Here is a 57,671-nt window from a genome sequence, read left to right on the forward strand (position 1 = left end):
GAGCGCGCTGCCCAGAAGTTTTGTATTCATTTTCTCTAAAACCGTAAATATTATTTAAATTTTGAATTTATGCGCTTCGCGCGCAGACGTACTGAGACAAGGGAGTATCAATACGAAAAATAAAATCGAGAAAATGAATAAGGCTGCAAGAGGGTATTGCAATAGCGGAAGAGTGCCAAAGAAGGAAAAAGAGAGGTTACGTTGTCAGAAGCCTTATGAGGCGACCCTTCAGTTGGCTCCAGAATCGGGGTAGTAATTTTGAAAATCATTAAGATGTCCTAAGTAAAAGACAATCCTTTGGAAAAGGCATAGCAAATCCTGCGCTATGTCATCTCAAACTGAGATAACTGCATCTTATAGGCTGAGGCTATGATTGCAATGGGTTAGTTTTTAACTGGTCAAATAACAACCTAACTTATTAGGTTAACACCTACTAAAAACACTACTCTTCCGCTGGCGTAACTCTTCCCTTTATCTCATTACCCGCATCTCTAATCAGATCAGTTGGCGACATAATCACGCCTTTTACTGCTCCTTGCGTAGCTTGTTTTAGATACAAAAAAAGCCAGCGTAACGCTGGCTTAAATTCAGTGAGTGATGGAGATTGCCGACAAATCTTCATGCTTATGGTACATAGCATGTTTACTTATCAACCTTTCACTTAGTTCACTCATGCCAACCACATCAACTTTTGAACCCTTCTTTCTGAATTTAAAGACAACTTTGTCCAATGCTTCAACCGCAGTGTTATCGAGAAAATGTGCTCCACTTGTATCAATGGTGACATATGGGGTTGCAGCTTCAAAATCAAACATCTCCATAAACGCATCTGAGGATGCAAAAAATACATGGCCACAAACTTTATGAACTGAGTGCACGCCTTCAACAGCAACTTCGTCTGAAATAAACACCATTGCTTTACTCACATGAGCGTAAAACAACGCTGACAAAGTCACACCAACAAGAACTCCGATCGCTAGGTTATGAGTCCACACTACAGTCGCAACAGTCACAATCATTGTGATGTTGGTAGGTAATGTATGATCTTTTAGTTCTGTAATTGATCGCCAAGAGAATGTACCAATCGATACCATGATCATCACCGAAACCAGTGCAGCCATTGGGATCAGAGTTAACCAATCAGATAAGAACACCACCATCAAAAGCAGCCCTACCCCAGCGACTAACGTCGACATTCGAGATAGTCCACCTGACTTAATGTTAATCACCGATTGGCCTATCATTGCGCAACCTGCCATTCCACCAAACAGCGACGACACAATATTCGCTACTCCCTGCCCCTTACATTCGTTGTTTTTATTGCTTTCTGTATCCGTTAAGTCATCAACAATCGTCGCGGTCATTAAGGACTCTAAGACACCCACGACAGATAAGGCAATTGAATAGGGCAGAATGACTTTAAGTGTCTCTAAGCTGAGTGGAACATCAGGCGCCAAAAATATCGGCAGAGCATCTGGCAGCTTGCCCATATCACCAATCGTTCGAATATCTAATCCAAACATCAAGCTAATCGCTGTCACCACCACGATAGCAACCAAAGGTGAAGGAATAGATCCTCCAAGCTTTGGAAGATAAGGGAACAGATAGATGACAGCTAAACCGATTGCGACCAAGATGTAGACACTGTTCGAAACATCGGTTAATTCCGGCAATTGAGCGAGAAAAATCAGAATCGCTAACGCGTTTACAAAACCGGTAACAACCGCCTTAGATACATAGTTCATCAGATTGCCTAGTTTTAGGTAGCCAATAACAATCTGAATGACACCAGTTAAAAGTGATGCAGCGAATAGGTATTCAAGACCATGCTCTTTAACCAATGTCACCATCAACAGAGCCATAGCGCCCGTTGCACCCGATATCATTCCTGGTCGACTACCTACCAAGGCAGTCACAACGCAAATACAAAATGATGCATAAAGCCCGACTTTAGGGTCTACACCCGCAATTATTGAAAATGCGATAGCCTCTGGTATGAGCGCTAATGCGACTACGATTCCCGATAAGCTGTCTCCTTTTATGTTTGACAACCAGTGTGTTTGTAGATTTGTAAGCATGTAATTCTCTTTGTTTATATGTGGCTAACCCTGCCGTGTTACAGACATAAGTTAAGTCAGCAGATTAAGATGAGCTTGAGCTCGGTTGCGTGTACTCAGAGAAATACGTGGTCTAAGGCGGCGTAATTAACACGGTTGGTTAAACTCCTCTATATAATGATGTTTGACAGCTTGATACCATCGCCTAAAAGGGTTGATTAAAGCGCTTGTTGAAAAAATCAAGTTTTGTCGAAAGATCTTGATACCGATTGAGCATAGCTTTCGAATAACCTTCTTTCTCAAGCAGTTCAGACAACTGGTTCGCTTCGTCAATCAACTCATCAATTGTTAATGATCGCTGTTCAGTTCTTGATATTGGGTTAAGGCTAGATTCGCCTTGAAGATAAAGATAAATGTCGCACCATCGTGTACTTTGCTGCAGGGTCAACTCTTCACCAAACTGCTCTAAATACTCCAGTTCAGATTCGAGCTGCTCCCTATCATCGGGGAGTATGTGGGAAAGGCGCTCAGCAACCAAAGCAACACGATCGTTGTCTACGCCTGATTTGACAAGAGCGTGCTTCTTCCAAAATCGGTCGTCTTCGCTATATTTTGCCAATGCGCTGGCTGCGGCCATTACGAAAAGAATAAAAGCAGATATGAATTTCATTACTTTATTCCTAACGTTGGTTGTAGCAGACCCTCTTCTTTTTTAAGGTGTTCTAATTGAACGATAGTTATACATTTATTCATATAATTCTCTTTTTACGCATACAGTAAACCCTGCCAATACAGACATAGTTAAGTTCACTCGTTGATTCGATGAGCGGGCGCTCGGTTTAAGTGTAGGTCGGGAGAGAATTGATAATTTAAGGCGGCGTAATTAACACGTTGACGTTAAACTCCTCTCAACTGTAGAAACATAATCAGCCGGAATTGGCTGTAGCGCCAATATAATCTGTTGTAGCGAGTTAATACATTTTAAAAATCAAAATCAATGATTTCACTTTTCCATACTCAAAAGTTTGATTTAACATATTTACTATTTGATGATGACATCAACATCCGTTTACAATACAAAAAGCCAAACTCATCACCTCCTAATTTCTCCTCTTCCATTGCGTTCCACAAAAAATATCAACTCCTTATTAACCTACATCTGTCAACGACTTAAATGCTTGAGATCTCAGACGTATATTGGTGGTGGTGCTTGCCAACTGTCTAGACATAAAGATGCTTCCTTAAACGCCTAAGCACGTCGATTTTACGTCACTACGTCAAAGTATTGATTACACACACCTTACATCACATTTACAAAAACCTTACGGAGAGTGCGGTCACAATATAAAATTAGCCATCTTTCCTCCTAATTGCATATAGGAGAATATGTTGATGTCTATTCCAATATTATAAATTTTTATCCAATAATGCGCCTTACTATTACTACAAAATTGCTCATCACGTTGTTAACGGTATTTGGATTAGTCCTCGTAGCGTCAACAACATACCAGTATCTGCAGCAACGCGAGTTAATAAACTCTGTTTTGAGTGAACAGCTTCATGACAAAGCGAGTAACTATTTTGATAGCCTGAACATGATGATGCTAACTGGAACCATGGCTCAAAAAGAAACTTTAAGACAAAAGGCCCTCGCTCAAGATGGGATTGAACAGGTAAAGGTTCTGCGGGCAGAGGCTGTTAGCAAACTCTATGGTCCTGGACAAGAGAATCAAAAACCTGTTGATGATATTGATAAGCGAGCACTTGCTGGTGAGTTAATCATAGAGCCTATCACCGCGGAATGGGGCAACGGCATAGTTGTCGCTTTACCTATGAAATCAAGCGAAAACTACCGCGGCACCAATTGTGTTGCTTGTCATATGGCACCCGAAGGCGAAGTACTAGGTGCTATTCGCCTTGAGTACAATTTATCTCATGTTAACCAGCTCATCAGTCAAAGGGCGTTTATTGCACTAGCGATTATGTCAGCGTTTGGCTTCGTTGGTTTTTTAATCACCATGTGGTTGATTAGAAAGATCATCGTGCGTCCGATTCAAAAAACCTCAGGCTTTATGCAAACTGTCAGCAAGACAAAAGATCTTTCTCAACGACTTTATACAACACAAAAGGATGAGATTGGTCAGCTTTCAGGTGCGATCAATTCCTTTATGGATACCGTTAACCAAAGTCTTGAGCAAGTTCAAGCAACATCTCACAAAGTCGCGGGTAGCGCCACACAACTGACCCAAGTCGCACAGATAACAGATGCGGCAGCAAGTAACCAACAAGCGGAAACCTCCGAAGTTCAAGACAATATTGAACAAATGCAATCTCAGCAAGTACAAGTAGAAACCGCGACCGACGAAGCTTCGACCCTGATTAAGCACACAACTCATATTGCCGAACAGAGCGCCCGTCAGGCTCACGGGGCAAGTCACGAGATCAAAGGGCTAGTAACCGACATAGAGCAAGTTAAAGATAGTATTGTTGACCTAAACAACCAAACCGCAGAAGTTTCTAGTATTTTAGAGGTGATAAAGGGTGTGGCTGAGCAAACTAACTTACTCGCCCTTAATGCGGCAATTGAAGCTGCACGTGCAGGTGAACAAGGTCGTGGATTTGCTGTCGTCGCTGATGAAGTTCGCAATCTAGCCAGTCGAACTGCACAAGCCACAGGCAGCATTGAAAGTATTATCGCCCAATTCCAAAAAGATAGTGAAGCGTCTCTCTCTTGTGTCGATACGGTTTGCGGCACTGCCCACCAGCGTTCGAGCGAAATCGAATTGCTTTCGCAGGCGATGAATGGTGTCGTTGAAGAGATGAAACAAGCACTCGCTCATGCAAACCGCATTCAACAGCAGTCCAGCAGCACAGCCCACTTAAGTCATCAAGTTCAAGGTAAGGTTCAAGTGATTAACCAACATGCAAATCAAACCACTGAGTCTGCCGCTCACACGAGAGACATTAGTATGAATCTTGAACAACTTTCCGAGCATCTAGAACAGCTATTGGCGCAATTTACCCTTTCTACACCGAAATAGCCGGATATTAGGGATTTTTGTTCGACTAAATGACAATAAAGGTTGAAGCATAATATTTGAAAGGTAATATGTTCCATTGAATCTATAGAATTCTATCCAACCCAATGTTTGCTCATTATTTATTCGGTGAGTATCTCAACATTGGGTTGAATTTTTACCTCAATGGAGAATATTTAAAACATGACTTACGCGCCTGTATCAGACGTTTTGAAAGGTCAGCTAGCAGTAGACAGTGAAGTAACTGTTCGTGGCTGGATCCGTTCACGTCGTGATTCCAAAGCTGGAATCTCTTTCCTTGCCATTTACGACGGCTCTTGTTTCGACCCGATTCAGGCCGTGGTCCCTAATAATCTTAATAATTACGAAGACGAAGTATTAAAGCTAACGACTGGCTGCTCTGTTGAAGTAACGGGTAAGATTGTTGAGTCTCCTGCGAAAGGTCAAGACTTCGAGCTTGCTGCAACTAACGTTAAAGTAGTTGGTTGGGTTGAAGACGCAGAAACATACCCAATGGCTAAAACTCGCCACTCGATCGAATACTTACGTGAAGTCGCACACCTGCGCCCACGTACAAACGTAATCGGTGCAGTAGCGCGTGTTCGCAACTGCCTATCTCAAGCGATTCACCGCTTCTACCATGAACAAGGTTACTTCTGGGTATCTGCGCCGCTGATCACAGCTTCTGATGCTGAAGGTGCTGGTGAAATGTTCCGCGTTTCTACGTTAGACATGGAAAACCTGCCTCGCACAGAAAAAGGCGATGTTGATTACAACGAAGATTTCTTCGGTAAAGAGACGTTCCTAACGGTATCTGGTCAGCTAAACGGTGAAGCTTACGCTTGTGCACTAAGTAAAGTTTACACGTTCGGTCCTACGTTCCGTGCTGAAAACTCAAACACAAGCCGCCACCTAGCTGAGTTCTGGATGGTTGAGCCTGAAGTTGCTTTCGCGGATCTAGAAGATATCGCTAAGCTTTCAGAAGACATGCTTAAGTTTGTTTTCAAAGCAGTACTAGAAGAGTGTCGTGACGACCTTGAGTTCTTCGCTCAACGTATCGATAAAGAAGCAATTACTCGCCTAGAGCAGTTCGTTTCTTCTGACTTTGCACAAGTAGACTACACTGACGCAATCCAAATTCTTCTGGATTCTGGTCGTGAGTTCGAATTCCCAGTTGAATGGGGTATCGATATGTCTTCTGAACACGAGCGTTTCCTAGCGGAAGAACACTTCAAAGCGCCTGTAATCGTTAAAAACTACCCTAAAGACATCAAAGCATTCTACATGCGTGCGAACGATGACGGTAAGACTGTAGCGGCGATGGACGTACTAGCACCAGGTATCGGCGAAATAATCGGAGGTTCTCAGCGTGAAGAGCGTTTAGACATCCTAGACGAGCGTATGCGCGAAGTAGGTATCGACCCTGAGCACATGAACTGGTACCGCGACCTACGTAAATACGGCACTGTGCCTCATGCAGGCTTCGGTCTTGGCTTCGAGCGCCTAGTATCTTACGTAACTGGTATGGGCAACGTTCGTGACGTTATCCCATTCCCACGTACACCACGTTCTGCAAACTTCTAATTCGAAGTCTAGCATAATAAAGGCCTCCGATATTCGGAGGCTTTTTTGTATGTTTAGTGTAAAGAAAGCTCTCCATAAGTGAATGCTACCTAATCACAACATCGCTTCATTAAGATTAGAAAAACTCATTACTTCGAGCTAATGTCAAAGTATCTTCCATTGCGCAGGAGTATCGCTATGAAACTATTCAAAATAGAGGATCTGTCATACAACGGTGTTCATGAAGGTGTGCATAGTTGGGATCACCCTCAAGGCAATCAGCCTTATTACTGGCATCCTGATTGGCTGCATATTGCTGAAGATATTACTGGAATGCATGGCAGACAATCACTTGATATCGCTCAAGGCGAGATAGCTAGTGAGCAACATGCCAAGCAAGCCATCATAGATCACCTTAACGATAATCATAAATAGCCGATCTCGGTTTGCACGTAGGCGCTTTGTTCACGTATGTTTTGTCGCTGCACTATACGCAAACTTTCTTATTTTCAATCATAATTGATAATGTGACGCAGTAAGATCACAGTGAGGAAGTTTGTTATGAGAGTATTCAGACTAGATGATCTGTCTTATGACGGAAGGCATGAACACGCGATGGATTGGGATCATCCTTCAGGAAGCCAACCCTACTACTGGCACCCAGACTGGCTACAAAATGCCGAGGACTTAATGGGGGTCTATCCTAGTGATGCTGACCCATCGGTTACACATCCCGACAGTATAAGAGACTAGTAGTTGCAAAAGGGCTAACCATTGGGTTAGCCCTTTAACAATTCACTCTATGCTATTAGTTTTAGCAGCGTAACGGATACCAAATAGACAGATGGCAAACATCACAAATGGTATTGCAGCTGCCGTGTATTCAGTCCATGCCAATGTAGCGAAAGACTTTGCCAGAATTAGATGCCCAAACACCAACAAAGCCGCACAAATGATAGCAACAAACACCAAACGGTACTCATGTTTATAACTTCGTTTTTCCATAACTCCCCCTCGCGATAGCAGTGGAGTTATTTCAACACAGTTTTCCTAGCGTATAGCGGTACAGTTTGTCACAAAAATGCCCTAGCAGTTTGGTGGCTTAGCAACTAACTGTGCTATTTCTTTGAGTGCGTTTCTCACCGTATCGGTGAGTTCGAAAGAAATATTGATACGTAGGTAGTTTTGGAACTGGTTGTCGGCTGCAAACAAGTTTCCATAAGCAATTGAGATATCTGACTTTTTCAATTTCTGATAGATAAAGTAGGTATCTATTACTTTATCTAATTCAAGCCAAAGGAAATACCCGCCCCTAGGCCTTCGCACAGTTATTGTTTTAGGAAAACACTGCTCTATAGCATCCAGGTAGTCAATTTGCCGCCTACTTAGATGTTTGCGGAGTTTACGAAGATGGTTGTCGTAACTTTCATATTGCAGATAATGAGCCACGCCCTGCTGGATCGGTGAGCTTGTTGCTAACGTGGAAGTCAGTTGCTGTTTTTGCAACTTGTCGCTTAGCGTGCGGTTTACCACCCACCCTATTCTATAACCTGGACATAAAGACTTAGACAACGAACTACAGAGCAATACTCTGTCTCGCTCATCCCAATATTTGAGTGGGTAGGGTTTGCGATCTTCAAGGTGTAGCTCGGCATAGACATCATCTTCTATAACATAGACATCATACTGATTTGCTAACTCAACAACCGAACGCTTGCATGCATCATTTAGGGATGCGCCAGTTGGATTTTGGAAACTTGCCATCAACCAACATGCTTTAACGTCATGCTGGCTAAAAGCTTGCTCAAGACGCGATAAATCAACCCCTGTCGCTGGATTTACTGGTACCTGCACAACATTGAGCTTTAGACGCTCGACAGCTTGAAGTGCACCGTAAAACGTCGGCGTTTCAATAACAACGGTATCTCCGGGCTCGCACACCACTTGTAAACTCAGGTTTAGGGCTTCCATCGCACCAGAAGTTAACACAATGTCTTCGTGAGACACCGCCACACCCTGCATGATATAGCGCTGAGCAATCATCCTTCTAAGGGTTTCATTTCCCGGAGGCAAATTCCGGATAACACTCTCAACTGGCGTTTTCCTTCCTGCACTGGCAAGGTGGCGATTAAGCGCTTGCAAAGGAAATAAACTCGGATCGGGAAACGCAGAGCCAAAAGCCACAGACGCTTGGTTATTACTCTTTAGGAACTCGTAAAGCTCATCGTTGTACTCACTTCTCACGGCAGGTCGGACACTACCCATCGCGCTGTTCTCTATAGTCGAGGTAACAAAATAGCCTGATTGAGGTTTGGCTTTAATCCAGCCTTGTGACTCCAATAACTGATAGGCTTGTAGCACGGTTGCTGAACTTACCGAAAAGCTCTGACTCGCCGCACGTAACGAAGGGATCTTTTCCCCTGCACGCCAGGTATTGTCTTTGATCTGCTGTTTAAGCTTTTCTGCTAATTGTTGGTAGCGATTCATAGATCCCTCATATTCATGTCGCAAAGATACCATAGTCAAAAAAAACATGGCCTTACGAGCATCCCACAAAATGGCTTTGTTTTTTGCGAATCATATTTATCGAGTTGAATCACATTAAATATCACAAACTCTGTTACATTTATCAGGTATTAGTGATCCAAACAACCTTACATAAGGGATGATAATAATGAAAAAATATGATTCGTCACATATCGAGTACAAAGGCGAAAGCAATGGTGTACATAGTTGGACAGCACCAAGTGGGCAGCCTTACTACTGGCATCCGGATTGGCTGCACATCGCTGAAGATGCAACAGGTACACACCCCAAACAAGATATAGAGTTGACAAAAGGCGAGAAGCCAACGGAACAGCACGCCATCAAAGCGATTTTGTCTCACGTAAACCAGTGGGCAGCGGAAAAACTGGGGAAAAACCCTGAGATAGAAACGAACGCTATCGAATCTCAAATCAACCTTAAAAAGTAATCTTCACTCGCGCACCCGATATTAGGGTGCGTGTTTTCTTCATACCAACTCTCATCCTACACCTAGTACTAAAGTTGCAAAAACGTATCAATAAGCGAAACTAATCGATAGAATGCTCGGTCTTTTATTAGGTAGGCGAATCACTTACTAGATGATGGTATTTGTCTATAGGCGAGTTTTCGCCATATTGATAATGATATAAAGGCTTTGACATGGTTAACTCTCATTACAACGCATCTTTGACTCTAAAGCTATACTCACTGGCCGCAGTAGTTTTCGGTCTCTATGGGGGGCGAGTCTGTCCGATGTTAGAAACATTAACATCGACAGAGTTGTTTACACATGTTGCGGTGACGTTTGGAACAGTCTTCCTCTTTCGCCATTTTCTCCTTCAACAGCACACTCTGGTTCAAGAGCAAAAACAGGCTCAACTCGATACCACCTTGATGTTTTTTGGTAGTTTTGTTCTTGCCACCTTCTATAACGTCTATTATGAATTCCCTCTCGACAGCAACCTAAAAGTTTTGTTTGGTATGAGTTTATTTGGCTTCTTTACTGGCTTACTACTTCAACTAGATTCAAAGATTCAAAGCTTTGACAGCCCAACTAATGCTGAACGTTTCAAATTTGAGCTTAGCGGTGAACGACAATCGATGGTCAAACAGATGATTCTCCTCATCAGCCTGCTTCTAATCACTTTGACGACTATGCTGGCCATGGTCGCCATAAAAGACATTTTTTGGCTTGAGCACAACCCTGATCGACTTTTAGATGGCACAGGAAAAATCAGTGTAATCAAAGAATTTGTTTACATATCAGGTGTACTTGGTGCTTACATCATTGCAATCATGCTTCAGTGGAGCAAGCTAATGCGCCGCGTCTTAAACGCACAAGAATGTTCGTTGATAGAGGTCGCTAACGGCAATACATCCAAACGCGTTCCTATTTTTGAACACAATGAGCTAGGGTCAATGGCCTCATTAACAAACCAAATGCTTGATAGCCTAGAGTCTAGCCAAGACGAAGTGAAAACAACCCGAGACGTCGCTATTGTCAGTTTGTCCGCTCTTGCAGAGTCACGTGACAATGAAACTGGCGCCCATATTCTACGAACCCAAGAATACGTGCGCGCACTGGCGAAACACCTCTCTCAATTTGAACAACATAAAACTCTGCTTACTGAAAACTATATTGAATTGCTCTATAAGTCCGCTCCCCTTCACGACGTAGGAAAAGTCGGCATTCCTGACAACATTTTACTTAAGCCAGGGAAACTGACAGATGAAGAATTTGAAATAATGAAGCGTCACCCTGAGATTGGAGCCAAGGCGCTATCAATGGCTGAAGGTCAACTCGGTAGTAACTCATTCTTACAACTGGCGAAAGAGATCTCTCTTACCCACCATGAAAAGTGGAACGGTAGCGGCTACCCCAATGGGCTGAAAGAGGAAGAAATACCTATTTCAGGACGATTAATGGCGCTAGCCGATGTTTATGACGCACTTATTTCAGAGCGCGTATACAAAAAGGCCTTTAGCCACGAGAAGGCAAAGTCGATCATTCTTGAAGGGAACGGCAATCACTTTGACCCACAAATCATCGAAGCATTCATAGCGATTGAAGATGAGTTCGTCGCAATCGCCGACAAGTACCGTCAGCTTGAAGCCAAAGAGAATGAGCTAGAGCAAATGATGCACGCTTAAATCTCTATACCCTCATCCATTTTCACTCATTTAACGTCCCTTTACGGTATAAATGAAGGGACTTTTCATATAGAAAACTTGGTTTGAATAGAAACCACTCCTAATCGCGACTCTTTTTTAAATTTTCTTCACTTTCGCTGTTGTCTCACTCTGCGTAGAAAGGTATAAAAGAGTGAGTTACCTATCCCTTCGATAAACATGGATGAAGATTATGTTTGAAAAAGTAGTTGCTGCACCCGCAGACCCTATTCTTGGCCTTACTGAAGAATTCAAAAAAGACACTCGCGCAGAGAAGATTAACCTTGGCGTGGGTATCTACAAAAATGAGCAAGGTGAAACCCCTGTTTTAGCCACAGTTAAGAAGGCTGAAGCGGCACTCATTGAAACAGAGAAGACCAAGTCTTACCTAACTATCGAAGGGACCGCTGAATATGCACTAGCGGTTCAAAAACTTCTTTTCGGAAATGATGCGGAAATCGTTGTTAACAAGCGAGCTAAAACCGCTCAAGCACCTGGCGGTACAGGAGCTCTCCGTGTAGCTGGTGAATTTATTAAACGCCAACTTGGTGACGCAAAAATCTGGATCAGCAACCCTACTTGGGCAAACCATAATGGTGTATTTGCTGCTGCGGGTATACAAACAGCTCAATACAGCTACTACGATGCTGAATCAAAGGACAAAGACTTCGCATCTATGGTCGCTGATTTAGAAAAAGCGACTGAAGGTGATATCGTGCTTCTTCACGGCTGCTGCCACAACCCAACAGGCATCGACCCTACCTCTGCCGAATGGGAAACTCTGGCTAAGCTTGTCGCGGACAAAAAACTTCTTCCGCTGTTTGACTTTGCCTACCAAGGTTTCGCAAAAGGCGTTGAAGAAGATGCTGCGGGCCTGCGTATCTTTGCTAAGTACAACAAAGAGATTTTAGTCGCTAGTTCATTCTCTAAAAACTTTGGCTTGTACAATGAGCGCGTTGGCGCCTTCACTCTCGTTGCAGAGTCACAAGAAGTGGCAACAACAGCATTCTCACAAGTAAAAGCGATTATTCGTTCGATCTATTCAAACCCACCAGCACACGGTAGCGCTGTAGTCACACACATCCTTAACAACAAAGACCTTCGCGCAGAGTGGGAAGCAGAAGTGAAAGAGATGCGTGACCGCATTCAAGACATGCGTGAGCTGTTTGTTACCACGCTTAAAGAGCAAGGTGTGGATGCTGACTTTAGTTTCATTGAACGTCAAAACGGCATGTTCTCATTCTCTGGTCTTTCTAAAGAGCAAGTTAAACGCCTTAAAGAAGAGTTCGCGATCTACATCGTGGGTTCTGGCCGCATCAGCGTTGCAGGCATGACTCGTTCAAACATGCTACCTTTATGTAAAGGTATTGCGGCAGTTCTATAATTGCTACATACCTAAAACTAAAAAGCCAGCTTTTGCTGGCTTTTATTGTTTTCTCTTCTAGAACAAATACCTAAGAGAAATTCCACCTTCATTGGTAGTAGCATTGCCTTTGATTTTAGCCGTTTCAAAATCACCGTTGCGATGAGTGTAGAAAAAACCAACCGTAAAGCGCTCTGCAAACTGATAATCGGCTCTTACATTGAACACAGCTTCTTCGAGTAAGTCAGTGTAGTTAAATTCGCCTCGACTTGCTAACTCCCACTTCTCACTCAGCGCATACTTAAGTTCTAAACTCGCACCAATCGAAGGTTTACTATCACTAAACAATTTTTCTTCGGTTTTATCGAGAGTCTGCTTTGCCCACAAATAGCCGACTTTAGCTGTAGCGATTACATCTAACTTTTCCATCAACGGATAGCGATAAGCAACGCCCGGCAACAAGGTATATAACTCAGTGGTAACATCGTCAGGGTGAATAAATCGCGCGGTATAATCTAAAGTGAATAAAATATTGTCAGTCCAAACATAGTTGCCACCGACAGCTAAAGCGGTTGCATTATTGTTTGTACCCAAATTTTCATTCAACGACCCAGAACTTAAGTCTGCATAAAGGAGATCATAGTTTAGGTGGTTTATTTTATTAGGTTCTGCTGCATGCACCGAGCTAGCAAAGAGTAAAGGGGCTAATATCCAACGGTACTTCAATTCCATTATGACCTCTTGAGTCCATATACTGCACAAATTAACGGCGGCAAACTTTCCTTGGATGGACAAGATTAACTGCCAATTTTCCCAAACCAGAATCCGCGACAGATGCTGGATATATTCGTTATATTGATTAGAAAATATAGAACAAGTAACCGCCAAGTTACTGAATAAATTGTGAGAATTATGATCTTGCACTAACTCTATTACTCAGATAGCGAAAAAGATCTCAAATGAGATCTCTTTCTTAGCAAAGTATTTAGATCACTAGATGTTTCGCAATTACGCATCAACTTCGTGCTAAAACTTGATAATAAGCTCGTCTTGAGACAAGGTTTGTATCTCTGCCTTCGATTTGGCTTTAACCCGCTCCAGTAGATCAATCTCCAGTTCGTAAGGCATCACAATCTTAAGCTCTTCTACGCCTTCAATTTTTGCCAACTGAAGTAAAGTAAGAATATTGGATTCGTCACTACGATTTGCCGAAAGCGACTTCATAGCCTGATCCCACAAGCGGTCTTCAACCGATAGCGTCTCTTTTATCGTATCCTTCCATGCAAGGCTAAAGATAGGAGCAAACGTGCTCATGGCTTCCAAGAACGTCCATTTCTTATTGCAAGAAGCGCCGAGAAAAGAAGTATAGTCGAACACAACACTTGTCTTGCCTCGATGTTCCATATCATCATCCCCCGTAATGTCGGCAACACAGTGTTCTCAATATCCTAGATCATGCTGGTTATAGCAATAGGATATAAAACAATGGTCTGTTATGCCCTAATTCTGTTTTAAAAAGCTATATAAAAACCAATGCGGTAACAATATGTGTACAAGAAAGTGATATAAGGAACCTGTTGCTTAATATTTTGGGTACCAAATAATATCTTGTTTCTTGAATGCTATTTTATATCAACGATTTTGCTAGCTTTTTTGTATTGTATTCTCCATCCTTTCCAACTTGGCAGCTCCCAACGCTTTGGATAGCCTTTACGAAGTCCGTCACGATGTACGACGTAGATCAGTTTTTTCTTTACTTGGTATTCGACATCGAGATTAAGATCCCCCAAGGCTAATGTGAAGGGGTATGCGGCGGCAAAGTCATCATATTCCCAATAAGGGATACCTTCAAAATGGAAATCGTCTTCGCTAAACAGCTCCAGTTCCGAGATATCGGTCAATTCAAGTAATGAAAGCTGCTGCGTAAACCAGCTTTCAAAACACAGGCTATCTACATCTTCAACCGATTCAGCCTTTCCTAATGCAAGATACAGTTTCCAATGTTCTATTTGCTTGTGGCGAATGTCAGCAAAACCCGGTAATAACTGGTTATTTTTCACAGCCTCAAGCATGGGTTTAATCGCAAGCTCGCCTTTGGCTATTTCATGGCGAGTCGCTATCACTCTTCCTGCATAGATCAAGTTCATCTCAACCACAGGCTGTTCATCAACGGTGGTTACTTCACCTTGCTGCCAATCACCTAGCCCCATATCATGTAGGTTTTTTAGCTCAACAGGCATAGTGAAAGTCGCCAAGTTAAGCGTTTGCTTTACCCCCCTCCCCGGCAAGCTGTGAGTATCAAGGACTAAGCCTGCTTCATTTCTGTTAGGAAATCGGCTTTCTCTGCCTAGCACCACCTCCATTTCACCGTTGCCCATCGCCTCGCGGCGTTTTAATCTGCGCACGAATACCAGCTCTGGGTGCAAACGGGTAATCGCTTCGGTCAACGATTGGTGAGAATAGCGTGAAGCTACACTTAGCTGTGGCAATTCAAACGCTTCTCGCATTTGTGAAGATAACGCCCGAGCTTCTGTTACTGCATCCCAATCAGTATTCACAGCGGAAAAATGCTCTCCTCGTAATAACCCAATCACAAGCTGAGCGTCGCACCCTAGTGGTTCTTCTTTTTCTAGCTTTTCTCGCGCTTCTTCGTTACCTGACAGACGATACAAATTAGCCGGTGTTGACAGTGCTGACGTAAGATCGACCATGGCTTCTTGAAGTGGTTTTGAAGGCATTCTTGTAACAAGATCAGCGTATAGTGCGTCAATAGGTAGCGGATAGATGCGCTTGCCGTGTTCAGTAGCAAGTCCAAACGCATCAATAGCCCCCATTGCAGTCAGAATATCAGTAGCGTGATTCAATGAACGTTCTGGCAACGGTTCTAAAAACTCAAGCTGTGTAAGTGCACTATCGCAGCTCGCTGATGCCAACATCGGTTCGGTGAGCGACTCTCGATGCATCTCAGGTGGCGTTACTTCCGACAATGCGGCATGTTCACCATACAAGCGAATGCAAATGCCATCCATAACACGTCCTGCCCTGCCACTACGCTGTTTCGCGCTCGCTTGAGAGATATGTTTCAAACTCAATGTGGTTTTGCCATTACGCTGCTCAGTGCGTCGTTCGAGCCCCGAGTCAATAACGGCAACAATATTTGGGATAGTCAGTGAAGTTTCTGCAACATTGGTCGCTAATACCACCTTCTTGTAGGATTGAACATTGAGGGCGATTTCGCGTTGCTCATCCGTGACAGAAGCATGAAGCGGGACGGCGACAATACCCTCAATACCAGAAAGCATACTCTGACATTGACTGATCTCTTTCCTGCCGGGTAAAAACACGAGGATATCACCTTCCATATCCTGTAGTGCAATCACCTCTTGCTTCACTTTCTCTTCAAGATTTCTGCTATCGGGAAGTTGCCTTGAGTCGCCAGCACGATAACCGATCGATACATGATAATTTCGTCCTTCAGCATACATACGTTTCGCACCGATGTAGGACGCAAGCTTTTGACCTTCGATCGTTGCTGACGTTACAACCAATCTATGATGGAGGCTACCCTTAAGCAACGCCACCAACAAATCTGTATCCCAACGTCGCTCGTGAAATTCATCCACAATGACGGTATCGAACTCTTCTAATTCGTTTTCAGAATACCATCGCAACGCAACGCCAGGGGTAACAAAGACCACTTGAGTGTTTTCATCAAATCGGCTTTCAAGCTTGATCGCATAACCGACAGACTCGCCTAATCGAGTCTTACTTTGATCGGAAAGGAACTGCGCGAGGGAAGTACACGCGATACGCCTAGGCTCAATCACGAGAACACGCCCTTGCTCTGCTGCCCAGATGGGTAGACGCGTTGATTTTCCCGAACCCGTTTCGGCTTCAACGATTAAATGGTGTGCTGAGAGCTGGGATAAAAAGTCACTTTTCAGAGGATCTATGGGTAGGCTTGTCATGATTTACGCGTGGCTAGTGCTAAAGCACGAAATTATATACGCAAACTTTGCCAGATTGCAGGAATATTCAGTTTACAATACGACAACGAATCCCTATCATTTTTATGTTCCTGTTCTCAAAGGTCTGTTGACCCTAACACCCTACTAAGGCATGTGATGAATAACGATAAACGCCCTCTATATATCCAATATGCAGGCCCTGCGCTTCTCAGTACTCCTCTTCTTAACAAAGGCAGTGCTTTCTCAGCAGAGGAAAGAAGCTCATTCAACCTTGAAGGTCTGCTACCAGAAAACACTGAAACAATTCAGGAACAAGTGGAACGTGCTTACCAACAATATTGTAATTTTGAAAGTGACATGGACAAGCACATCTACCTGCGCAATATCCAAGACACAAACGAAACCCTTTTCTACCGCCTAGTTCAGAACCATATATCAGAGATGATGCCGATCATCTACACGCCAACCGTTGGCGCAGCCTGTGAAAACTTCTCGAACATCTACCGCCGTGGCCGTGGTCTATTTGTTTCTTATGCTAACCGTGACCGAATTGATGACATTTTAAACAACGCATCAAACCATAACGTAAAGGTTATCGTAGTGACGGATGGTGAACGTATTCTTGGTCTTGGCGACCAAGGTATCGGGGGTATGGGTATTCCAATTGGTAAGCTGGCTCTTTACACAGCGTGTGGTGGTATTAGCCCAGCTTACACTCTGCCTATCGTACTTGATGTGGGCACAAACAACCCACAACGTCTTGCCGACCCAATGTACATGGGCTGGCGCCATCCTCGCATTACTGGCGCAGAATACGACGCATTCTTAGAAGAATTTATGCAAGCCGTTCAACGCCGTTGGCCAGATGCACTGATTCAGTTCGAAGATTTCGCACAGAAAAATGCAATGCCGTTGCTAGAGCGCTACAAAGACCGTTTCTGCTGCTTTAACGACGATATTCAAGGTACTGCGGCAGTTACTGTTGGCTCACTACTTGCCGCTTGTCAAGCTGCCGGAAACAAACTTTCAGAGCAGCGTGTCACCTTCTTAGGTGCTGGGTCGGCTGGCTGCGGTATCGCCGAGGCAATCATTGCGCAGATGGTATCGGAAGGTATTAGCGATGCGCAAGCGCGTTCGCAAGTCTTCATGGTTGACCGCTGGGGTTTACTGCAAGAAGGTATGCCTAACCTACTCGACTTCCAGCAGCGTTTGGTGCAAAAACATTCAAACACCGCAGACTGGGAAGCAGAAAGCAATGGTTACTCGCTACTTGATGTCATGCGAAATGCTAAGCCAACCGTACTGGTCGGTGTTTCTGGCGCACCTGGTCTGTTTAGTGAAGATGTCATTAAAGAAATGCACAAACATTGCGCTCGCCCAATCGTCTTCCCGCTGTCGAATCCAACCAGTCGTGTAGAAGCAACACCTAACGACATTATTCGCTGGACAAATGGTGAAGCGCTCGTTGCAACCGGTAGTCCATTTGATCCTGTGGTACTCGATGGTAAGACTTACCCAATCGCACAATGTAATAACAGTTACATCTTCCCAGGAATCGGGCTTGGCGTTCTTGCTGTTCAAGCAAAACGTGTTACCGACGAAATGCTAATGGAATCGAGCCGTGCTCTGGCGACATGTTCTCCACTTGCTATAAATGGTCAAGGTGCGCTACTGCCACCGCTTGAAGCGATTCATTCAGTATCGAAGAAAATTGCTTTCGCCGTTGCTAAAAAAGCAATCGAACAAGGTGTTGCACTCGAGATCACTGACGAAGCACTAGAAGAAGCTATTGATGGCTCTTTCTGGCAACCCGTCTACCGTCGATACAAACGTACCGCATTTTAAAAAAAACGCTCTGAACAACCAAATAAAACCCAGCAAGCGCTGGGTTTTTATTCCTGCCACCAATATCTCGCCTTTACGATCTGAAATGTCCAACTAAATAACTTCATGCTATTCTCCACAAATCAGTTACCTACTGCTTTACTTTCATGGATTACCTAAACCTTTTAGGCGGATACCTTCGCCCCTATCTAACTGAGATTTCTACTGCATTAATAGCCTGCATTTTGGTTATGGCTGGCGGTGAAATTAACGCTTTACTGAGGAAATTATTAAGAAACACCAACTTTGCCCTCAGAACTGTCGCATTTGTCTTGATTAACGCGTTTGGTTACGGCTTAATCATTGTCAAAGCAACACCTTACCTATCTCGGACATTACGCGGGCTTGAGGCTGGCATCATGTTTTCCATCGTATTGTTTTGCTTTATGTTAATTGGCTTATGGGCACAGCGGAACCGACAAATTTAGTGCGTAGATTATTTCATCACGAAACCCCAAAAAAAACTTGGCGAAGATTGGTGCTAAGAGTATTCGCATGGCTACCGCTTGTGTTAGTCCTCCTTACTGTTTCTTTATATGCTATCGATCGATGGGTTTCTTACCAAGCCAGAGACCAGCTCTTTACCGACACCGAACAAATCGAATCTTTCGATGTTGCTGTCGTTCTGGGTACCAGTAAATATCTCGGAAAAATTCTCAATGAGTACTACACCAATCGCATCGACGCGGCGATTGAACTTTATCAGCAAGGCAAGGTAGATAACTTCCTTCTGAGTGGAGATAACGCACATCGCTCTTACAATGAGCCTTGGACAATGAAACGTGACCTCCTCAAAGCAGAAGTGCCTGAAGAGAACATTTTTTTAGATTATGCCGGGTTTCGTACCCTAGATTCGGTCGTCAGAGCCAAAGAAATTTTTGATACCAATGATTTTCTGATTATTTCGCAGCAATTCCATTGCGAACGTGCGATATTTATCGCTAATTCTCATAACATTGATGCCAAGTGCTTTGCGGTCGCGGGACCATCCAAACACTCTGGTTTTCAAGTACGGATGAGAGAAGTATTTGCACGCGCCAAGGCTGTGCTTGATATTTACATCACTAATGCAAAACCAAAGTTCCTTGGGCCTAAAGAACCAATTTTAATTGAACAACTTCCACAGCAAGACACTGAGCAGAGTTTTGTCGAAAAACCTGTCGCTGTTAGTCAGACTGAACACTAGTCACCTCCTGATTTCTTCACTGGCACAGAATTGCCCGAGACGCAGTAAAAACTGCTACAATGACGGCCTAAAAACAAAGAGGGTTAACCCTCATTAGAATAAGAGCACTGTCATGTCTTTATTAGCTAAAGGTACGCTAAGCAAAATGCGCGCCTCTCTCGAAAATACGGTTCATTATCGACTTCCGGTTGGTGATGAATTAGTTGACCTCTCCCCTTTCATTGGTAAGAGCATTACGCTCACTCATACTGGTAATATCTTCTGTAGTTCTTGTGGCAAAAAAACCAAGAAGAGCTATTCGCAGGGGCACTGCTTTGTTTGTATGAAAAAGCTCGCCAGTTGCGATATGTGCATCATGAAGCCTGAAACGTGTCACTACGATCAGGGGACTTGTCGCGAACCACAATGGGGAGAGGAAAACTGTATGGTTGACCATTTCGTCTATTTATCAAACACCTCAAGTTTGAAAGTAGGCATCACTCGCCACACTCAAATCCCGACCCGCTGGATCGATCAAGGTGCGACTCAAGGCTTGCCGATTTTCAAAGTGAAGACTCGTCATATTTCAGGCCTTATCGAGGTTGAGCTGGCAAAACACATTGCGGATAAGACTAACTGGCGCACCCTGTTAAAAGGTGATGGAGAGCCAATGGCTCTAGAAGAAAGATTTGCTGAACTCTTGCCTTTAGTTGAAGAAAAAATCGCTGAAATCAAACAGCAGTTTGGCGAGGATGCAATTGAGATCCTTAGTGAGAATATCACTGCAATCCGCTACCCAGTGGAGCAGCACCCTACAAAAATCACTTCTCATAACTTCGACAAAAATCCAGAAGTGACGGGTATTCTGCAAGGAATTAAAGGTCAGTACCTGATCTTTGATACCGGCGTTATCAATATTCGTAAGTTCACTTCTTATGAAGTGGAAGTCAGCGCTTAACGGTGAACTAAAAAGACCTCCACTTAGGAGGTCTTTGTCTAAATAGGTTATCGTTCAAGAATAATCTTTAGCTCATCGAACAGAATATCCACTTCTTCTAGTGTGTTGTAATGCATAAAGCCAATTCGTACCACACCACCACTTGCTTCTAAATCAAGCTGGCGAACCAACCCAAGCGCATAGAAATGTCCATTCCAAACACAGATATTTCTTTCTCCGAGCTTCTTAGCAATAAACTCAGGAGAATGGTGATCAAAAGTTAAGGCGAAGGTCGGCGTTCTTAGCTCGCTGTTAGCTTCCAACTTACCAAACAGATTCACTCCTTCGAGTTCAGATAATCGGCTAAGAAAGCGTTCGCTAATCGCTGATTCATGTTGGTTAAACTGCTTAAATGAATCAACTAATCTTTCCCTTAGTGACGCGTTACTTTTACCCCACTGCGACAGATATTTCACTGCGGCAATTACGCCAGCTAAACCTTCAAAGCTTTGTGTACCCGTTTCGAAACGCCCCGGACCTTCATTTGTCGCAGGTTCAACTTTGTAAGGCTTCAAAGTTTGTAGCCATTTCGGCGCGATGTAGGCGATCCCTACATGTGGCCCAAAGAATTTATACGCAGAGCATGCTAAGAAATCACAGCCAAGCTCTTGCACGTCGACTAAATGATGCGGTGCATAGTGAACAGCGTCTACGTAAACCTTAGCCCCCACTTTGTGCGCGGCTTCGACAACGCGTTTAACGTCAACAATTGAGCCTGTTGTGTTCGATGCATAGGTCAAAGCAACAAGCACTGTCTTATCATTGATCAGCGAAAGTAAGTGTTCGATATCAAGACCGCAGTCACTTTCATCAACACGCGCTTGATGAACAACCGCACCTTTGTCTTCTGCGGCTTGTTGCCAGCTTGAGACATTCGAGTAATGGTCGAGAGCAGTAACAATCACTTCATCGCCGGCTTGCCAATCTCGGCTGATTGCACGGCTTAACTGAAAGGTTAACGACGTCATATTGGCGCCAAACACTATGTTGCTGCTTGATTCTGCATTAACCAAGGCTTGGGCATACTCACGTGCTTGCTTCATTAAATCAGTCGTTTGCTGACTCGAAAAGTAATGACCACCCAAGTTAGAGTTAAAGAACCCCAAATAAGCCTGCATCGCTTCAAGTACAGACTTTGGTACTTGAGAGCCGCCCGGGCCATCTAAAAAGATAACAGGCAAGTCATTATGTGTTTGACCAAGAGCACTGAACTGCGCTCTTGCTAAATTAGGAGTGAAGCTCATTCACGCTGTCCTTTGCGGTTAACACAAATACATCCATATGCCCCGCTTCACCCTCAATAACCGAGCGAATTGGTGTAGCATTATGCCAAAGTTTGTCGTCAGCTAGCATGGCGACTTCACCACTATGCAATGCTTTGCGAAAGAAAGGGGCTTCATTGAAACTGCTGTAAACCATAATATCGCCGCCTTCAATATTGTGACGACCCATACCTACTACTGCGAGATGTTCAAATCCATCTTGGTGAACACCTTCTGGCGCAACCTGAGTCTCGTTGTAAACAGCCGAGATACGAATTTGGTGAATCTCGATCTCATGACCATCAGTGAGATGATTAGAATGCGCAAATAGCTGACACATTTCTCGCATACCGTCACTATTCATTATCGGCTTTTCGATCGGTTCAAACTGGCGAACCACGTTACCCTGAAAGCGATTAATATCGTCACTTTGAACGAATTCACTCTTATTCAAATCGACCACGTTGCCATCTTGAAATGTCACTACGGAGTAGCGCCTTAAACGATACTGGCCGTCAGCATGCTCGGTATGAGGCAGTTGAGTAAACGAGGGGGCCAGTTGTGAAATCGCTGCATCACTTAACTTGGTAAGCTGTAGGGTAGTTTCGCGCTGATGTAACATCATCATCTCCTTAATGAATGTACATACTTACAATATGATTAACATCTTATTCACATTCATTATTTGCGCACTTGTATTGCCAGATCAACAATTTTTAGCATTTCAATCCATCATTTTGTATATTTTGGAGCATACACCCAGACAGTCGGCAAATTACAGTGATTAAACCTAGAATTAAAAAGCCATGAGTCCAAAAACTAGATGAGTTCACTAGAGCCAATTAATTTTCTCATCAACATCAATGAGTTATAAATATGAATACCAAATTAGCAGATAACGTTTGCGTTCTAATCTATAACCAATTATTACATTCTCTTCCCTTGCTAACCCTTTTAATGGCCCCATATATTCCATACAATCGAATCAAATAAATGAATAAGCGTCACCGCTAATGGAGCACAAATGAGCGACGTAAAACACAGCCATCTTTTAATCCTTGGTTCCGGTCCTGCTGGCTACACTGCCGCAGTTTATGCTGCCCGCGCAAACTTAAACCCTGTTCTGGTGACAGGTATGCAACAAGGTGGTCAGTTAACGACAACAACTGAAGTTGAAAACTGGCCTGGCGATCCTGAAGGCTTGACTGGTCCTGGTCTAATGGATCGAATGAAAGAGCATGCTGAACGCTTTGAAACTGAAATTCTTTTTGATCACATCAATGAGGTTGATTTCAGCCAGCGCCCTTTCCGTCTCAAAGGTGATAGCGGTGAATACACATGTGATGCGCTTATTATTTCAACAGGTGCCTCAGCTAAGTATTTAGGTCTAGAATCTGAAGAAGCATTCAAGGGCCGTGGTGTTTCGGCTTGTGCAACTTGTGATGGTTTCTTCTACCGTAACCAAAAAGTTGCTGTTGTTGGTGGTGGTAATACCGCCGTTGAAGAAGCACTTTACCTTTCGAACATTGCTTCTGAAGTTCACTTAGTCCACCGCCGTGATAGCTTCCGCGCTGAAAAAATTCTAGTTAAACGCCTAATGGATAAAGTAGAGAATGGCAACATCATTCTTCATACTGACCGTACTTTGGAAGAAGTCGTTGGTGACGACATGGGTGTGACGGGCGTGCGAATCAAAGATACTCAGTCAGACAATATCGAACAAATTGATGTGATGGGCGCATTTATTGCGATTGGTCACCAACCAAACACCTCAATCTTTGAAGGTCAGCTAGAGATGAAAGACGGTTACATCATCGTTCAATCCGGCCTAGAAGGTAATGCAACACAAACTAGCGTACCTGGTGTTTTTGCCGCTGGTGATGTCATGGACCATAACTACCGTCAGGCGATTACTTCGGCCGGTAGTGGTTGTATGGCGGCACTGGATGCTGAGCGTTACCTAGATGCACTTGCTGATAACAAATAGCCTGTATCAATACCACTACCGAGCTAAGTTTAAATAATATTTTTCATTTTTGGCTCAAAACCTTAAAGCCCTGCGGTATTCCAGCGGGGCTTTCTTTTGTATAATGCGCAACTCCAAAACTTTATAATAATTCTCATTAAGCCTTCACGATGGATAAAAAGAAACAAAGCAGCTTGAATCAATGGCTCAAGCAGCAAAGTAAGCTCGCCAAGCGGTGGCTTATGACTGCTGTTGGTCTCGGTGTACTTTCAAGCATATTCCTTTTAGCTCAGGCCGCTCTGCTTGCAACAATCTTGCACCAACTAATTATCGAACAAGTTGACAAATATGAGTTGGTCCCTTATTTCCTTGGCTTAGTTGCCGTGGTCGGAGTACGCTCCCTGTGCTCTTGGGGACGCGAAATCGCTGGTTATCGATGTGGTGAACAGATCCGTGTTTACATTCGCCAATTGATCTTGGATAAACTACAAGAACTGGGCCCAGCTTACATTAAGGGTAAACCTGCGGGGGCTTGGGCAACTCTTTTGCTTGAACAAGTCGAAGATATGCATGATTTTTTTGCTCGCTACCTACCTCAAATGTCGCTTTCTGTGCTAGTTCCGTTTGTCATTTTAATTGTTGTCTTCCCTGTTAATTGGGCGGCAGGTTTAATCTTCTTGATTACAGCTCCTTTGGTTCCACTGTTTATGGCATTGGTGGGAATGAAAGCCGCTGACGCGAACCGCAAGAACTTCAAAGCTCTACAGCGTTTATCCGGTCACTTTTATGACCGACTTCAAGCCATGACAACTATACGCTTATTCGACAGAACTGCGGCTGAAACCGAAGTGATGCGCGGTGCATCTGAAGTATTTAGAGTTCGCACTATGGACGTACTAAAAATCGCGTTTTTGTCGTCTGCAGTACTTGAGTTCTTTACTTCTATCTCAATTGCCTTAACTGCGGTTTACTTCGGCTTTGCCTTCATAGGTGAACTGAACTTTGGCGACTATGGTGCAGGAGTTACATTATTTGCTGGATTATTTATCCTTGTTCTTGCACCCGAATTTTACCAACCTTTGCGCGATCTCGGCACCTTTTACCACGCGAAACAGCAAGCTGTTGGCGCAGCAGAAAGCATAGTTGAGTTCCTAGAAACAGATGTAGAGACAGTTCGCTCTGGGTCAGCGCAGCTTAGCGAGAAGGACTCTGTCGCCATCACCGCAAAAGATCTCGAAGTTTACTCCCCTGAAGGGCATAAGCTTCTTGGCCCTGTAAGCTTCACATTGTCATCTGCGCAGACAACAGCACTTGTTGGCCCAAGCGGCGCGGGTAAAACGACTTTGGTCAATGCTATATTGGGGTTCTTGCCTTACAAGGGCTCCCTGACGATTAATAGTATTGAACGTACAGACCTCGACCTAAACAACTGGCGAAGAAAAATAAGTTGGGTAGGCCAAAACCCGTTGCTATTGCATGGTTCCATACGTGACAACATCACGCTTGGTAAAACGAACGTGAGTAACGAAGTAATCAAGCAAGCACTCGAAGAATCTTACTCTGCAGAATTTGTTAACCAACACGGGCTTGATTATGCCGTCTCGGATCGCTCAGGTGGTTTGTCGGTTGGACAGGCTCAACGCTTAGCATTGGCACGTGCAATGGTGCAAAATGGTGATTTTTGGTTGCTTGACGAACCAACAGCGAGTTTAGATGCGCGTAGTGAGCGACTGGTCATGCAAGGCTTGAACAATCAAATCAAAGGCAAGACCACTTTGATGGTCACCCACCAGCTTACACCACTAAAAAATGTCGGACAAATCCTAGTCATGAAAGATGGTAAGGTTGTTCAATCTGGACAGTTCAGCGAACTTGCACAAGCTGATGGCTTGTTCCGCGATATGCTGTCGTCAAACCAAGCGCTTAACCAGGCAAATAAGGGGAACTTAGATGCGTGATTTACTTCCCTACTTAAAGTTATATAAAAAGCATTGGTTTGGTCTTTCACTTGGAATGCTATTAGCCTTTCTAACCTTAGCGGCATCAATTGGCTTGCTTACTCTCTCTGGCTGGTTCCTATCAGCAGCCGCGGTTGCTGGCCTAACCATAGCAAGAGAAACATTCAACTACATGTTGCCGGGGGCATTTGTCCGTGGTTTTGCAATGGGCAGAACTGCTGGTCGTTGGGGTGAACGGGTTGTGAGTCACAACGCAACGTTTAAGCTCCTAACCGACTTACGTGTCTTTTTCTTTTCTAAGCTCGCACCACTGATCCCAGGCCGCGTATCTAATCTTCGCGATGCTGATCTATTAAACCGTCTTGTAGCCGATATTGATGCTATGGACCATGTCTACTTAAGACTGGTTAGCCCAATGATTGTCGGCACTTTGGGGATCTTGGGCCTAACAGCCCTCGTAAGCTGGTTTGACTCACAACTAGGCTTATCCCTTGGGGCAATTTTGTTTACTATTTTGCTTACTTGGCCCGTGCTGTTTTACAAACTGGGTAAACGCAACGGCGGTGAATTAACGCAAAACAAAGCGGATTTACGTATCGCTACCCTAGATTGGATACAGGGATACAGTGAGCTCACGTTGTTTGGTGCAGAAGAACGCTACCGCAATGCGATCCTAGATACACAACAAAAACTGCTCAAGAATCAGTTTTTTAATGCTCACTTTTCTGGGCTAGCGCAAGCCTTACTGTTGCTGGCTAATGGCTGGACGATTGTGCTAATGCTTTGGTTGGCGGCTGACGGTGTCGGTGGCAATACTCCAGATCCGATGATCGCTCTGGTCGCGTTTGCCACAATGGCGAGTGTTGAACTTTTGATGCCAATTGCTGGCGCGTTCCAACATCTAGGCCAGACACTAACTTCAGCTCGCAGGCTTAATGATATTACTCAATCAGAGCCAGACGTTTATTTCCCTGAGAAAGATACTGAGCATGATCAGCAATTCTCAATCGAGTATAAAGGGGTCTCTTTCCACTACCCTGATGCAAACAACGATGCCATTAAACACATCGAGTTAGCGATTCCAGCGCAGCACAGAATTGCGATTGTCGGTCAAACTGGCTCTGGCAAATCGACCCTTCTACAATTGCTCAACCGCTATTGGGATGTTCAACAAGGCTGCATCGAAATCGCGGGTAAGCCAATTCAACATTGGAGTGAGAGTCAGCTCCGCCAAACCATTAGCGTCGTGAGCCAACGTGTCGATATTCTTAACGGCTCACTGCGTGACAACCTAGCCATGGCTAAACCGCTTGCGGAGGACGATGAACTGGCTCAGGTTCTGTCTAAAGTCGGGTTGGCTAAGCTTCTCGACGAAACAGGTTTAGACACATGGCTCGGTGACGGTGGTCGACAGCTTTCCGGCGGTGAAAAACGTCGCATTGGTATCGCGCGTGCCCTGCTACACAATGCCCCAATTCTGCTACTTGATGAGCCTACCGAAGGTTTGGACAAGCAGACAGAGCAACAAATAATGCAACTATTTGAGCGGCATTTTGTTAGCAAAACCGTGGTGTTTGTTACCCACCGTTTGGTTGATTTAGACAAGATGGATTCGATTTGTTTAATCGAGCAAGGGGAAATTGTTGAGCATGGCAGCCATCAAGAATTGATGGAACGACAAGGTCGCTACTTCGCACTGAGTCAGACACTGTAAAAATAGCTAAAATGCCCCAGCCTGCGCCGGGGCATTTTGTATAGTTATATAAATATGCTTTAAGAGAGTTTCCATGGCTGAAGATCGAGATGGTCCTATCCCTAACCCGTGCATCCGTCACTGCTGTTTAGATCAGGATGATATTTGCTTAGGTTGCTATCGATCATTGGACGAAATACTACGATGGTCACAATCAACCAATGAGCAAAGGCACGAGATATTGAGAGCCTGTACTCAACGTAAAGTCGAGCGAAAAAGTCGTTGGACTTAGGCCAGATAGCTAGCTTTGAAGCTTTAGTGATGGATTTGTTGGCCAGTATACTCTCTTAGAGACTCTAGCCGCATTGGTTTAGCAAAATAGAATCCTTGGTAAATATCGCAACCTAATTGTCTTAGCGCTGCGACTTCTTTTGAGGTCTCAACCCCTTCTGCAACAGTACCTAATCCAAGCTGCTGTGACATATGTAAAACACTCGCAAGCATAGAGTAAGATTTGTCATTTGAGAGCATATCAGAGACAAAACTCTTATCTATCTTAACTTCGCAGATTGGTAAGTGCTTTAGTAAGCTCAGCGATGAATATCCAGTGCCAAAATCGTCAAGTGAAACTCGAATCGAATGTCTTTTCAACTCCCCAAGCACAGCAGTTATTTTGTGTAAGTCTTCAACAAATACACTCTCTGTTACTTCGAGGATTAAGCTCCTTTGTTCAAACTTGTATTTATGAACCAATTTGAGTACTTTGCTTACGAAACCCTCATTATTCAACTGCTTGACAGAGACATTGATCGCTACATCAAACTGACTATTGGTGTCCTTAAACAGTTGACTCATGTCAGACAACGCACGCTCCAATACAAAATCCCCTAGTCGCGGCATAAAACCGCAGTTTTCAGCGACAGCGATAAATTTGTCTGGTGGTATAAGGCCTAACTCAGGGTGTTCCCATCTTAGCAAAGCCTCGACACCTCTAAGCTCTTTCAGGGCATTCACCTGTGGTTGATAGACCACGAACAATTCGCTACGGTCAATCGCACCTTTTAAAGCAAGTTCAATCCTGCTTCTTTCAATGTACTCATGCAAGAAACGCTCTTGATAGAAAATTACGCTACTACGAGCTTTTTTTGCCACTGCCATCGCTAATTCAGCATTTCGTTTTACTTCATCCCCGCTGAACTCACCACCTAAGTTAACAGCAATGCTGACGCTGCAAGTCAGCTCAATCTCTAACTCACGAAAGGCAAACGGCTGTTCAAACGTGTCACAAAGTCGGTCCCCTAGCCTAGTAAGGTAGGTTTCATCTGTTGAGTTTGTCAGTACAACGAATTCATCACCACCAAAACGATAGAGTTTGTGCTCGCTATCAATGCATTCTTTGAGCCTGTATACCACTGACTTCAGCACTGTGTCTCCCGCTTGGTTACCAAAATTGTCGTTGATCACTTTGAAACCGTCGATGTTTAAACTAAGCACGCTATAACTAGCCGTCGGTAGGAAAGATGAGAGAGCTTTGTCGAAGCTAAATAGATTCTCTATTCCAGTAAGATAGTCGTGGTGAGCCTGATAACTGAGCTCTTCTTGTTTTCTTCGCTCGTTAGTCGCAATGCTCCTAAACAAGAAAAACATCACAACAATTCCAATCAAATATAGTAATACGATGACGGGTAATTGAGAAAGAAAGCTACTAATGACAACCCTTTTCTTCACTTCTGTTGCCACCCAAAGCCCATATCTGTCAATGTATGTAGCCGCCGAGATAGAGCGCCGCTCAGGGTGGTCGACTTCGTGGACAACAACGTGACCAGAGGACTTAATTTCCTTTATGCTTAACCCCGTCAAGCGTTGAAGTTTAGCAACACTTAAGTCAACATCTCGTTGCCGTATTTGGTACTTGTAAACAGACCTATCATAAATTTTTTCTCGTGGTGCAATTTGGAAAAATCTATCCTGCTCACGATAAAGAAAGATATCATAGTCTCGCCCTTGTGCTGTTTTGCTGTAAGTTCGGAAATAGTGGAAACCATCTTTTAAAGAGACTGCGATCTCTAACACGTACATTGGCGATCCGTTCTCCCCCATCAAAAGCTTACGAAACGGGACAATGAGCCTATCCAATTTTGCGTGATAATAGGTTCGCCCAATAACAGTGTTTTTGCTAACGAGAGCCTGTTGGAAAGTCTCGCGCGTTTCAGGTTGACTAAGCAGGTTTTTGTGTGCCCCCACGACTTGAGGCGCTGTTACGATAGCGTCACCATCGACCGAGTATAAAGTAACCGATATGATGGCATTATCTAGGTCAACGGTTTCTGAGAGTAATTCGTAGGTGTCTTCATTTTCTGCATAGACGTCAAAACTGGTCAGGTAGGTACCGACAATATCGAGTATAGTTTTGAATTGAGTCAAAGAGGAGTCAAACGCCCTTGCAGTCAAGCTAGTTAGGTTTTGTTGTCTCTCAGCATAGTCCCGATAATTATCATGGTACAGATGATAAACAGCCCCAAAGGTAGCTACTGTCCACAAAAACAGAATCAGGTAGAAGGCTAACCAAATATTCTTCTTAATAAATGCCATTTAGTCTAAATCCGTTGAACCTAATACTTTGTCTTCGCTACCTCAAGAATAGTGTAAAACTCGTTAGGCTTCTTGTGTAACTATAAGTGGTGTGCCTAAACCTGCCCCTTCAAGTCATGATTGAAAACATCGAGAAAGTTATCAATTTCGTGGAGCAAATAAAAAAGAGCAGCACTCATAGAGTACTGCTCTTTTTAATGTCCAATAGCTTCTAGCGCTGTGTCTTGCGTGCGTTTGGCTTGCCTGCACCTTTTTTAGGTTTACGGCGTGACGGATTGTTACTACGGCCACCGCCGCTGTTTACTCGCTCTTCGTGACGTTTAACTGCACGGCGAATCTTTTGGCTGCGTGAGCGTTCGCGCTTACGAGATGAGTTTGCTTTGTTTTCATCAAGCAATGTCTCTTTCTCTGGGCGAAGCTCAACTAGCTCACGTAGATAGTTAACCTCTTTAAGGTCGAGTTCCATCCATCCACCACGAGGCAGCTTCTTGTCTAGGTATATATCACCGTAACGTACACGTTTTAGGCGGCTCACTGTGGTATCTTGCGATTCCCACAAGCGGCGAACCTCACGGTTACGGCCTTCGTTAATCGCTACATAGAAAGTGTGATTCATACCATCACCACCCGCGTAGACAACATCTTCGAAACGCGCCATACCATCTTCAAGTTCAACACCACGAACTAGGTTCTTAACCTTCTGTTCGTTCACTTCACCAAATACGCGTACTAGGTATTCACGTTCTACTTGGCGGCTTGGGTGCATTAAGCGGTTAGCCAGTTCACCGTCAGTTGTAAATAGCAGTAAGCCCGAAGTGTTCGCATCAAGACGGCCAACTGAAATCCAACGAGAGCCGCGGATTTTTGGCAGACGATCAAAAACAGTACGACGACCTTCTGGATCATGACGAGTACACAGTTCACCTTCTGGCTTGTAGTACGCCAATACGCGACAAATCACTTCTTCCTGCGCTTTAGCAGAAACAGTGTGACCGTCGATACGCACAACTGCATTTTCATCTTCTAGTCGTTCGCCAAGTTTAGCGACGATACCGTTCACGCTCACGCGACCCGCTTTAATCAAAGCTTCTAGTTCGCGTCGAGAGCCATGACCAGCTCGAGCCAATACTTTCTGTAGTTTTTCGTTCATTTATCTACCTATGTGTCGTCTTCTCAGACGTCGAATAAACAAGTGCGACCCAAAATCGCGGTCGCACATTATCGCAAAAAGTGTGGTGAAAATCACGTACTTTTGACTATTCGAATGGAGCAGGATCACCTGAACCAACACGGGCAATGATTGGTTCATCATTACTAAAATCAACCACTGTTGTTGGTTGCTCGCCTAGATAACCACCATTAAGAATACAATCAACTGCATGCTCTAGTTTGTCGCGGATCTCCTCTGGGTCTGCTTCCGTCATATCGTTACCCGGTAAGATAAGCGACGTTGACATCAACGGCTCGCCAAGCGCTTCAAGTAAGTCGAGGGCAATTTGGTTATCTGGCACGCGGATACCAATCGTCTTACGCTTGGCATTCATTAAGCGGCGCGGAACTTCCTTAGTCCCTTTAAAAATAAAGGTGTACGGCCCAGGCGTATTGTTCTTCAGCAGACGAAATGCCGTATTATCCACACGAGCATAAAGAGATAGCTCAGATAAATCGCGGCACAACAAAGTAAAGTTGTGCTTATCATCTAAACGACGAATCTGACAGATACGCTCCAGTGCCTGTTTATTTTCAAGCTGACAACCCAATGCGTAGCCCGAATCCGTAGGGTAAATCACTACCCCACCATTACGAATGATTGCTACAGCTTGATTGATCAAGCGAGCCTGAGGGTTTTCTGGGTGTACGTAAAAAAACTGGCTCATTGTAATTCCTCATTATCGAGTCTCACGACTCTATAGTTAATTGGTATTGATTGGTTCTGACTTTGAAGGCTCAATACCCCAATCTTTCCATACAGGTTCAACGCCCGATGGAAGCCATAAATTTCGTCCTAACTCCATCCAAGGTGATGGATAATGAAAGTCGCTGCCTTGAGAAGCTAATAGATTGTATTGTATAGCATAATCCGCCAAGTTGCGCCTTTCTTGTTGCCCTTGTTGAGGTTGAGCAACTTCCATTGCATCTCCTCCCGCTTCAACAAACGCACTGATTAGCCGTTTTGTCCATTTGGCGGTTAGGTCATAGCGCCCTGGGTGAGCAAGCACGGCCTGTCCACCAGCGGCATGTATTGATTCAATCGCTTCTTTCATTGTGCACCAGTTTGGCGGCACATAACCCGGATTATTGCGCGTTAGGTATTTCTTAAACACTTGCTGCATCGTTTTCGCATAGCCGTTATCGACCAGCCATTTGGCGAAATGCGCTCTCGTGATTGGCGCGTCACCAGCAATTGCTTTAACATCTTCAAGCACACCTTCTTGCGTTGCTTTTTCAAGGCGATGAGCAATCATTTCAGCGCGTGCGACTCGATGGTTTTTCTGTTTTATGATCAGTTCATTGAGTGCTTCAGTCTCTGGGTCGATATTCAAACCTACAATGTGAATATCTTTATTCTGCCAAACGGTAGAAATTTCAATTCCGTTGATGATCTTCAAAGGCAGATTATTGTCTTGGACATATTGATGCGCGGTCGCTAGTGCATCGACGGTATCGTGATCGGTGATTGCTAACACATCAAGCTGAAAGCCAAGGGCTCTATCTATTAATTCATGTGGAGGCAGTCTTCCATCTGAGGCGGTCGTATGACTGTGTAAATCAATTCTCATAATTTTGTTTTTTTAGTTGACTTTTTACCTCTGCACTAGTTAACTAGTACACAAATACAAAGTACCTGACTTAAGGCTCACTATGTTACAAGACATTAACCAAAACCATAAAGCAAAAGTTGTTACTGGCACTATGAATAATAGTTCAGCTGATCTTGCTTGGTGGCGCACTTGGACAAGTTCTTGGTGGGCTAACGTGTACTTCTAATTCATAGAATTCAAGTTTAGGAAGCCCGCTACTAAAGCGGGCTTTTTTGTTTTGTAATCTGTCTCACATCTAAATGCTTAAACAATCGTCAAATTTAACCAAAACCTGATTGGGTGACCGTTTGCTTTATGCGACTATGTACGGCAGGAAGTAAAAATTTTAGAGAAAAGGAGGTCTTGTGAACAAGGCCATTGAAATCAAGAAGCTAGGTAAGATTGAGTTAATTCGAAGTACGGCCCCGTATGCCCAAGATCCTACGCAGCTGTTCCACACGCTATGTGAAAACAAAACTGACAGCCTGCTATTGGAATCTGCTGAAATCGACTCAAAGCAGGACCTACAAAGCCTTCTTATTGTTGACTCAGCGGTGCGCATTGTCTGTTTCGGACATACGGTGACAATGACCGCGTTAACCGACAATGGTAAAAACCTGCTTTCTCACCTTACGCACAACATCAATCCAAGTATTGAACACACATTTAACGGCAGCGAACTGGTACTGGAATACAGTGAACCGTGTAACACCTTAGATGAAGACTCTCGCCTACGTGAAGCCTCTTCCTTTGATGCACTGCGTTTGATTCAGCACAGCTTCGATATTGAAGAGCTGCACAAGCACGCGATCTTTATCGGTGGCTTGTTTGCCTATGATTTAGTGGCTAATTTTGAACCTTTGGGTGATGCAGCTCAATCAAACCAATGTCCTGACTATGTTTTTTATGTTGCGGAGACCTTACTGGTTATCGACCATCAAAAGCAGTCTTGTGAGCTTCAAGCTGCCCTTTTCGTAACCGACGCTTGCAAACCTGAACTGACTGCTCGTATCGAAGAGATCAGTGCTGCCTGTGCCGATTTAAAAACGCTACCAAAAGCGGTACCTGTCGCTGATACCCACGCAGAGCCAAGCATTTCTGATACTGACTTCTGTCAGATTGTGCGCGACTTAAAAGAGTTTGTGGTTAAAGGTGATGTTTTCCAAGTGGTGCCATCACGTCGCTTTACCTTACCTTGCCCTTCTCCACTCGCGGCTTATAAAGAACTAAAACAGAGCAACCCAAGCCCTTACATGTTCTACATGCAAGATGAGCTTTTCACTCTGTTCGGCGCTTCGCCAGAAAGTGCCCTTAAGTACGAAACTCAATCAAACCAAGTTGAAATCTACCCAATCGCTGGCACGCGCCGGCGTGGTAAACGACCTAATGGCGATATCGACTTTGATTTAGATAGCCGTATTGAGCTAGAGCTGCGCACTGATAAAAAAGAGAATGCTGAGCACATGATGCTGGTCGATTTAGCGCGCAATGATGTGGCTCGAATCTCTCAAGCAGGCACTCGCCACGTTGCTGACTTACTCAAAGTCGACCGTTACAGTCATGTGATGCACCTAGTCTCACGTGTCGTAGGTCAACTACGTGATGACTTAGATGCCCTACACGCTTACCAAGCTTGTATGAACATGGGCACGCTAACCGGCGCTCCGAAAATCCGCGCAATGCAATTGATTCGAGATGTCGAGGGAGCCCGCCGCGGCAGCTATGGCGGCGCAGTGGGCTATCTTACTGGAGAAGGAACATTAGATACTTGTATCGTGATTCGCTCTGCTTACGTAGAAAATGGCATCGCGCAAGTTCAAGCCGGCGCTGGGGTTGTTTTCGATTCAGATCCACAAGCTGAGGCTGACGAAACCCGCGGTAAGGCTCAAGCAGTAATCTCTGCTATTCAATCAGCACATAAGGAGTAGCATCGAGATGGCAAATATCGTTTTTATCGACAACTTCGATTCGTTTACCTATAACCTGGTGGATCAATTCCGCTCATTAGGTCACGACGTGACTATCTACCGTAACAACATCGCGGCAGAGGTCATTGAATCGACAGTCGCTAACTTAGATAACCCAGTGGTGCTGTTATCTCCAGGTCCGGGGGCTCCGTCAGAAGCGGGCTCAATGCCAGAGATTATCCAGCGTCTTAAAGGCAAAGTACCTATGATTGGTATTTGTTTAGGTCACCAAGCAATCGTCGAAGCCTATGGCGGCACCGTTGCTGGTGCGGGTGAAATCATTCACGGTAAAGTATCGATGATGGAACACCAAAACCACGACACCTATGCTGGGCTACCTTCTCCTCTTGCCATTGCTCGTTACCATTCATTAGTCGCAACCGAAGTACCATCGTCTTTAACCATCACGGCTGAAGTTGATGATTTGGTGATGTCTGTAGTACAAGAGCAAGATAAGGTGTGTGGTTTCCAATTCCACCCAGAATCAATTATGACTACCTACGGTGCAACGCTGCTAGCTAATGCCATTGAGTGGGCTCTAAAGAAGAACGACAAATAAGGAACAAGGTCATGGAACAGATTATCAACAAACTTTACGAGCAAGAGTCACTGAGCGAGCAAGAAAGCCAACAGCTTTTTGACGTTATTATCCGCGGTGAGTTAGACCAAATTCTAATGGCGTCAGCCCTAACTGCGCTAAAAATTAAAGGCGAGACCCCAGACGAGATTGCTGGCGCAGCAAAAGCGTTGTTAGCCAATGCGAACCCATTCCCACGACCAGATTATGACTTTGCTGATATTGTAGGAACAGGCGGAGACGGTCATGACACCATCAATATTTCGACCACATCTGCATTTGTCGCAGCCGCATGTGGTTTAAAAGTTGCGAAACATGGTAACCGAAGCGTTTCAAGTAAGTCTGGTTCTTCAGACCTGCTCGATAAATTTGGTATTAACCTAGCGATGAGTGCTGAAGACACGCGCAATGCGGTCGACGAAATCGGCGTCGCATTCTTGTTTGCGCCGCAATATCACAGTGGTGTACGTCACGCGATGCCTGTTCGTCAAACGATGAAAACGCGTACGATCTTCAATATCCTTGGTCCACTAATTAACCCTGCCCGTCCAAACATCGAGCTTATGGGTGTATACAGTAAAGAGTTGGTTCGCCCTATCGCAGAAACCATGCTTAAGATGGGTATGAAGCGAGCAGCGGTTGTCCACGGTAGTGGCTTAGATGAAGTCGCGATTCACGGTGAAACTACAGTAGCAGAAATCAAAGATGGAGCTATTCATGAATACACAGTTTCGCCAGCGGACTTTGGCCTAAGCCAACACCCACTCGAAGCAATTAAGGGCGGCACACCTGAAGAGAACAAGGCTATCACGACTAATATCTTGACGGGTAAAGGCACAGAAGCTCAAGCGGGTGCGGTAGCCGTCAATGTGGGACTACTCATGCGTCTATTTGGTCACGAAGACCTTAAAGCAAACGCAGCGCAAGCTCTTGAAGCGATGAACTCTGGCAAGGCTTATGAGCTAGTGCAGAAATTAGCTGCTCACGCTTAACACCTCGAACAATAAGGTTATGAAAATGACTCAGGTAAAAGAAAAATTATCCGAACACGTTTCTGTTAAAGAAGCCGAGATGGCAGAAGTCTTAGCTAAGATTGTTCGCGACAAGTACCAATGGGTTGCTGAGCGTAAAGAGTCACAGCCACTTGAGACATTCAAAAGTGATCTAACGCCATCAGACCGCAGCTTCTATACAGCGCTAAAACAAAACAACACTGTTTTCATCACCGAATGTAAAAAGGCCTCTCCTTCCAAAGGTTTAATTCGCGATGACTTTGATCTTGATTACATCGCATCAGTTTACAACAACCATGCAAACGCCATTTCGGTGTTAACCGACGAGAAGTACTTTCAAGGCAGCTTCGACTTCTTACCTCAGGTAAGAAAGCAAGCGAAACAGCCAATTCTATGTAAAGACTTTATGGTTGATGCCTATCAGGTTTATTTGGCACGTCACTATAGTGCCGATGCGATTCTGCTAATGCTTTCAGTACTCAATGATGAAGAATATCGTGAGCTGGCTGCGGTGGCTCACTCACTCGATATGGGTGTACTTACTGAAGTCAGTAATGAACAAGAGCTTCACCGCGCTGTAGAGCTAGGGGCGCAGGTAATTGGTATTAACAACCGTAACTTACGTGACCTATCCACAGATCTAAGTCGCACCAAAGAATTGGCGCCGATTATTCGTCAGCTCGCACCTGATGCAACTGTCATCTCTGAGTCTGGAATCTACACCCACCAGCAAGTGAGAGATCTTGCCGAGTTTGCCGACGGTTTCCTCATTGGTAGCTCATTAATGGCAGAAGAGAACCTTGAACTTGCCGTTCGCAAAGTGACATTAGGTGAAAACAAAGTATGTGGTTTGACTCATCCAGATGATGCAGCGAAAGCTTATCAGTCAGGCGCTATTTTTGGTGGTTTGATTTTTGTCGAACAATCTAAACGCTTCGTGTCGTTAGAATCAGCACGACTAACTATGAGTGGTGCACCGCTTAAGTATGTGGGTGTGTTCCAAAACAACCAGCACGAGCAAATCATCGCTACTGTCAACGATCTCGGCCTTTCTGCCGTTCAACTGCATGGCAAAGAAGATCAAGCGTTTGTCGACACATTAAAGGCATCTTTACCTTCTGGTGTTGAAATCTGGAAGGCGTATGGCGTAAGTGAGAGTGTCCCTGAACTTGTCGAGAATAACGTTGACCGTCATTTGCTCGATACTAAAGTCGGCTCTCAAGTCGGTGGTACAGGCTTAGTATTTGATTGGTCATTAATCGCCGACCCTTCGAAAGTGATGTTGGCCGGCGGTATTACACCATTTAACGCGCAGAAGGCCGCGGCTCAAGGCTGCTTAGGATTAGATCTCAACTCGGGGGTTGAACATTCGCCGGGTAAGAAAGATGGCGAAAAGCTAGAACAAGCTTTTGCAGCAATCAGAAATTATTAAGAATTTGTATAGCGCGTTGTATACGCGCTCAAGATTAAAGGAATTTTAACATGGCAAAACTCGATGCCTATTTCGGCGAATATGGTGGTCAGTACGTACCACAAATTTTAGTCCCTGCCCTTGATCAGCTAGAACAAGCGTTTATTGATGCTCAAGAAGACCCTGAGTTTCGCAGTGAATTTATGTCACTGCTCCAAGAGTATGCTGGTCGCCCAACGGCGCTTACACTGACTCGCAACCTGACTAAAGGTACAAAGACCAAGCTTTACCTTAAACGTGAAGACTTGCTTCACGGTGGCGCACACAAAACCAATCAAGTACTGGGTCAAGCGCTACTGGCTAAACGCATGGGCAAGAACGAAATCATCGCTGAAACGGGTGCGGGTCAACACGGTGTGGCAACAGCACTTGCCTGCGCTCTTCTTGGTCTTAAATGTCGCGTATACATGGGAGCAAAAGATGTAGAGCGTCAAAGCCCGAACGTATTCCGTATGAAGCTAATGGGCGCTAAAGTCATCCCTGTTCATTCAGGTTCGGCAACACTGAAAGACGCTTGTAACGAGGCGCTACGTGATTGGTCTGCAACCTACGAGGATGCGCATTATCTGTTAGGTACAGCAGCAGGCCCTCACCCATTCCCAACGATAGTACGTGATTTCCAACGTATGATTGGTGAAGAGACTAAGAACCAGATCCTTGCTCGCGAAGGTCGCCTTCCTGATGCGGTTATCGCCTGTGTTGGCGGCGGTTCAAACGCCATTGGCATGTTTGCAGATTTCATCGAAGAAGAAAGCGTTCGCTTAATTGGTGTTGAACCAGCAGGTAAAGGGATTGATACCGACCAACATGGCGCCCCTCTTAAACATGGTAAGACGGGTATCTTCTTCGGTATGAAGGCACCACTGATGCAAGACCCTAATGGTCAGGTTGAAGAGTCCTACTCAGTTTCTGCTGGATTAGACTTCCCTTCCGTTGGTCCTCAGCACGCGCACCTCAATGCCATTGGCCGTGCAGAATATGACAATGTAACCGACGACGAAGCACTAGACGCTTTCCAAGAGCTTGCTCGTAGTGAAGGTATAATCCCTGCACTTGAGTCTTCTCACGCACTTGCGCACGCACTGCGCATGGCTCGCGAGAATCCAGAGAAAGAACAATTATTGGTAGTTAACCTATCCGGTCGTGGTGACAAAGACATCTTCACCGTACACGCCATCCTAGAAGAAAAAGGAGTGATCTAATGAGTCGTTATGCGAAGATGTTTGAGCGCCTGAACGAAAAAAATCAAGGCGCATTTGTACCCTTTGTAACGGTTTGCGATCCAAACGCAGAGCAGTCTTACAAGATCATGGAAACCCTAGTTGAATCCGGTGCTGATGCTCTTGAATTAGGTATTCCATTTTCAGATCCTTTAGCAGATGGCCCAACTATTCAAGGTGCGAACATTCGCGCTCTAGATTCTGGCGCAACACCTGACATCTGTTTCGAGCAAATCGGCAAAATTCGTGCTAAATACCCAGAACTGCCAATCGGCCTACTGATGTATGCGAACTTGGTTTACTCTCGCGGTATCGAAAACTTCTACCAGCGCTGCGCTCAAGCCGGAATTGATTCCGTTTTGATTGCTGATGTTCCAACCAACGAAAGTGCTGAGTTCGTCGCGGCTGCAGAAAAGCATGGTATTCACCCAATCTTCATCGCACCGCCAACAGCAAGTGACGAAACACTCCAGCAAGTCTCTCAGCTTGGTGGTGGTTATACTTACCTACTGTCTCGTGCAGGTGTAACCGGCGCTGAGACCAAAGCGAATATGCCTGTCGGCGATATGCTAAGCAAACTGAATCAGTTTGATGCACCTCCGGCACTGCTAGGTTTCGGTATTTCTGAGCCAGAACAAGTTAAGCAGGCTCTCGAAGCAGGTGCTGCGGGAGCAATTTCTGGCTCAGCCGTAGTTAAAATCATTGAAAACAATACTGAAAACCCAGCAGAGATGTTAAATCAGCTCGCAAACTTTGTTTCTTCAATGAAGGCTGCAACACAGAAGTAACGTGTTAGCCATCTAAACATCTATGAGATCAGCTTCTTATTGAGTGTAAGAATCTGATCTTTTTTTTAACATTCCTCCACTTATTCAAGCCCTTTGACTCCCTTTCTCTCGACAAATAGTTACTGACAATTGATAGCCTTGGTTTATAGCAAACGTTCTCTTTTGTGCAAAAACTTAACACCAATCAATGAATCGATTATTAATTATTCGAACTATCTATAGCGCATATTGCTAAATGTAAAATTAAAGTGTAAAAAGCAAGACGATATTATTATCCATTGTTAATAAATTAAACGGTGGGTAATTCTTGGACTTTAAAATTTATTAGCACAGAGGTTATGGAAGTGTTAAAAGAAAAGAATTTGCTAAACAACATTGGTGTTCAAGTTGTCATAGCTATGATCCTAGGTACTGCCGTTGGTGCCTTGATGGGGAACAGCGCAACTATGTTCGCTCCACTTGGCGCGATCTTCATCAATCTAATTAAGATGCTAGTTATCCCACTGGTTGCCGTTGCACTAATTTCTGGTGCTGCTGGCCTAGGTAACAGCCAATCCGCTGGTAAAGTTGGTCTGGTAACATTAGGTTACTTTGGTTTAACTTCGGCGCTTGCAGTAGCACTAGCACTGTTTATGGGTGAAGTATTTCAGCCTGGGCTTGGCATCGACGTTTCTGGCGTTGAAGGCATGTTCTCTGCTGAGTACGCTTCTAAAGGTGAACTACCTACTTTTTGGGCAACCATCACTGGTATGATCCCAACCAACGTTTTCCAGTCACTGAACGAAGCAAACATCCTTCAGATCCTAGTTTTCTGTATGTTCTTTGGTATTGCGATTTCTCAGCAATCAAAAGAACGCCGCGAGCCAATCATGAACGGTGTAAACTGTATCGTTGATGCTATGGTTTGGATGATCAACAAGGTGATGATCATTGCACCAATCGGTGTATTCGGCCTTATGGCGGAAGCCGTTGGTACCTTTGGTTTTGCCGCTCTGATGGTCGTGTTCAAACTATTCGTTGTTTACGTGGCTGCTATCCTAATCTTTGGTTTTGTTGCTTACCCACTGATGGTACATATCTTCACTAAGACTTCAGCGAAGAAGTTCCTGACAGCAATGAAGAAGCCTCAAGCGGTTGCACTTTCAACTGCCTCTTCGATGGCAACACTGCCAGTCACCATGGATACTGTTGAGCACGAGCTAGGCGTTAAGAACTCGACTGCGTCATTTGTTCTACCATTGGGCGCAACGATCAACATGTCTGGTAACGCTATTTACTATGGTCTAGTGGCAATCTTCTTTGCTCAGCTGTTCAACATTGACCTAGGTATGGGTGCTTACATCGCAATCATCGTAACATCAACACTTGGTGCCGTTGGTCAGGCTGGTGTTCCAGGTCCATCTTTCTTAGTTGTAGCTGTTCTACTTGCAGCGGGCATTCCAATTGAAGGCCTACCACTACTTTTCGCTCTTGACCGTATCTTCGATATGATTCGTACAGCACTAAACATCACCGGTGATGCAGCGTGTGCAGTGATTGTTGATGCTCTAGTTGAAGAAGAGAAAGAAGCTGAACTAGAAAAACAGCAAGCATAATTTCTGATGCTAATTAAGACGAAGCCACTCGAATGAGTGGCTTTTTAGTTTATGTTTCATCACATAGATTTGAACTGTAGCTCTACTAAACGTTTGTAAAGCTCACAGGTCTCTAGCAACGATTGGTGGTTGCCAACATCCACTAGCCGACCATGATCCAATACCGCAATTTTGTCGGCATGTTTAATGGTAGAAAGCCGATGGGCAATAATGATCGTGGTTCTACCGCGCATTAGCTCTTCCAGAGCCTGCTGAACATAATGTTCGCTTTCGCTATCTAGTGCACTGGTCGCTTCGTCAAGCAAGAGGATATTGGGGTCTTTGAGAATCGCCCTTGCAATCGCTATCCGCTGTCTTTGCCCTCCAGATAAACGAACTCCGCGCTCACCAAGGAAGCTGTTGTACCCTTCTGGCAGATTAGCAATGAAGTCGTGAGCATGTGCTTTCTTAGCCGCTTCTATCACTTGTTCATCTGTCGCTTCAGGATTACCATAGCGGATGTTGTGGAAGACATCATTACTAAACAAAGCAGGTTGCTGAGGTACTAACGCCATCTGATTTCTAAGATCTTGAGGGGCGAAATCTCTAACATCAACACCACCTAACGATACACTGCCTTGCTGCGGGTCATAGAAGCGCTGTAAGAGTTCAAATAAGGTTGTTTTACCTGCTCCTGAAGGCCCAACCAGCGCTAGGACTTTTCCTTCTTCAGCGACTAGATTGAGCTCCTCCATTGCAGGTTGATCCGGACGTGAAGGATAGTGAAAGGAAGCGTCATTGAATGAGACTTCCGCTTTTGGTTTATCAGTGCTTTGGTTTAAGGATTCTGGTGCCGTAATATGGCTCTTAACTTGGAGAATTTCGATCAGGCGCTCGGTGGCACCAGCCGCACGTTGCAGCTCTCCGAGCACTTCGGAAATGGTCGCTAGTGAAGAGGCAACCATGATAGCGTAGAAAACAAATGCAGCTAAATCACCCGCTGACATAACGCCATTAATCACGTCACTGCCACCAACCCATAGCATTCCAGAAATAGCACTAAATACAATCACGATAACCCCCGAGATGAGGATCGCTCGTTGTAAGACGCGTTTACGCCCTATCTCGAACGCTCGCTCTACTCCTTTGGAGAAAAAACGTTTTTCTTGCGCTTCGCGGCTGTAGCTTTGCACAGTTTTAATATGCTCTATCGCCTCACCTGCATAGCTACCAACATCTGCCATCGAATCCTGGCTTTGGCGAGATAGAGCACGTACCCGTCGTCCGTAAAACAGGATCGGAACCAGGATAAATGGCACCGAAGCCAAAACAATAAGGGTTAGTTTAATATTGGTGGCAAATAACATGATTACCGCACCAATACACATTAATGCACTGCGCATCGCCATAGAGAACGAAGAGCCAATAATGCTCTGCAGCAAAGTGGTATCAGTCGTAATTCTCGACATGATATCGCCACTACCATTGGTTTCGAAATAACTTGGGTGAAGAGTGATGATATGGTTGAATACCGCAAGTCGAATGTCAGCACTAACCCGCTCCCCTACCGACGAGACGAGATAGAAACGGAAAAAGGTACCAATGGAGATCAGCAAGGTGACGACAAGGATAAATCCAATCGCACTACCTAGCTCTTGAACCGATTGCTGAGCAAAACCTTGATCAATCAAGATTCTCACCCCTTGACCGACCGACAGTGTTAACGAGGCAGTGACAATTAACGCAATCAAAGCAGCGGCAACCTTCAACTTATAAGGTTTGATAAAGTTGACCAGTTCTAACAATATCCCCAAATTTTTCTTTGGTAACTCTTGAGCCGGATTCGGCTGTTCAAGATTTGGAGCACTTGTTGATTGCATAGTTGTACCTTATTTCCTAATTGGTGACTTGTAACAAAGACGCCTACCTACAATAAGGTATTGGGGTTTGAAGATTGAATAGCAACCCAAGATCTCACCGGATACAAAAAAGCCTGACCGAAGTCAGGCTTATAAATTTAAATGTCTCTTCTCGCGCTTAGAAGAAGTGGAAAGTGGCGTTTAACGAAAAGTTTTTAACGTCTTTTTCTTTCAAGGTAAACACGCTGTAGCTTGCACCCAAAGAAACAGGGCCCATTACGAAGTACTCTGCACCCACACCATACATTATGTCGATTTCGTCTTCTTTAAAATTCGTACCTGTTAGCTCGTAAGAGTGCAGGCCGGCTTTCGCATAAACATGAAGAGGACCGAAATCGATACTTGGCTTTGCCGCAAAGTACACACCCGAACCTTCAAGCTTACCAGTAAAGTTACCGTAAGTAATGTTGTCAAATTCGCCAAAGTCTTGGTAACCCGCTTCAAGACCAATAAGCGGCAGAATACCCGTACCAACGTGCACGTTGTAAGAAGTCGATGAATCATTGGCCAGATCAGCTTGACCTACACTTGCGCCGCCGTAAATCCAAGAGTCCGCAGAAGCTGTGGCTGATGCGCCAATAAGAGCTAGCGCTAGTAGTGTCTTTTTCATAGTAAACCTTCTTTCGTATCAAGGTGCAGGGACTATACTGGCAAGCCCCTGCCGTATTTGTCAAAATTCTGAACTGTATAAATAGTTATGCAATTTGCATACCTAGCAAGCATCTATTGCCATCTTTACACGCTTATCTGAAACCGGATAAGGCGTACCTAATTGTTGAGCAAAGAAACTCACTCGTAATTCTTCTATCATCCAACGCACTTCTTTTACGTTGTCTGGTATCACAACACCTTTTGGAATTTTGTTCAGTAACTCTTTGTAATCATTAGTTACTGACTCGATTTTTAGCATGTGTAAGCGATCTTTATTTGGATCAATTGGCAGCTTTTCCATTCGGCGCTCAATAGCTTTCATATAACGCAAGATATCAGGTAATCGCTTCCATCCGCACTCTGCAGCAAACCCTTTGAAAATCAAACCTTCGATCTGCGCCTTGATATCTGAGAGAGCAAACGCCATGGTAAAGTCGATTTTGCCCTTTAGCTTCTTGTTGATGCTAAATGCTGTGGTCAGAATGGTCTCGACCTGTTGGGCAATTTCTACCACAGTATCACCTAATTCGGCGCGAACATGCTCTTTAAGCAGCTCAAACTGCTCAGGCTGCCAAACTAGACCACCCTTCTGCTCAATCAGTTTATCGACACCACAAGCGATGCAGTCATCGATCAAATCTAGCACCTTGCCGTAAGGGTTAAAGTACAAACCTAATTTCGATTTGTTCGGCAAGTTTGAGTGTAGATACTTAATTGGTGAAGGGACATTGAGTAAAATCAGTCGACGTTGCCCAGCTTGCATGGCTGAAACCTGTTCATACTCGGTTTCGTACAACTTAATCTCTACACTGTCTTTACTGTCTACAATCGCTGGATAAGCTTTAACTTCATACCCACCACGCTTCTGCTGATACACTTTAGGCAGTTCACCAAAGCTCCAGGTATGTAATCCTTGCTGCTCAATGTCGTCGTCTGCCACTTTAGATAAGGTTTCTTGTACCTTGCTTTTTAAGCTCTCTTTAAGCTCATGCAGATCACGGTTTTCTTTCAACTTACGATTACGATGGTCAACAGCGCGGAAGGTCACCTTTAGGTGATCCGGAAGCTGCTCCATGTTCCAATCATCACGCAGTACTTCAACACCTGTCATGCGACGCAGTTCTTTTTCTAGTGAGTCAAGCAGCGGCGCTTCCATCGGGGTTGCGCGCGCCAAAAATGCATCGGCGTAGTTAGGTGCAGGAACAAAATTCTTACGAATTGTTTTCGGCAATGATTTAATAAGGCTTACCACCAACTCATGGCGTAAACCTGGAATCTGCCAATCAAAACCGGCTTGGTCCACTTGGTTCAATATTGGCAACGGCAAATGGACCGTCACACCATCGTTGTCCTCTCCCGGCTCAAACTGGTAGCTGAGCTTGAGCTTTAGTCCACTTTGGTGCCAAAAATTCGGATAGTCTAAGTCAGTGACATGGCTTGCATCACCCTTGAATAGCATCTCTTTTTCAAAGTTCAGCAATTCAGGATTCTCTCTCGCCGCCTTTTTCCACCATGTATCAAAGTGCTTGCCAGAAACCACTTCGGTTCCAACACGCTGATCATAGAAATCAAACAGCTCGTCGTCATCAACAAGAATGTCACGACGACGAGATTTGTGCTCAAGCTCTTCAACTTCTTGCAACAACTTGCGGTTTTGCTTGAAGAACGCGTGTTTGGTCTCCCATTCGCCTTCAACCAGCGCGCTACGGATAAAGATCTCTCGACTGACTGTTTGATCTATGCTTCCGTAATTAACTAAGCGCTTAGGTACAATAGGCACACCATACAACATCACTTTTTCGTGAGCCATTACTGCAGCACGCTTTTTCGACCAATGCGGTTCACTGTAACTGCGCTTGATAAGATGCTTGGCTAAGGGTTCAATCCACTCTGGCTGAATCTTGGCGATAATACGCCCCCACAGCTTAGAGGTTTCCACCAGCTCCGCAGACATAATCCATTTAGGCTGCTTTTTAAATAGCCCAGATGCAGGAAAGATGTGAAAGCGAGCGTTGCGTGCACCTTGGTACTCGTTCTTCTCTGGATCTTTGACACCAATGTGAGACAGCAAACCTACTAAAATTGCACTGTGAACGCTTTGATAGTTGGCAGGCTCATTGTTAAGTTTGAAGTCCATTTCCCGCATCGCTTGGTGCACTTGAAAATAGACATCTTGCCACTCACGGACACGCAAGTAATTCAAGTAGTCCTGTTTGCACTGCTTACGGAATTGGTTGCCAGATAAATTCTTCTGCTGCTTCTGAAGATAGTCCCACAGGTTTACGAACGTCAGGAAATCAGATTCTTCATGGAAGAAACGACGATGTTTATCATCCGACGATTGTTGTTTATCACTTGGACGCTCGCGCGGATCTTGGATAGACAGCGCTGAGGCAATAATCATTAACTCTTTTAAAGCCCCGTATTTTGGCGCTTCAAGGACCATACGCGCTAAACGCGGGTCGATTGGCAACTTAGCTAACTGACGACCAACTGGAGTTAAACGCTTCTTAGGATCTTTGGCTTTTTCATCAATTGCACCAAGCTCTTCAAGCAGCCTGACACCGTCTTGAATGTTACGCTTGTCTGGCGCTTCAACGAATGGGAAGGCTTCAATATCTCCCAAACCTAACGCGGTCATCTGCAAGATGACTGAAGCTAAGTTGGTACGTAAAATTTCTGGATCGGTAAACTCTGGGCGTGAGTTGTAATCATCTTCGGAGTACAGGCGGATACAGATACCCTCCTCTACACGACCACAACGACCTTTACGCTGATTAGCACTCGCTTGAGAAACTGGCTCAATCGGCAGACGCTGTACTTTAGTTCGGTAGCTATATCGACTGATACGAGCGGTACCCGGATCAATCACATATTTTATGCCCGGTACAGTGAGAGAGGTTTCGGCGACGTTGGTTGCCAGTACGATGCGACGGCCAGCGTGAGGCTGAAAAATCTTGTTTTGCTCACCCGCAGAGAGTCGCGCGTAAAGCGGCACAATTTCGGTACTCTTTAGATTGCGTTTGGCTAACGCATCTGCGGTATCACGAATCTCACGCTCACCGTTCATAAAGATAAGGATATCGCCCAACCCTTCATCACATAGCTCATCAACGGCCTCGAAAATGCCTTCTAGCTGGTCGCGATCGACATCATCTTCACCACGCAATGGACGATAGCGCGTTTCAACCGGATAAGTACGCCCCGATACCTCAATAATTGGTGCATCACTAAAGTGTTTTGAGAAACGCTCTGGGTCGATAGTGGCCGACGTAATAATGACTTTTAGATCTGGACGACGCGGTAAAAGTTCTCGTAGATAGCCCAAGATAAAGTCGATGTTTAGGCTTCGCTCGTGCGCTTCATCGATAATGATGGTGTCATACTGATTCAGATAGCGATCGTGTTGAATCTCTGCCAACAAGATACCGTCCGTCATCAGTTTGATTTGCGTATTTTCAGAGATTTGATCGTTAAAGCGTACCTTGTAGCCGACGTACTCACCAAGTTTGGTTTCCATCTCTTCAGCAATTCGATTTGCCACAGAACGCGCCGCCAAACGGCGAGGCTGGGTATGACCAATCAAGCCAAATCTTCCGCGACCAAGCTCGGCACAAATCTTAGGTAATTGAGTCGTTTTACCTGAGCCCGTTTCACCCGCAATAATCACTACTTGATTGTGCTCGATCGCTTGCGCAATATCATCTTTCTTTTGGCTTACTGGCAGGATCTCAGGATATTCAATCTTTGGGGTGTAATTGGTGCGCTGCTCTACTTCCATCATAGATTTGGCAATATCGAGCGCGATCTCATCAAACACCGCATTGCGAGAGGCTTCTTTTTTAATTTTGTTTGCCCCTGAAATACGTTTGCTTAGACGAAATCTATCTTTCAGTATGCACTGATTCAGCGCTTTGCGAAGAGAAGAGGCATTGTTAGCCTGAACTTGGCTATCCGCCGCTTTTGATTTATCTGGCTGTGACGAAGTCAAAGCGTTTCCTATTCTTATCTTGATCTAAAACGTGCGAATTGTATCACAGAATACAGGAAGTGGTTGGGTAAGCCTGTGCTTTATTTATTCGTCACAAAGGCTTACAGGATGTATGATTAAGCCAGCCTTGTTGCTCAGTAGCGTATTTATCCAACCACTCAAGAGCAGCTTGATTGACTGATAGTTTGTCTACATCAGCGAGAAGCGCCGCGGACGCAACATGTTGATTTGTCAGTTTGAAAGTAGATACAATATCAAAGGTGCACAAAGACTTCTCTTGCAGTTTGTTGGAAACTGCTGTTTTTAGCCAACCACCTTTGGGATTGCCACAATCCCAGTTGAACTTGCTGTTCACTCCCCATTCAGGCTCATGTTCACACTCCTTACTGTACGGCGGAAACTCAACAAAACTCCCGTCATACTTCGCCTCTACCCAATTGGGTGACCAATTAAAGATCAACAGAGGTCGTTTGACCTTAACGTAGCTATGTATCTTATTGTTGATTGATTCACCATCTGGCAAAATATGTACTTGCAAATCCAATTCTAACGCCCTGACTCTTGCCGCATCGGGCTTTTCCCACGGACCTGTGTAATAGATACCTTTATCCCCTTCGTCCTCAGAAAATACTGAAGCACAAGATTTTAGAGCCTCCCATTTAGGTAGGCCAGGGCATAGTTGTTCTACGTAACTTGGGTACCACCACTCTTCTCGTGTTTCGGCGTAATGAGTCGCTCCCTCTTGTATAAACCCTTTTGTCACAAGCTCTTCGTACTTTGTCCCCATTGAGCCTTGCCAAACTTCAACCTGAATGTCTGCTTTACCTTGCGCAAGCAGAAACCATTGGGCATCAGATGTTGCATGAATGAACTCAACTTCAATCCCCTGTCGCTCAATAAGTATTCCTAAAGCCTTTGTAATGACTTGCTGACTACTCCAATCTAGCGACAACAAACGAATAGACTCACTAGATATCGGTGAAGTTACCAACAAAGCAAGCACAAATAGGAGGACTTTTCGCATCAGTTACCTCCATTATGATTATGCTGCTACGTATAAGAGTAGGACAAATTCACTTCCCCAACCGATACCGCGCCCCTAGAAACAGAAAGAGCAGCAAAATTGCTGCTCCTTGGTGTTTGTTTAGAAGTCTATTTGTAAATAAAGAGTGTTGTAGTTACTGCCGCCTTTGATACGCCCATACTGGGAAGCACTTTCAAATATCGCACTGCGATGATGAATCGAATAACCCAACCACATATTTTCGAAGTCTCGGTTGTTGATTAGATCACCAAGATTGACATCAAACGAAAAATCTAAGTAATTAAGCAAGTTACTAGGTGTGTACCCTTTTGACTTCATCTCTTCGTTCTCGACATACGTCATACTGTCGATATAAGACATCCCCTCAGCCACACCAAAGCGCCACTTGGTTGGCCAATCCAAGGTGTAGTAAGCCTTTATCGCCGCAATATATTCAGTCGCCGTTGACTGCACTTCAGATGACCAATGATGAACAATACCCGGCGTAAAATAGATATCTAAAGGAATACCGAACAGTTCATCAGTTAAAGGGTGACCATAAAACACCGAAGTCATCTGGTTATTGTACGGATCTTTTTCAGTATTAAAGGCAATAATCTCACCAATATTTGAAGGCGTTGCCCAACCATGGGAAAAACGAACATAACGTTTACTAGTAAGCTGAGATTTAGGCGCTTTCGTCTTATCATTAAAGAATCCAAAGCCAATATAAAACTCACCTTGATACCGTTCTCTGACGGCATCAGAGTGGTACGCGCTATGATCTAGTCGAGTCACACTCGTGGCTCCAAGTAGATAGAGATTTGAGTGTACGTGGTAACGCGCTTTTAGTCCTATTGTTGCGTCAACCCCTGCACCAATAAACTGATTGGTAGTGGCGGAAAAAGCGTAGTACTCACTGTTAAAGTCTGAGTCTTTGTATCTCAACGTCACATCAGGCTGCAGCTCCCAATCACCAAGCTCGTACTGGGCTGACGCTCGCAGATTGAGATGAATACGCAGATCTTTGTCGCTCATCAATTCCGTGTCGAGCCGCCACTTGTCATCCAGTTTGTATCTGAGCTGACCACCGAAATCAACAGAATCACCTTCATTGGCATTTTGTACCGAAGCCGGGATATCGACAAAACGTAGCCTCATCAGTGCATTCAACTGGAACTGTTGATCTTCACTTTGATGAAGGTATGCTCCCCCCTCAAGGCCATTGACAAACACGTGGTCATTATTGAAGAACATCATAGGCACAAATGTACCGACAGAATGATCACCACCTTTAGTATCAAATGGGATGGTGGCGGTGCGATAGACTGCGGCTATCCCCCAATTTTGTTCGCTAAACGCACTTGACTCTTTAGCATCCAGTGACGCTGACATCAAACTACTAACAGAAAGAGTTAACGCGGATAAACGTTTATTAGTTATCATTTTTTGTCCAAAAGTGACTAAAGCACTCAAAAACTAACCAATTAAAACAGTTAATACTTATGTTTCTCGGTCATTCGTCGTTAAAATATAAAGATATGATCACTTAAATCGAAAAATTGTGAAAGCCTCCAAACTAAAAAGAATAATCGAGTCCTTACCAGAGCACGCAGATCCAGATATTGTCACTGGAGAGTATTGGTTGCCTGAACGCTTGCTCGACACAGAACTCGACGGTGACATGATGTTTTTGTCCTTCGACAGCGCTCCAGAAGAAACACAGGGCGAAGAGGAAGGACGGGGGTTTGTCGAACACGAAATAGAAATGATTCGTCACCGATTCGAGCAAATCATTGAAGAACAGTCTGATACAAAAACCAAAGCAGATGCCATGTTGGCTTTATTTTTGATGGGACATGAACTTTCTAGTTCAGAAATCATCGAAATCCTTGAAGATCCCGAACTCCCTGAGCCACCAACTGAGTAGTGAATGAATAACAGTGTACCTTTCCTAATTGCCGGACCTATCTTACGTAAGACCACCCCAAACGAACTCGTTTTTTGGCTCGTGACCAGTGAACCGATTAGCGGTCGGTTTGTGCTAAAATTGGAACCTCAGTTAGGGGATGTCTTCTCACAAGATCTCAGCCAGTGCCAGCAATTGGCTATCGGTAAACGTTGTTATGTAACGCTGGCTCAATTTAAGGGCGACTTCCCTACCCATGTCGCGCTTAGCTATGAATTTCATACCCAACATGGTGCTCTGACATCGCTATACCCTGATCTCCTATACCAAGATGAGCAGAGCCTAACCTTTAAGATCTCAACTAAAGCTGACTACATACTTCATGGCTCATGTCGTAACCCACATCACCCGAGCCAAGATGCTTTGGTTCAAATGGACGCAAAAGTAGCAACTCAATCATTGCCAGAACGTCCCGATCTACTAATGATGAGTGGTGACCAGATTTACGCTGACCACGTTGCAGGGCCTACCTTAGATGCCATCTTACAAACCATTAAATTACTTGGTCTGCCAGACGAACAGTTCGCACAAGCTCCCATCAAATCGAGCCAAGAATTATATACTCACCCTGACTGTTATTATGGCCGTGACAAGATACTACCGCACTATGTCGATGACGGCAGTTGGCTGACTAAACTGTTTCCTCACCGTAACGCCCCTATTTTCAGTTCACGTGAAGCGGAGAATCATCTAGTCACATTTTCAGAATTCGTTGCCATGTACCTATTGGTGTGGTCTCCCACGCTTTGGCCTTATCTCAACCTAAACAATTTGCTGGACAAGAAGTTTACTCATGCAGATAAACGCATTTCTCCTACGTTTCAGCAGCAGTGGCGCGAAGAAAAAACGGTTATCGATGAATTCGTAGAAGGCTTACCTCAAATCCAAAGACTGTTTGCCCACATCCCGACTTACATGATATTTGATGACCACGACATCACCGATGATTGGAACTTGACCATCGGCTGGGAAAGAGCCGCCTATGGCAATGCGTTTTCTAGTCGTATCATTGGTAATGGACTGATTGCGTACTGGCTTTGCCAAGGATGGGGCAATGAACCAGACAACTTCAACCAAGAATTTATTTCCATCGCTACGCGATTTCTAGAACAACCCGGCGGCCAACAGCAAGATGACTTTATAAAGTATCTCTATACCTTTGAGCGTTGGCACTACACGATTCACTGCTCGCCTAAAGTAGTCGTACTTGATACTCGTACCCGTCGTTGGCGCTCTGAATCTCGTATGAACAAGCCTTCTGGTTTAATGGACTGGGAAGCACTGGTTGAGTTTCAGCAAGAACTGATGCATCAGGATAAAGTGGTCATTGTCTCTGCTGCTCCTATGTTTGGGGTTAAGTTTATCGAGGCTCTACAGAAAGGCGCGACAGTTTTAGGCCAACCGCTACTAATTGATGCCGAGAACTGGATGGCTCACCCCGGAAGCGCCAATACGCTATTGAGTATTTTCACCCATACTAAAACACCAACGAATTTCGTCATTTTGTCCGGCGATGTGCACTACTCTTTTGCTTACGATATTAAGCTTAGGTTCAGACGCAGCAGTCCAAACATTTTTCAGATCACCTGTAGCGGGTTCAAAAACCAGTTTCCAGAGCCTTTACTCGGTGTTTGTGATCATGCTGATAGGTTACTGTATTCACCGCGCTCTCCGCTTAATTTCTTTACCAAGCGCAAGAGACTTAAAATTAAAAAACGTGACCCCAACGGCGAAGGAACGCGCCGTCTTGTGAATACCAGTGCCGTCGGCGAACTTAAGTTGGATAAGCAAGGCAAACCAGAACGAATCTCCATCCTTACTGGTGATGGACGGGAGTGGGATTTTCCACCGATAAAAGAAAAGTAAGGTTTTTGTAAAGACCCTTGAGATGTTCACTGATCACCACTATTTATAGAAATAGTGATACTACAAAGGTTTTAAGTATGCTGAATTCTATTGCCTCGCTATTTAAACAATTACTCGAAGGTCAAGACTTAGGTCAAAACGCGCAACCTGATGTAAACTTGGCTATTGCGTGCTTACTGTGTGAAGTTGCCGGTGCAGACCACCAAATTGAGCAAGTTGAAATCGATGCGAAACGCCACCTATTGACACGTTTACTCGATTTAGATGAATCTGGTGCAAAAACTCTGTTAAGCAGAGCAGAAATGCGCAGTAAAGATTCAGCTTCTCTCTACGACTTCACATCTCAATTGCGAGAGCTAAGTCAAGAGGCCCGTTTCGCACTTATTAAAGCGATGTGGGAAGTGGCGAATGCTGATGGCGAGATTGATCCATTAGAAGACTCTGTAATACGAAAAACCGCAGAGCTGCTTTATGTCGACCATAGTGAGTTTATACGCGCCAAACTATCCGCAATTGATGATACTGATATCCTATAGTCTAACCTGAAACACCTCATTTACGGGAGTGTCATTACAGCAACCTTGTACCAGACAAACTCTGTGATTGTGTCGGCACAATGCGCAATCATGTTTGTTTATATTGGAGAAAATTCAATACGATACAGGTCGATGATGACACTACATAAAACCACGCTACTGCTTAGTGCATTAGCTTTTAGTTCTTACACTAATGCTAATTTACCTTCCGGACAAGATTGGCTCAATCACACAACCCAAGGTCTAGCACCTTACTGGATAATGCCAAGCGCACTAGGCAAGCCAATAGGCAACTTTCCAACATTTCGTTGTGACAACGGAACCCTACTTGACGTCAATAACGTTTGCCCTGAACTGAATAAGGGGTGGATTACGCCCAACTTTGACCGGGATTATACTCGAATGAAATCACGCCAAACTTATGCTTATGGTGTCTTGTTTCATCTCAGTGGCGATCCAAAAGCACTCGAACTCGCCAAGCAAGGAGCATACTATTTAATTGACCAACTCCAAGACGCTAATAATGGCGGTTTTATCAGTTTCACTCAACAAGGAAAACCTGGCTTACACTGGCAACAACGTACTTCTCAAGATCAAGCCTATGCGTTGGTTGGGCTCGCTATGTACTACTACCTAACTCAAGACAAAAAAGTCGAGCAAGTACTGATCAAGCAACAAGCATTTATCTTCGACAAATATCGCTTAGAAGATCAGCAAGGGTTAGCTTGGGTCCTAAAAGATGGTGACGGAGAGAGTGCACGTCAACGAGAGCTAGTCGCACAACTTGACCAAATCAATGGTTATTTACTCTTAGTGGCCCCCCTACTTCCAGAACCTGCCAAGTCAAAATGGTTAGCTGACTTGTCCTGGCTAACCCAAATATTGATAAGTCATTATCACTCCAACGATGAGCAACGCTTTTACGGCGCCATTCATCATAAAGCGGTAATGATGCCTGACGCTAAGCACAATGATTTTGGTCACACCATCAAAGCCTACTGGATGACCTATCTAACTGGGCAGAGACTTGGCAACAAAGACTGGTCCGATTTTGGCTTCAATGGAATGAAACACACCTTGGAACAGGCACAAAAAGAGCGTGATTTCAGTTCTGTCTCGTATCTGTTTGGTGAAACGCTCAAAAAAAAGTGGCAGGGGCAAAAAATTATAGGTTGGCGTAGTCGCCCATACTCAGAGGGCAGTTCATCATGGGAGTGGGCTGAGCTTGATCAAGCGGCAATGACTGTTTCTATGGTTGATAAGTCCATGAATAATGTATTGGAATTTACCTTGCCAATATTTCAAGATGCGTGGGTCGATCACCAGTACGGTGGCGTTGGACTTGACCCAAAGCGTACCAAAGCATTCCATTGGGGGAATGGTTATCATCAATTTGAGCATGCACTGATTGGCTACCTGTTTGCACAGCACAGCACTCATCAAACAGCAGAACTCTACTACGCCAGGCCTCAAAATAGCACGTTAACCTTTGTCCCTTATTACTATCGAGGGGATGTTAAAAAGGTAACTAGGCTATCAAATGAGAAGATACAGAAAGTAAGTTTTGAAGGGATTAGACCATGATACTAATGCCCGATGCATACCCATCGGGCATTCATTGATCAGAGCCCAGCTAAAACATGGTCAAAGCCAGTTTGGCAAGGTTATACGCATCAACATATCCGGAATGCTGGCGTCCTTCCCACTCAATCCCTTTGCTTTCCTGAGCGGCTTTATGCCCTATTCGTTTATCTTTGAGGCGATTTTGAATTCGGAACAAGGTTGCTAAGTTGATAAACTCATTAAATGGCATATTGATGCCCTTATTCAAACATTCCTGCCTTAATACTTTGTCATCACGACCCCAAGCAGCATAAATCTTGTTTGCGCCACCAAAGTTTTTCACCATAGATTTGAGAACGTCTTCTAGTGGTCGACCTTGTTTTTCAACCTTGCGCGGTGTAATACCAGTTAGCTGAGAACAAAACAGCGAGACTTCATCTGTGTCGGGTTTAACGTAATACTGAGCACGCTTAACGATTTCCCCTTTAATTAGGTCAATCTCTGCAAGCCCGACTTCGATGATTTCGCCAGTTGTACCGACACCGTTTTCATTCCAACAGCACATTTCTAAATCGAAACAAACTACACGGTTATGGTTCATGGTTCGCCTTTGTTCAAAATAATCTGAAAGCGCAAAATTCTACATCAGAATAATCAAAAACTCGAATGTCAGCACGCCAATTGGCTAGTTATTCTGCAATCGAGACACAGTTTCGACCCGCTTGCTTACTCTTATACAGTTGAGCATCAGAGGCTTGCATTATATCTTCTTCGTTCTCCATACGACGTATCGCGGCACCAATACTCAACGAGCATTTGATCATCTTCCCATCAAACTCATACGCCGAGGTCGCCACTGCGCAACCAACTCTATCTAGATAGTTAAACAGTTCGTAGCGATCAGTAATATGAGAGATAATGCAAAATTCGTCGCCACCCATGCGGACAAAAACGTCACTAGGTTCAAGATTGCTTTGTACTGTTTTAGCCACATGACACAACATTTCATCACCAGCTACATGGCCGTAATGGTCATTAATCAGTTTGAAGTTATCAATGTCAAACCCAGCTAACGCAAAGGATTCTTGACCACTGACTTTGTCAGTAAGGTAACGACTAAACGCTCGGCGGTTGTATATCCCTGTTAGCGTATCGTGATCGACTAAGAACTGAAGCTCTTTAGTGCGCTCATCAAGCAGTACTTCTAGGTGCTCTTGATCGCGAACCAACAGCAAAACAATGTAACTCGAAAGGCAAGCAATAACAGTTCCTGCTATTAAAATTCCGATCAGCACGATGCGGTCATTGTCAGTCGTTTTTTTATCGAGTTTGAAATCAACAATCCACTCACGATTAGGTAACACAACGCGTTTAGTAATCTCAATACCGCTTGTCATGTCCCAGTTGATACTTTCATATAAGATCGGGTCGTCTTCCGCGTCAAACCCTATATCGGTAACCTTTACTAACAAATCTTGTTCTGTGGCGGTGCGTACAACAATAGACTCAAAATATCTGGTCGAGCGGATAACACCTATCACGACTCCCACCAACTCTTCGCTGTTTTCAGCGCTAAACACTGGGTGATAAACCAATAGCCCCGATTTTTCGAGACTCCTATCGAGCCCATCTTGCAGTAATCGAATTTTGTCAGAAACACTAGGCAGCCCAGTTTCACGGATTCCATCTAGGACCAGTTGAAAACGCAGCCGAGACGAGTAATAGCCTAACGCATTGAAATTGGCCTGATTTCGGGGATACACATCGGATGCAGGATAGATTGGCTCATTGTTTGGCATAATGTAGCCAAGAGTCTTTGGTCCATCCTTGGGTACTGTATAGATCTCATAAAACGGGTATGTTCGCTTAACCTTTTGAATATGGCTAACGATTTGATTTTGTTCAATGCGCGGCATCCATTGCAGCGCGATAAGTGTTTGTGAAGCAGAAACAATCTGATCGGCAAATACTGGGAATCGATGCCAGTCCTCGGGCTGAGTAGCATGAAAAAAATTGGCGCCAGCTCCGATAAATTGCAGGTCACTCTCGACAACCTGCTGAAGGTTTTCCGCTTGTTGATCAGCGAGTTTATCGACCAATGACACCGTGTAATTAAACTGAGATTGATAGACAAAATAGACTGCGTACAAGGTCACGATCAAGGTGAAAATGAATGCAAAAAACGGATATAAATACTTCTTTTTAGTCAATTGTTGCATAAAGCATTTTGTAAAACGACACAGAAAAATAAACGCGACATTCTAGCGTTATCCATTTAGTTACATAAAGCGAGATTGTCGATTACATATGAAACTATTCAAGTTCCGTGCGGTATGCCTCTTTTTGAGTAAATAATCGAATAAAAACCCATCACTTAAGCTTTATAGCATCGGATTAAAGCGCTTTTAGTAGCAGAATGGTGACTTGATTATGCTAATATCTGCCCCAATTTATCAGTACAAATAGGCTCATACCGCCATCTGAGCCCAAGCAGAGATTGAGCCAATCTCTCCTTACACTTAAACATTAAGAGAATTGTC

At 44.4% G+C, this 57,671-nt stretch carries 48 protein-coding genes and 1 other annotated feature (1 of these 49 only partly in view); of the genes, 27 read left to right on the forward strand and 21 right to left on the reverse strand.

The features are described from left to right. The 3 genes from APB76_RS21890 to APB76_RS21900 form a co-directional block, all read right to left on the reverse strand. On the reverse strand, window positions 1-30 hold the start of the coding sequence (locus APB76_RS21890) for an amino acid permease (RefSeq protein ID WP_054962546.1). 1,125 nt of this gene lie to the left of the window's left edge; only the first 30 of its 1,155 coding nucleotides appear in the window; the start codon lies at window positions 28-30; its stop codon lies off the left edge, out of view. A 557-nt stretch (window positions 31-587) separates the two neighbouring features. Next, entirely contained in the window at window positions 588-2,078 is a 1,491-nt protein-coding gene (locus tag APB76_RS21895; protein WP_054962547.1) for a SulP family inorganic anion transporter, read from the reverse strand. A 184-nt stretch (window positions 2,079-2,262) separates the two neighbouring features. Then, window positions 2,263-2,727 (reverse strand): hypothetical protein, encoded by a 465-nt coding sequence (locus tag APB76_RS21900; RefSeq protein WP_054962548.1) that lies wholly within the window; start codon window positions 2,725-2,727, stop codon window positions 2,263-2,265. A 757-nt stretch (window positions 2,728-3,484) separates the two neighbouring features. Here APB76_RS21900 and APB76_RS21905 point away from each other — a divergent pair. From APB76_RS21905 to APB76_RS21920, 4 genes are all read left to right on the forward strand, one after another. Continuing rightward, on the forward strand, window positions 3,485-5,098 hold the full coding sequence (locus APB76_RS21905) for a methyl-accepting chemotaxis protein (protein ID WP_054962549.1): 1,614 nt from the start codon (window positions 3,485-3,487) through the stop codon (window positions 5,096-5,098). A 180-nt stretch (window positions 5,099-5,278) separates the two neighbouring features. Further along, a complete protein-coding gene (asnS, locus tag APB76_RS21910; protein WP_049845064.1) occupies window positions 5,279-6,679 on the forward strand; it encodes an asparagine--tRNA ligase in 1,401 nt (466 codons plus the stop codon). 177 nt (window positions 6,680-6,856) lie between these two features. Next, window positions 6,857-7,093: a hypothetical protein gene (locus APB76_RS21915; RefSeq protein WP_054962550.1), complete on the forward strand. Its 237-nt coding sequence runs from the start codon at window positions 6,857-6,859 to the stop codon at window positions 7,091-7,093. Between the two features lie 126 nt (window positions 7,094-7,219). Then, on the forward strand, window positions 7,220-7,411 hold the full coding sequence (locus APB76_RS21920; protein ID WP_049845062.1) for a hypothetical protein: 192 nt from the start codon (window positions 7,220-7,222) through the stop codon (window positions 7,409-7,411). A gap of 42 nt (window positions 7,412-7,453) precedes the next feature. On the opposite strand, the gene APB76_RS21925 is transcribed toward APB76_RS21920, so the two are convergent. Both APB76_RS21925 and APB76_RS21930 read right to left on the reverse strand, forming a co-directional pair. Beyond that, window positions 7,454-7,663: a hypothetical protein gene (locus APB76_RS21925; protein ID WP_049845061.1), complete on the reverse strand. Its 210-nt coding sequence runs from the start codon at window positions 7,661-7,663 to the stop codon at window positions 7,454-7,456. Between the two features lie 81 nt (window positions 7,664-7,744). Beyond that, window positions 7,745-9,145: an aminotransferase-like domain-containing protein gene (locus APB76_RS21930; RefSeq protein ID WP_054962551.1), complete on the reverse strand. Its 1,401-nt coding sequence runs from the start codon at window positions 9,143-9,145 to the stop codon at window positions 7,745-7,747. A 187-nt stretch (window positions 9,146-9,332) separates the two neighbouring features. Between APB76_RS21930 and APB76_RS21935 the strand changes: the two genes are divergently transcribed. The 3 genes from APB76_RS21935 to APB76_RS21945 all read left to right on the forward strand — a co-directional run bounded on the left by APB76_RS21935 (window position 9,333) and on the right by APB76_RS21945 (window position 12,737). Next, the gene (locus APB76_RS21935) at window positions 9,333-9,632 is read left to right on the forward strand and encodes a hypothetical protein (RefSeq protein ID WP_054962552.1); all 300 of its coding nucleotides are present in this window, start codon (window positions 9,333-9,335) and stop codon (window positions 9,630-9,632) included. Between the two features lie 212 nt (window positions 9,633-9,844). Beyond that, window positions 9,845-11,335, forward strand: a complete 1,491-nt coding sequence (locus APB76_RS21940) for an HD-GYP domain-containing protein (RefSeq protein ID WP_054962553.1) — start codon at window positions 9,845-9,847, stop codon at window positions 11,333-11,335. Window positions 11,336-11,546: 211 nt separating this feature from the next. Further along, window positions 11,547-12,737 (forward strand): amino acid aminotransferase, encoded by a 1,191-nt coding sequence (locus tag APB76_RS21945; RefSeq protein WP_054962554.1) that lies wholly within the window; start codon window positions 11,547-11,549, stop codon window positions 12,735-12,737. A gap of 57 nt (window positions 12,738-12,794) precedes the next feature. Here APB76_RS21945 and APB76_RS21950 read toward each other — a convergent pair whose 3' ends face one another. From APB76_RS21950 to APB76_RS21960, 3 genes are all read right to left on the reverse strand, one after another. Further along, on the reverse strand, window positions 12,795-13,448 hold the full coding sequence (locus APB76_RS21950) for an outer membrane beta-barrel protein (protein WP_049845056.1): 654 nt from the start codon (window positions 13,446-13,448) through the stop codon (window positions 12,795-12,797). Between the two features lie 294 nt (window positions 13,449-13,742). After that, window positions 13,743-14,120: a hypothetical protein gene (locus tag APB76_RS21955; protein WP_054962555.1), complete on the reverse strand. Its 378-nt coding sequence runs from the start codon at window positions 14,118-14,120 to the stop codon at window positions 13,743-13,745. Window positions 14,121-14,338: 218 nt separating this feature from the next. After that, window positions 14,339-16,684, reverse strand: a complete 2,346-nt coding sequence (locus APB76_RS21960; protein ID WP_054962556.1) for a helicase-related protein — start codon at window positions 16,682-16,684, stop codon at window positions 14,339-14,341. A gap of 156 nt (window positions 16,685-16,840) precedes the next feature. Here APB76_RS21960 and APB76_RS21965 point away from each other — a divergent pair, with 156 nt between their 5' ends. From APB76_RS21965 to APB76_RS21980, 4 genes are all read left to right on the forward strand, one after another. Next, window positions 16,841-18,529: an NAD-dependent malic enzyme gene (locus APB76_RS21965; RefSeq protein ID WP_054962557.1), complete on the forward strand. Its 1,689-nt coding sequence runs from the start codon at window positions 16,841-16,843 to the stop codon at window positions 18,527-18,529. Between the two features lie 146 nt (window positions 18,530-18,675). After that, complete coding sequence (locus APB76_RS21970; RefSeq protein ID WP_049845052.1) at window positions 18,676-18,996, forward strand: DUF3392 domain-containing protein; 321 nt, start codon at window positions 18,676-18,678, stop codon at window positions 18,994-18,996. Further along, entirely contained in the window at window positions 18,996-19,754 is a 759-nt protein-coding gene (locus APB76_RS21975) for a SanA/YdcF family protein (protein ID WP_054962558.1), read from the forward strand. The genes APB76_RS21970 and APB76_RS21975 overlap by 1 nt, the downstream gene beginning before the upstream one ends. A gap of 112 nt (window positions 19,755-19,866) precedes the next feature. Further along, complete coding sequence (locus tag APB76_RS21980; RefSeq protein WP_054962559.1) at window positions 19,867-20,691, forward strand: DUF2797 domain-containing protein; 825 nt, start codon at window positions 19,867-19,869, stop codon at window positions 20,689-20,691. A gap of 47 nt (window positions 20,692-20,738) precedes the next feature. Here APB76_RS21980 and APB76_RS21985 read toward each other — a convergent pair whose 3' ends face one another. After that, window positions 20,739-21,974, reverse strand: coding sequence for a cysteine desulfurase-like protein (locus APB76_RS21985; RefSeq protein WP_054962560.1), 1,236 nt, complete (start codon window positions 21,972-21,974; stop codon window positions 20,739-20,741). Next, window positions 21,958-22,614, reverse strand: coding sequence for a 2OG-Fe dioxygenase family protein (locus tag APB76_RS21990; RefSeq protein ID WP_157633235.1), 657 nt, complete (start codon window positions 22,612-22,614; stop codon window positions 21,958-21,960). Before APB76_RS21990 ends, APB76_RS21985 begins: the two co-directional genes overlap by 17 nt. A gap of 402 nt (window positions 22,615-23,016) precedes the next feature. Here APB76_RS21990 and trxB point away from each other — a divergent pair, with 402 nt between their 5' ends. The 4 genes from trxB to APB76_RS22800 all read left to right on the forward strand — a co-directional run bounded on the left by trxB (window position 23,017) and on the right by APB76_RS22800 (window position 27,901). Then, window positions 23,017-23,979, forward strand: coding sequence for a thioredoxin-disulfide reductase (gene trxB, locus APB76_RS21995; RefSeq protein WP_054962562.1), 963 nt, complete (start codon window positions 23,017-23,019; stop codon window positions 23,977-23,979). Between the two features lie 149 nt (window positions 23,980-24,128). Beyond that, window positions 24,129-25,916, forward strand: coding sequence for a heme ABC transporter permease/ATP-binding protein CydD (cydD, locus tag APB76_RS22000; RefSeq protein WP_054962563.1), 1,788 nt, complete (start codon window positions 24,129-24,131; stop codon window positions 25,914-25,916). Beyond that, window positions 25,909-27,630, forward strand: coding sequence for a heme ABC transporter ATP-binding protein/permease CydC (cydC, locus tag APB76_RS22005; RefSeq protein ID WP_054962564.1), 1,722 nt, complete (start codon window positions 25,909-25,911; stop codon window positions 27,628-27,630). The genes cydD and cydC overlap by 8 nt, the downstream gene beginning before the upstream one ends. 73 nt (window positions 27,631-27,703) lie before the next feature. After that, window positions 27,704-27,901 (forward strand): DUF1289 domain-containing protein, encoded by a 198-nt coding sequence (locus tag APB76_RS22800; protein WP_074181745.1) that lies wholly within the window; start codon window positions 27,704-27,706, stop codon window positions 27,899-27,901. Between the two features lie 23 nt (window positions 27,902-27,924). On the opposite strand, the gene APB76_RS22010 is transcribed toward APB76_RS22800, so the two are convergent. The 4 genes from APB76_RS22010 to rnm form a co-directional block, all read right to left on the reverse strand. After that, window positions 27,925-30,201: a putative bifunctional diguanylate cyclase/phosphodiesterase gene (locus APB76_RS22010; RefSeq protein ID WP_054962565.1), complete on the reverse strand. Its 2,277-nt coding sequence runs from the start codon at window positions 30,199-30,201 to the stop codon at window positions 27,925-27,927. Window positions 30,202-30,412: 211 nt separating this feature from the next. Continuing rightward, window positions 30,413-31,351 (reverse strand): 23S rRNA pseudouridine(2605) synthase RluB, encoded by a 939-nt coding sequence (gene rluB / locus APB76_RS22015; protein ID WP_054962566.1) that lies wholly within the window; start codon window positions 31,349-31,351, stop codon window positions 30,413-30,415. A 106-nt stretch (window positions 31,352-31,457) separates the two neighbouring features. Beyond that, a complete protein-coding gene (locus APB76_RS22020; RefSeq protein ID WP_054962567.1) occupies window positions 31,458-32,078 on the reverse strand; it encodes an L-threonylcarbamoyladenylate synthase in 621 nt (206 codons plus the stop codon). A gap of 36 nt (window positions 32,079-32,114) precedes the next feature. Then, the gene (gene rnm / locus APB76_RS22025; protein WP_054962568.1) at window positions 32,115-32,981 is read right to left on the reverse strand and encodes an RNase RNM; all 867 of its coding nucleotides are present in this window, start codon (window positions 32,979-32,981) and stop codon (window positions 32,115-32,117) included. Between the two features lie 82 nt (window positions 32,982-33,063). Here rnm and APB76_RS22030 point away from each other — a divergent pair, with 82 nt between their 5' ends. The 8 genes from APB76_RS22030 (at window position 33,064) to APB76_RS22065 (ending at window position 41,633) form a co-directional block, all read left to right on the forward strand. Continuing rightward, a complete protein-coding gene (locus APB76_RS22030) occupies window positions 33,064-33,189 on the forward strand; it encodes a Trp operon leader peptide (RefSeq protein WP_054962569.1) in 126 nt (41 codons plus the stop codon). Next, window positions 33,136-33,239, forward strand: a sequence feature (Trp leader region). Its footprint overlaps the gene before it by 54 nt. Window positions 33,240-33,367: 128 nt before the next feature. Beyond that, window positions 33,368-34,930, forward strand: a complete 1,563-nt coding sequence (locus APB76_RS22035; protein ID WP_054962570.1) for an anthranilate synthase component 1 — start codon at window positions 33,368-33,370, stop codon at window positions 34,928-34,930. A gap of 7 nt (window positions 34,931-34,937) precedes the next feature. Continuing rightward, window positions 34,938-35,528 (forward strand): aminodeoxychorismate/anthranilate synthase component II, encoded by a 591-nt coding sequence (locus APB76_RS22040; RefSeq protein ID WP_049845038.1) that lies wholly within the window; start codon window positions 34,938-34,940, stop codon window positions 35,526-35,528. A gap of 11 nt (window positions 35,529-35,539) precedes the next feature. Further along, window positions 35,540-36,538 (forward strand): anthranilate phosphoribosyltransferase, encoded by a 999-nt coding sequence (gene trpD / locus APB76_RS22045; RefSeq protein ID WP_049845037.1) that lies wholly within the window; start codon window positions 35,540-35,542, stop codon window positions 36,536-36,538. A 25-nt stretch (window positions 36,539-36,563) separates the two neighbouring features. Next, complete coding sequence (trpCF, locus tag APB76_RS22050) at window positions 36,564-37,991, forward strand: bifunctional indole-3-glycerol-phosphate synthase TrpC/phosphoribosylanthranilate isomerase TrpF (protein WP_049845036.1); 1,428 nt, start codon at window positions 36,564-36,566, stop codon at window positions 37,989-37,991. Window positions 37,992-38,041: 50 nt separating this feature from the next. After that, entirely contained in the window at window positions 38,042-39,232 is a 1,191-nt protein-coding gene (gene trpB, locus APB76_RS22055; RefSeq protein WP_049845035.1) for a tryptophan synthase subunit beta, read from the forward strand. After that, window positions 39,232-40,038, forward strand: a complete 807-nt coding sequence (gene trpA, locus APB76_RS22060) for a tryptophan synthase subunit alpha (protein WP_004743949.1) — start codon at window positions 39,232-39,234, stop codon at window positions 40,036-40,038. The genes trpB and trpA overlap by 1 nt, the downstream gene beginning before the upstream one ends. Before the next feature lie 338 nt (window positions 40,039-40,376). Further along, the gene (locus tag APB76_RS22065; protein WP_049845034.1) at window positions 40,377-41,633 is read left to right on the forward strand and encodes a dicarboxylate/amino acid:cation symporter; all 1,257 of its coding nucleotides are present in this window, start codon (window positions 40,377-40,379) and stop codon (window positions 41,631-41,633) included. A gap of 59 nt (window positions 41,634-41,692) precedes the next feature. On the opposite strand, the gene APB76_RS22070 is transcribed toward APB76_RS22065, so the two are convergent. The 5 genes from APB76_RS22070 to APB76_RS22090 all read right to left on the reverse strand — a co-directional run bounded on the left by APB76_RS22070 (window position 41,693) and on the right by APB76_RS22090 (window position 50,592). Continuing rightward, window positions 41,693-43,492: an ABC transporter ATP-binding protein/permease gene (locus APB76_RS22070; protein ID WP_049845033.1), complete on the reverse strand. Its 1,800-nt coding sequence runs from the start codon at window positions 43,490-43,492 to the stop codon at window positions 41,693-41,695. Window positions 43,493-43,649: 157 nt separating this feature from the next. After that, window positions 43,650-44,141 (reverse strand): outer membrane beta-barrel protein, encoded by a 492-nt coding sequence (locus APB76_RS22075; RefSeq protein WP_049845032.1) that lies wholly within the window; start codon window positions 44,139-44,141, stop codon window positions 43,650-43,652. 102 nt (window positions 44,142-44,243) lie between these two features. Then, window positions 44,244-48,173: an ATP-dependent RNA helicase HrpA gene (hrpA, locus tag APB76_RS22080; RefSeq protein WP_074181746.1), complete on the reverse strand. Its 3,930-nt coding sequence runs from the start codon at window positions 48,171-48,173 to the stop codon at window positions 44,244-44,246. A gap of 91 nt (window positions 48,174-48,264) precedes the next feature. After that, window positions 48,265-49,197 (reverse strand): ABC transporter substrate-binding protein, encoded by a 933-nt coding sequence (locus tag APB76_RS22085; RefSeq protein ID WP_054962571.1) that lies wholly within the window; start codon window positions 49,195-49,197, stop codon window positions 48,265-48,267. A 120-nt stretch (window positions 49,198-49,317) separates the two neighbouring features. Beyond that, complete coding sequence (locus tag APB76_RS22090) at window positions 49,318-50,592, reverse strand: MipA/OmpV family protein (RefSeq protein WP_408058743.1); 1,275 nt, start codon at window positions 50,590-50,592, stop codon at window positions 49,318-49,320. A gap of 169 nt (window positions 50,593-50,761) precedes the next feature. On the opposite strand from APB76_RS22090, the gene APB76_RS22095 reads away from it, so the two are divergent. The 4 genes from APB76_RS22095 to APB76_RS22110 all read left to right on the forward strand — a co-directional run bounded on the left by APB76_RS22095 (window position 50,762) and on the right by APB76_RS22110 (window position 55,152). Beyond that, a complete protein-coding gene (locus APB76_RS22095) occupies window positions 50,762-51,127 on the forward strand; it encodes a VC1380 family protein (RefSeq protein ID WP_049845029.1) in 366 nt (121 codons plus the stop codon). A 3-nt stretch (window positions 51,128-51,130) separates the two neighbouring features. After that, on the forward strand, window positions 51,131-53,032 hold the full coding sequence (locus APB76_RS22100; RefSeq protein WP_054962572.1) for a metallophosphoesterase family protein: 1,902 nt from the start codon (window positions 51,131-51,133) through the stop codon (window positions 53,030-53,032). A 77-nt stretch (window positions 53,033-53,109) separates the two neighbouring features. Continuing rightward, window positions 53,110-53,568: a tellurite resistance TerB family protein gene (locus tag APB76_RS22105; RefSeq protein ID WP_054962573.1), complete on the forward strand. Its 459-nt coding sequence runs from the start codon at window positions 53,110-53,112 to the stop codon at window positions 53,566-53,568. A 135-nt stretch (window positions 53,569-53,703) separates the two neighbouring features. Then, the gene (locus APB76_RS22110) at window positions 53,704-55,152 is read left to right on the forward strand and encodes an AGE family epimerase/isomerase (RefSeq protein ID WP_054962613.1); all 1,449 of its coding nucleotides are present in this window, start codon (window positions 53,704-53,706) and stop codon (window positions 55,150-55,152) included. Between the two features lie 49 nt (window positions 55,153-55,201). Here the strand turns inward: APB76_RS22110 and APB76_RS22115 are convergent, their stop codons facing one another. Next, window positions 55,202-55,732, reverse strand: coding sequence for a 3'-5' exonuclease (locus APB76_RS22115; RefSeq protein ID WP_049845026.1), 531 nt, complete (start codon window positions 55,730-55,732; stop codon window positions 55,202-55,204). 88 nt (window positions 55,733-55,820) lie between these two features. After that, window positions 55,821-57,350 carry a sensor domain-containing diguanylate cyclase gene (locus APB76_RS22120; protein ID WP_054962574.1) on the reverse strand — a complete coding sequence of 510 codons (1,530 nt, stop codon included), beginning with the start codon at window positions 57,348-57,350 and terminating at the stop codon, window positions 55,821-55,823. Window positions 57,351-57,671 lie beyond the last annotated feature (321 nt).

The sequence above is a fragment of the Vibrio bivalvicida genome (genome assembly GCF_001399455.2).
Lineage (GTDB): Bacteria > Pseudomonadota > Gammaproteobacteria > Enterobacterales > Vibrionaceae > Vibrio > Vibrio bivalvicida.

Excerpts from the sequence above, each read along its gene's own strand:
- APB76_RS21895 (WP_054962547.1), bottom strand. The coding sequence starts at position 2,078 with ATGCTTACAAATCTACAAACACACTGGTTGTCAAACATAAAAGGAGAC.
- APB76_RS21900 (WP_054962548.1), bottom strand. The coding sequence starts at position 2,727 with ATGAAATTCATATCTGCTTTTATTCTTTTCGTAATGGCCGCAGCCAGC.
- APB76_RS21905 (WP_054962549.1), top strand. The coding sequence starts at position 3,485 with ATGCGCCTTACTATTACTACAAAATTGCTCATCACGTTGTTAACGGTA.
- asnS (WP_049845064.1), top strand. The coding sequence starts at position 5,279 with ATGACTTACGCGCCTGTATCAGACGTTTTGAAAGGTCAGCTAGCAGTA.
- APB76_RS21915 (WP_054962550.1), top strand. The coding sequence starts at position 6,857 with ATGAAACTATTCAAAATAGAGGATCTGTCATACAACGGTGTTCATGAA.
- APB76_RS21920 (WP_049845062.1), top strand. The coding sequence starts at position 7,220 with ATGAGAGTATTCAGACTAGATGATCTGTCTTATGACGGAAGGCATGAA.
- APB76_RS21925 (WP_049845061.1), bottom strand. The coding sequence starts at position 7,663 with ATGGAAAAACGAAGTTATAAACATGAGTACCGTTTGGTGTTTGTTGCT.
- APB76_RS21930 (WP_054962551.1), bottom strand. The coding sequence starts at position 9,145 with ATGAATCGCTACCAACAATTAGCAGAAAAGCTTAAACAGCAGATCAAA.
- APB76_RS21935 (WP_054962552.1), top strand. The coding sequence starts at position 9,333 with ATGAAAAAATATGATTCGTCACATATCGAGTACAAAGGCGAAAGCAAT.
- APB76_RS21940 (WP_054962553.1), top strand. The coding sequence starts at position 9,845 with ATGGTTAACTCTCATTACAACGCATCTTTGACTCTAAAGCTATACTCA.
- APB76_RS21945 (WP_054962554.1), top strand. The coding sequence starts at position 11,547 with ATGTTTGAAAAAGTAGTTGCTGCACCCGCAGACCCTATTCTTGGCCTT.
- APB76_RS21950 (WP_049845056.1), bottom strand. The coding sequence starts at position 13,448 with ATGGAATTGAAGTACCGTTGGATATTAGCCCCTTTACTCTTTGCTAGC.
- APB76_RS21955 (WP_054962555.1), bottom strand. The coding sequence starts at position 14,120 with ATGGAACATCGAGGCAAGACAAGTGTTGTGTTCGACTATACTTCTTTT.
- APB76_RS21960 (WP_054962556.1), bottom strand. The coding sequence starts at position 16,684 with ATGACAAGCCTACCCATAGATCCTCTGAAAAGTGACTTTTTATCCCAG.
- APB76_RS21965 (WP_054962557.1), top strand. The coding sequence starts at position 16,841 with ATGAATAACGATAAACGCCCTCTATATATCCAATATGCAGGCCCTGCG.
- APB76_RS21970 (WP_049845052.1), top strand. The coding sequence starts at position 18,676 with ATGGATTACCTAAACCTTTTAGGCGGATACCTTCGCCCCTATCTAACT.
- APB76_RS21980 (WP_054962559.1), top strand. The coding sequence starts at position 19,867 with ATGTCTTTATTAGCTAAAGGTACGCTAAGCAAAATGCGCGCCTCTCTC.
- APB76_RS21985 (WP_054962560.1), bottom strand. The coding sequence starts at position 21,974 with ATGAGCTTCACTCCTAATTTAGCAAGAGCGCAGTTCAGTGCTCTTGGT.
- APB76_RS21990 (WP_157633235.1), bottom strand. The coding sequence starts at position 22,614 with ATGTTACATCAGCGCGAAACTACCCTACAGCTTACCAAGTTAAGTGAT.
- trxB (WP_054962562.1), top strand. The coding sequence starts at position 23,017 with ATGAGCGACGTAAAACACAGCCATCTTTTAATCCTTGGTTCCGGTCCT.
- cydD (WP_054962563.1), top strand. The coding sequence starts at position 24,129 with ATGGATAAAAAGAAACAAAGCAGCTTGAATCAATGGCTCAAGCAGCAA.
- cydC (WP_054962564.1), top strand. The coding sequence starts at position 25,909 with ATGCGTGATTTACTTCCCTACTTAAAGTTATATAAAAAGCATTGGTTT.
- APB76_RS22800 (WP_074181745.1), top strand. The coding sequence starts at position 27,704 with ATGGCTGAAGATCGAGATGGTCCTATCCCTAACCCGTGCATCCGTCAC.
- APB76_RS22010 (WP_054962565.1), bottom strand. The coding sequence starts at position 30,201 with ATGGCATTTATTAAGAAGAATATTTGGTTAGCCTTCTACCTGATTCTG.
- rluB (WP_054962566.1), bottom strand. The coding sequence starts at position 31,351 with ATGAACGAAAAACTACAGAAAGTATTGGCTCGAGCTGGTCATGGCTCT.
- APB76_RS22020 (WP_054962567.1), bottom strand. The coding sequence starts at position 32,078 with ATGAGCCAGTTTTTTTACGTACACCCAGAAAACCCTCAGGCTCGCTTG.
- rnm (WP_054962568.1), bottom strand. The coding sequence starts at position 32,981 with ATGAGAATTGATTTACACAGTCATACGACCGCCTCAGATGGAAGACTG.
- APB76_RS22030 (WP_054962569.1), top strand. The coding sequence starts at position 33,064 with ATGTTACAAGACATTAACCAAAACCATAAAGCAAAAGTTGTTACTGGC.
- APB76_RS22040 (WP_049845038.1), top strand. The coding sequence starts at position 34,938 with ATGGCAAATATCGTTTTTATCGACAACTTCGATTCGTTTACCTATAAC.
- trpD (WP_049845037.1), top strand. The coding sequence starts at position 35,540 with ATGGAACAGATTATCAACAAACTTTACGAGCAAGAGTCACTGAGCGAG.
- trpCF (WP_049845036.1), top strand. The coding sequence starts at position 36,564 with ATGACTCAGGTAAAAGAAAAATTATCCGAACACGTTTCTGTTAAAGAA.
- trpB (WP_049845035.1), top strand. The coding sequence starts at position 38,042 with ATGGCAAAACTCGATGCCTATTTCGGCGAATATGGTGGTCAGTACGTA.
- trpA (WP_004743949.1), top strand. The coding sequence starts at position 39,232 with ATGAGTCGTTATGCGAAGATGTTTGAGCGCCTGAACGAAAAAAATCAA.
- APB76_RS22065 (WP_049845034.1), top strand. The coding sequence starts at position 40,377 with ATGGAAGTGTTAAAAGAAAAGAATTTGCTAAACAACATTGGTGTTCAA.
- APB76_RS22070 (WP_049845033.1), bottom strand. The coding sequence starts at position 43,492 with ATGCAATCAACAAGTGCTCCAAATCTTGAACAGCCGAATCCGGCTCAA.
- APB76_RS22075 (WP_049845032.1), bottom strand. The coding sequence starts at position 44,141 with ATGAAAAAGACACTACTAGCGCTAGCTCTTATTGGCGCATCAGCCACA.
- APB76_RS22085 (WP_054962571.1), bottom strand. The coding sequence starts at position 49,197 with ATGCGAAAAGTCCTCCTATTTGTGCTTGCTTTGTTGGTAACTTCACCG.
- APB76_RS22090 (WP_408058743.1), bottom strand. The coding sequence starts at position 50,592 with ATGTCAGCGTCACTGGATGCTAAAGAGTCAAGTGCGTTTAGCGAACAA.
- APB76_RS22100 (WP_054962572.1), top strand. The coding sequence starts at position 51,131 with ATGAATAACAGTGTACCTTTCCTAATTGCCGGACCTATCTTACGTAAG.
- APB76_RS22105 (WP_054962573.1), top strand. The coding sequence starts at position 53,110 with ATGCTGAATTCTATTGCCTCGCTATTTAAACAATTACTCGAAGGTCAA.
- APB76_RS22110 (WP_054962613.1), top strand. The coding sequence starts at position 53,704 with ATGACACTACATAAAACCACGCTACTGCTTAGTGCATTAGCTTTTAGT.
- APB76_RS22115 (WP_049845026.1), bottom strand. The coding sequence starts at position 55,732 with ATGAACCATAACCGTGTAGTTTGTTTCGATTTAGAAATGTGCTGTTGG.
- APB76_RS22120 (WP_054962574.1), bottom strand. The coding sequence starts at position 57,350 with ATGCAACAATTGACTAAAAAGAAGTATTTATATCCGTTTTTTGCATTC.